Here is a 56468-nt window from a genome sequence, read left to right as displayed (position 1 = left end):
AGGCGATGGTGCAGGCCGCCAAGGCGATGGCCGGGCTCGGTATCAAGGCGCTGACGGAACCGGAGCTGATCAAGTCTGCCAAGGCGGATCTTCAGAAGCGGACGGCCAAGATGCCTTACGTCTGTCCGTTGCCGGATCACGTCGCGCCGCCGCTCGATATGTCGGTGACGTAGAGCGTCGATACTTAAGTCTGATCCGACGAACAAATTTTCCGCAGTGCAGCGCGCAATCCAGCGTGTTTTGATGCTGGATTGCCGAATGGATGGGCTCACGGAAGGCAGTTCTGCCCAACGGACAGCCAGAAGACCGTTTGCATACATACGGTCCCAGTTGACGCGCCCCCCATTCGGTGTGCCATCTACTGCCAGCTAATTGGGCGGCAGCTCTGACGGCCGTCGTCATCACGATAGGAACCAGACGGGGGACAACCATGCTGGATAAAGAACTGCGTTCGATGATCGGCCAGGTGAAGGACGGGCGGATGGATCGCCGCGGCTTCATCAAGCACATGGCCGCGGTCGGTCTCACCGCTCCTCTGGCCAATCAGATCCTCGCGCTCGGCGGCGTCGCCATGGCCGAGGGCGCCTCGACTTACAAGCCGACGAAGCGCGGCGGCGGTGGTGCGCTGAAGCTGCTGTGGTGGCAGGGCCCGACCCTGCTCAATCCGCACTTCGCCACCGGCACCAAGGACCAGGACGGCTCGCGCCTGTTCTACGAGCCGCTCGCCTCCTGGGACCCCGACGGCAACATGAAGCTGGTTCTTGCGGCAGAAATTCCCTCGATCCAGAACGGCGGGCTCGCCGCCGACGGCAAATCGGTGACCTGGAAGCTCAAGCCCGGCGTCAAATGGCACGATGGCAAGCCGTTCACTGCCGACGACGTTGTGTTCAACTGGGAATATGCAAGCGATCCTGCCACCGCAGCAGTCACCATCGGCACCTACCGCGACATCAAGGTCGAAAAGATCGATGATCTCACGGTACGCCTCCTTTTCGCCAAGCCGACCCCCTTCTGGGCCGATGCTTTCGTCGGTGCACCGAATTGCATCATCCCCAAACATCTATTTGCGGACTACAAGGGCGCCAAATCCCGCGAGGCGCCGAACAACCTGTCACCCGTCGGCACCGGTCCCTACAAGTTCGTGGAATTCAAGCCCGGCGATCTCGTGCGCGGTGTGATCAATTCCGACTACCACATGCCCAACCGCCCCTACTTTGATACGCTTGAGATGAAGGGCGGCGGCGATGCCGTTTCGGCGGCGCGCGCGGTGATCCAGACCGGCGAATACGATTTCGGTTACAACATCCAGGTCGAAGATGACGTGCTGCTGCGCCTGGAAAAGGGCGGCAAGGGCAAAGCAGTCTACGCCGTGGGGGGTGACACCGAGTTCATCGCGCTCAATTTCACCGATCCAAACACCGAGATCGATGGCGAACGCTCTTCGATGAAGACCAAGCACCCGCTGTTCTCCGATCCGGCCGTGCGCAAGGCGCTGTCCATGCTGGTCGATCGCGAGTCGGTCAAAAAGGCCATCTACGGCCGCGCCGGCCGCACGACCGCTAATTTCCTCAACGGTCCCGAGAAATTCGTGTCCAAGAACAACACTTGGGAGTTCAGCGTCGAGAAGGCGGCGAAACTTCTTGATGACGCCGGCTGGAAGCCCGGCGCGGACGGCATCCGCGAGAAGGACGGCAAGAAGCTGAAGCTGCTGTACCAGACCTCGATCAACGGACCGCGCCAGAAGACTCAGGCGATCGTCAAGCAAGCCTGCCAGAAGGCTGGCATCGATGTCGAACTCAAATCCGTTGTCGCCTCCGTGTTCTTCTCCTCGGACGTCGGCAATCCCGACACTTATCCGAAGTTCTATGCGGACCTGGAGATGTTCCAGATTCCCATGAGCCAGCCGGATCCTTCGCAGCACATGCGCCGCTATACGTCGGACAGGGTGTCAACCAAGGAGAACAAGTGGCAGGGCACCAATTTTCCGCGTTGGGTCAACAAGGACTACGACGCGATCATCGCAGCGGCAGAAGCCGAAATGGACCCGATCAAGCGCGCCGCGCTGTACATCAAGGCCAATGATCTCTTGATTCAGGAGGTCGTATTCATCCCAGTGCAGCATCGCCTCAAGGTGGAAGCCGCGGCCAACAACCTTGTCTGCATCGTCAGCGGTTGGGCCAACGAGACCGACAACCTGTTCGACTGGTACCGGGAGGCATGATCCCGAGGGCGTAGACGGATTTCCCTATGAGCCAATACGTCCTGCGTCGCCTGCTGATCGCGATTCCGAGCCTGCTCGGAATCTCGGTCGTGCTGTTCGTCGTGCTCGCGCTCGCCCCCGGCGATCCGTTCTCCGAGCTGGCGACCAATCCGAACGTGCCGCCCGAAGTGCAGGCGGCACTTCGGGCCAAGTTCGGCCTCGACGATCCGATTCACCTTCGCTACCTGCATTGGCTCAACGCCATGCTGCACGGCGACTGGGGCTTCTCCTTCGTCAGCCGGATGAACGTCGACACGCTGATCCTCCAGCGCCTGCCCGCGACCCTCTACGTGATCGGCTCGGCGCAGATCCTTGCGCTCCTGATCGCGATTCCCGTCGGCGTGTACGCGGCGACCAGGCCATATTCGCTATTCGACCAGATCGCGAATACGCTCGCCTTCGTCGGCTTCTCGCTGCCGACCTTCTTCACGGGCATCCTGTTCATCCTGATCTTCTCGGTCACGCTCGACTGGCTGCCCTTCGTCTACACCACCGACATCAAGGGCACGGGAATCCACTGGGTGCTGGAGATGATCCGCCAGGCGATCATGCCGGTGGCGGTGCTCGGCCTGTTCCAGGCGGCGTCGATGACGCGCTTCGTGCGCTCGGCGATGCTCGACGTGATCCGGCTCGACTATGTCACCACGGCGCGCGCCAAGGGCCTCGGACAAACCAAAGTTATCGTCAAGCACGTGATGCGCAACGCCATGATCCCGGTCGTGACGCTCATTGCGTTGCAGATGCCGGCGGTGTTCGGGGGCGCCATCGTCACCGAGCAGATCTTCCGCATTCCTGGTATCGGCTCGCTGCTGATCTCCTCGATCCTGTCCAACGACACGCCGGTGGTGATGGCCGTCACCTTCGTGTTCGCGTGCCTCGTCGTGCTGTTCAATCTCATCGCGGACATCCTTTATGGCTGGCTTGACCCTCGCATCTCCTTCCGCTGAGCGGCGCGTCTACTCGCCCTGGCGCGAGACGTGGCGGCGCTATAGTCGCCACAAGCTCGCTGTGGTCAGTGCGTTCCTGCTTCTCGTTCTGATCCTGGCGGTGGTGATTGGCCCCTTCGTCTGGCGGGTCAAGATCGACGACATCGACATCGTCGCGGGTATGCAGGGCCCATCGCTGGCCCATCCTTTCGGCACCGACGATCTCGGCCAGGACATCCTGGCCCGCATGATCTATGGCGGGCGCATCTCGCTCGCGGTCGGTCTCGCCGCAATGCTGGTCTCGGTCTTTGTCGGTGTGCTGATCGGTGCGCTCGCCGGCATGTCGCGCGGTGCGCTCGGTCATGGGCTGATGTGGCTCACCGATCTCTTTTTGTCGCTGCCGCAATTGCCGCTCCTGCTGTTGCTCATTTATCTCTTCCGCGACGGGCTGAAAGCCGCGTTCGGCCCGGAGGGCGGCATCTTTATCCTGATCGTGCTCGTGATCGGCGGCCTCCGCTGGATGCCGGTGGCGCGCCTCGTGCGCGCGCAGTTCCTGTCGATCCGCGAGAAAGAATTCGTCGAGGCCGCGCGGGCGCTCGGCGCCAGTCCAGTGCGGCAGGTGGTGCGCCACATCCTGCCCAATGCGCTCGGCCCCGTGATCATCGCCGGCACCATCGACGTCGCTGCCGCCATCATCGCCGAATCGACGTTGTCGTTCCTCGGCCTCGGCTTTCCGCCGGATACCCCGACTTGGGGGCGGCTGCTGTACGACGCCAAGGATTTTCTCGACATCGGCCCGCATTGGGCGCTGTTCCCGGGCGGCGCGATCTTCATCGCGGTGGTAGCCATCAACTTCATCGGTGACGGCTTGCGTGACGCGCTCGATGCGCGACGGGTGATCTGATGGCGCCACTGCTCGAAATCAAGGGTCTAAAAACCCACTTCTCCACCGACGACGGCATCCTCCAGGCCGTCGACGGCGTCGACATCTCCGTCAATCGCGGCGAGACGCTGTGCGTCGTCGGCGAGTCTGGCTGCGGTAAGACCGTGACGGCGATGTCGATCCTGAAGCTGATCGCTATGCCGCCGGGCCGGATCGCGGCGGGCCAGATCATGTTCGAGGGTCGCGATCTCGTTCCTTTGACGAGCAATCAGCTTGACGAGGTCCGCGCCAAGGAGATCGGCTTCATCTTCCAGGAGCCGATGACCTCGCTCAATCCGGTGCTCACCATTGGCGAGCAGATCGCCGAGAGCCTGCGGCGGCACGAAGCGGTAACCAAGAAGCAGGCGCTCGAGCGCACCATCGAGATGCTGAAGCTGGTGCAGATCCCGAACGCCGAAGGCCGCGTGCACAACTATCCGCACCAGTTCTCCGGCGGCATGCGCCAGCGCGTGATGATCGCGATGGCGCTCGCCTGCAAGCCGAAGCTGATCATCGCCGACGAGCCGACAACCGCGCTGGACGTCACCATCCAGGCCCAGATTCTCGACCTGCTCCAGGACATGAAGGACCGCTTCGGCATGGCGGTGATGCTGATCACCCATGCGATGGGTGTCGTCGCCGAAACCGCGCAGCGTGTCGTCGTAATGTATGCCGGCAAGGTGGTGGAGGAGGCGCTCGTCGACGATCTCTTCGGCGATCCCCGCCATCCCTATACGCAAGGGTTGATCCGCTCGATCCCGCGCATCGATCTCGACAGCGAGCACAAGACGCGGCTGGAGGCGATCGGCGGCTCGGTGCCGATCCTGATCAATCCGCCGGTCGGCTGCCGCTTTGCCCCGCGCTGCAAGTTCGCCATGAACGTGTGCACCGGGAAGGAGCCGCTGCTGCGCGAGATCGCGCCCGGGCATCGCGTGGCCTGTCACTTGGGAGATACCAGTCTGGGAGGCGCGGCATGAGCCAACCGTTGCTGCGCGTCAGCGGCCTGAAGAAACATTTTCCCGTGCTCGGCGGTCTGCTGTCGCGCCAAGTTGGGACCGTCTACGCGGTCGACGGCGTGTCTTTCTCCGTGAATCGCGGCGAGACGCTCGGCCTCGTCGGCGAGTCCGGCTGCGGCAAGTCCACGACGGGGCGTTGCGTGCTGCGCCTGATCGAGCCGACCGACGGCGAGGTCACCTTCGACGGCCAGGACGTGCGTAAGCTCGGCGGCAACGATCTGCGCGCGATGCGGCGGAACATGCAGCTCGTATTCCAGGATCCGTTCGCCTCGCTCAATCCGCGCATGACGGTCGGTGCGATCCTCGGCGAAGCCTTCACCATCCACAATCTCGCCTCGTCCGCGAAAGAGCGCGAGGAGCGCGTCGCGGGTCTCCTGGTCAAGGTTGGGCTCAAGGCCGAGCACATGCGGCGCTACCCGCACGAGTTCTCCGGCGGCCAGCGCCAGCGCATCGTGATCGCGCGGGCGCTCGCGGTCGAACCGAAGCTGATCGTCTGCGACGAGCCGGTCTCCGCGCTCGACGTGTCGATTCAGGCGCAAGTGATCAACCTGTTGGAAGATCTCCAGGCCGAGCTGAACCTCACCTATTTGTTCGTCGCGCACGATCTCTCTGTCGTCGAGCACATCTCCGATCGCGTCGCGGTGATGTATCTCGGCCGCATCGTCGAACTCGCGAAGGCGAGTGATCTCTACCGCAACCCGCAGCATCCCTACACCAGGGCGCTCCTGTCCGCGGTGCCGGTGCCCGATCCCAAGTTCAAGCGCGAACGCATCCGCCTCAAGGGCGACGTGCCGAGCCCGATGAAACCGCCATCCGGCTGCCACTTCCACACCCGTTGTCCGATCGCCCAGCCGCGCTGTGCGGAAAGCGCGCCGGAGCTGAGGGAAGGGGCGGGCGGGCACTTTGTGGCGTGCCATCTGGCTTGATGCCGGCGGAAAGCGGAGCGCGAGTCATTCGTGAAGCAGGCCGTGCTCCGAAAGGGCCTGCTTGAAAGCCTGCACCGACGTATGGTGATGCGCGGAGAGACCCGCCTCGCGCGCGCCGGCAACATTGGCCGCGACATCGTCGACGAACAGGGCCATCTCCGGCCTCACGTTGAGCTCGGACAGGCAGCGGCGGTAGCAGCGCGGGTCCGGCTTCGCCGTCTTGAACTGGGCCGAGGTGTAGATTTGAGAGCCGAACAGCGGGCGCAAGTCCGGCAGCAGGGTGTCGATATGGTCAGCGACCAGCGTGGTGTTGTTGGTAAGGACGGCAATGTCGACGGTCTTGCGCAAGCTGTCGGCAATCTCCAGCATCGCGCGTTTGGCCTGCATTGAACGGCGCCGCGCCTCGACCCATTCGTCGAGCGATAGGGAATAACCGATGCGCTCGCCGAACCCGCGCAGATAGTCTGAGGCATCGAGCGCGCCAGTGTCGCCGAGAAATTCGAATCCGGATGCCCAGATCGCCTTGTAGACGGCTTCACTCGTGATCCCGGCCAGCTCCGCAAGAAAGGCGACGCGCTTTTCCCTCTCGTAGTCACAGAGGACGTTGTCCATATCGAAAAGGACGAGCTTAATCTCGCCAGTCACCGCAGCACTCTCGGATCGGCCGAACATCCGGCCGCGGTGCAAATCATATCCCGTCCGGACCCGACGGACAAATCCAGAGGAGAGGTCGTCACGCGCTCTTGGCCGGCCACGGAACGACCTGTCCCGACATCACCAGCCGGTCACGGCCGCTGTCCTTGGCCGCGTAGAGCGCGCGGTCGGCGGCCGCGACCAGCGTGCTGCAGTCCATCGCGGTCTGGGACGGAAGAGCCGTCGCGCCGCCAACGCTCGCAGTCACCAGCCGGGAAGGTGGATTCTGTGCATGCAGCATGCCGAGACCGTGCAGCGCCTGGCGAATCCCTTCGCCGATCTCGGTGCAGCCATCCGGGCCGGTGTTCGGCAACAGCACGGCGAATTCCTCGCCGCCGTAGCGCGCGGCGAGGTCGGCCGGGCGCTTGGCCTGGGCGGACAGGATCCTGCCGAGCGCGCGCAGGCAGGCGTCGCCCGCCTGATGTCCGTAATGATCGTTGAACTTCTTGAAATGATCGACATCGACCAGCAGCAGCGAGAGCTGCGTGCCGTCGCGCCGGGCGCGCGCCCACTCATCGGCGAGACGTTCGTCGAATGTGCGTCGGTTGGCGAGGCCGGTAAGGCCGTCGGTCGTTGCGAGCGAGGCGAGTTTGTCCTGAAGGTCCTTCTGCTCGGTCATGTCGCGCACCACCGCGACGACGCCGTCGATGGCACCGCTGTCCGAGGCAAGGGTCACGTGCAGCGCCGCCTCGGCCCAGATCTCGCCCTTGTCGCGATGACGCTGGCGATAGACGAACCGCGCTTCCTCGGCTTCGCCATTCTTCAGCGCAATGATCGCCTGCTCGACCCGTTGCATGTCGTCCGTGTGAATGCCGGCCAAAGCCGACGTGTCCAGCAGTTCCTCGGCGGACCAGCCGGTGATGCGCGCGCATGAGGGAGAGACGTAGAGCAGCCGGTTATCGAGCCCGATCCGGGTCACCATGTCGCTGGATTGCTCGGCCAGCAGGCGGAAATTCGCTTCCTTGGCAACCAAGGCCTGGGCCATGAGCTGCCGCTGCACCAACTGACGGACCAAGTAGAAGCCGATCACCGCGATCAGCAGAACGAGGCCGAGGACGAAGGTCATGCGCGCGGCCGCCGCGCGTCGCCAGGGCGCCAGCACGTCGTCTTGCGACTTGCTCGCCAGCACCATCAGCGGATAGCGGCTGCTGCGCTGGTAGTAGCTCAGCCGCTCCACGCCATCGAGCGGCGATTTGAAATAGTAGACCGAGGCGGCGGGGCGGCTTTTCCAGCTTCTGAACAGGGGCGCATTGGACAGGTCGCGTCCAACGAAGGCGCCGCTCTCGTCGCGACTGCGCGCCAGCATGATGCCGCTATTGTTGAGCAGCGATGCCGAGCCGTTCGGACCGATGTCGAACCGCTCGTAGAACTTGACGAAATAGCTGACGTCGATCGTGAGCAGGGCAACGCCGGCGAAGCCGCCGTCGGAATCGTTGATCCGGCGGGATGCGGTGATGATCCATTGGCCGCCGGCTCTGCTCTTGACGGGCGGTCCGATCAGCGTGCCGGTTGCAGGCGAGTCGCGATGGTGGCGGAAATAACCGCGATCGCTGTTGTTAAGGTTGGAGAAGTCGAGGCGTTCAGTCGTGGCAAGCCAGCGGCCGGTCGCGTCGTAGACGAAGATGCCGCGGATGCGGTCCGATGATTTGCGTGTCGGCAGATAAGCCTGGAGTTTCGCAATCGTGTCCGGACCCGTCCCGTCGATTTCGAGCCGATGGACCAACCCGACCAGGATCGTGTCGACCAGTTCGAATGTATCGTCCGCGTGCTGGATCAGCGAATGCGCCAGATTGGTGACGTCGACTTCGGCTGCCCTGAGATCGGCATTGCGCGCTTCCCATTCACGCCAGGCGCTCAAGCCGAGGATCGCCACGCAAGTCAGCGCGACGAAGCCCGCCGCCCAAAGCGGAAGGCGCGTCTTGCCGAGTTCGCGGCTCGTGACCATCAGGCTTGCTCCAAATCGGTGCAAACCTCTCACTTTGGCCTTAACGGCCTGTTGCAACTTCTGCGATGATTTTGTGCGTCCGTAGTCAACCGGACGGGTCGACGAGATCTTGACCGACTCTGCTCGGCGGTTGTTAACCACCTCGCCGCAGCGTGACAGCCTCATCCTGCGTCCGCTGCGTCATCCCTCCAGCGTGAAGCCGACGCGCAGCGTGACCTGATAGTGACGGACAGTGCCGTTCTCGATGTGGCCGCGCGTCTGCACAACCTCGAACCATTTCATCTCGCGAACGGTCTTGGCGGCGCGCCCGATCGCGTTCTGGATCGCATCCTCGATGGAGGTCTCGGATGATCCGACCAGTTCCAGGATCTTATAGACGTGATCATGTTCGGCTGTGGGCATGATGAGCCTCCCTCGGTTGCGCTGCGGCATGCATCCCTTGCGCTCTGATCTGAACGAGCGCCAATGCTTCAGGTTCCGTCTTGCGATGGCCGGCATACGCCCGGTGGTGGAGGGGGCAGTCTCCTCCTGCTAAGCGCTGCCCACGGATTCCGCGCGGCGCGACAGGACGTAGCGCTCACACTCGGCGGCGTCAGGCTGGCGATGCGGTGGACGCAGGCTATCTGCAGCCTGCTGCACGATGGGCGCAGGTTGAGTGGCTCGCCAGAGCAGGCGCAGCAGCAGGGCCAGCAGCACCATCATCGCGAAGCCGCCGATGGAAGGTACAAATTTGTCGTCCATCCCAGTCAGATCCGCTTCATTGCCGAACTGCGCTGCGAGTCTGGCCGATTGCAGCATTCCATAGGCGCCGGCAAGCAGGATCAATCCGTAGAGGAAACTGCGCTCCCGGGCGTTCGCCACTTGTGCAAGATCAGGAAGCATCAACGCAAGGCCGATTCCGATGATCGGCAGGTCGTAATCATAGGCGTAGGGGCTGATCATCACCGACACCATGGCAGCGACACCGAACGCGAAATTGGGTGAGGCCCTGCGCGCCGTTCCAAGCCAGACCGCAAGCACGACCGCAAACAGGGCGAGGCTCGCCGCAGCCGCCTGCATCCAGAAGGCAACGCTTGAGGGAAGGCCGGCCCGGCCAAGCGCAGCGTAGGTCGAGACCATGCGGAACAGCGGATAGAAGCCGCGCTCCAGGAAGATAGCCGATTCCCGGATTGCGCCGAGCCATGCGGTCCAGATCTGCCATCCGAACACGAGCGTGCAGACGAGCGAGCTTGCGAGCACGACTGCAGCGGCGGTCGCGAGCGCCCCCCAGCGGCGCGTCGCCAGCATGTAGACTCCGGCGGCGATGGCCAGGTGCGGCTTGATCACCATTGCCCCCAGAGCAAGACCAGCGATGATCTGACGCCGCTCGACGTTGAGGCAGACGATGCCGATTAGGGTGCCGGTCAGGAAGCCGTTCTGGCCGCAGCCGACCGTGATCGCCAGCGCAGGAAACAGCACGACCAAGACGAGCGCGAAATTCTGCCCGGCGATGGCCCGAAGCGTCAGGAGGTAGGCAACCAGCGTGGCCGTGATGAACAGCAGATAGGCGATGCCGGCCGGCAGCAGCGCGAATGGCGCCACCAGAAGATCGAACTGCGGCGGATAAGTCCAGGGCATGAAGCTGGTTGAACCGGCAAATGCCTGCTGAAGCTTGACCAGCGTCTCGAACCGGTAGACCAGATCGAGCTGACCGTAGCAGATCTGCTGTGCGACGATGTAGAAGGCGTCGAAATCTGACAGTTCGCGGACTTGCCAGGCGCTCCAGCGGCCGAACCTGAACGTCTTGAACAGGACCATCACAGCGAGCGTCGCAAGCACGAAGCGGACATAGATCGTCCGCTTCGACGGTGAGGATTGAACCGCTTCCAGCGTCTCGGCAAACATCGGCGACGACCTCGAACCCTGATAGATCGCGGCCGGGTACGCGGTTCCGCCGATCCCCGGCCAAATTGCCACCAGAGGTTTAAGGGAGAGTAAGGACTGTCGCAGAATTCAAGCAAAAGGTCGCATTGGTGCGGCCGAAGCCGATGCCGGTGGATCCGAGATCCCGCTCGGTTGCCCCGCAAAGGCCGTCGCATAGGACATCTTGGCTGATTCCAGCGGGTGCCTCTCCGGTGCTTTCAAAATCGCCCCGAGAAATTCCTTCTCGGCGTCCATCCGGTCGGTGCGGAAACGCCATTAAGTGTCGCATTCGAGATCGACTGGATTTCAGCCAATCAGATCGACATGGAGCAGGCGCACAGACAGCGATGTCCTGATGAGAGGACCGCCTGGCCTATTCATCGACTGCACCCCGCTCTCCGACATCAAGGTGCCGATCGGCTTCGACCATCCCAGTCCACAGTCCAATTCATGGACGGTGACGGGCCACGCAAGTCCAAAAGCAACCAGAAGGACCGCCAGTTGAACGCCGCGGGGAAAGCCGAAGAGCCATCGTCAACACGCTCCCGCCTCTACGGATCCAGCTCCGTATCCCAATATAGATAGTCCAGCCAGCTGTCGTGCAGATAGTTCGGCGGAAACAGGCGGCCGTTGCGGTGGAGTTGGTGTACGGTCGGCGCGAACGCACTCTGGCGCGGAAACATTTTTGCTTGCGCCGGGGTGAGATTGCCCTTGCGCAGATTACAGGGCGAGCACGCCGCGACCACGTTCTCCCAGGTGGTCTGGCCGCCTTTGCTGCGCGGGATGATGTGATCGAAGGTGAGGTCTTCAGGCGAGCCGCAATATTGGCAGGCGAAACGATCGCGCAGGAAGACGTTGAAACGGGTGAAGGCGGGATGGGTGGTCGGCTTGACGAAGGATTTGAGCGAAACCACGCTCGGCAATTGCATCTCTAACGTCGGACTTCGAACCGCCTGGTCGTAATGCGCGACGATGTTGACGCGGTCGAGGAACACCGCCTTGATCGCGTCCTGCCACGACCACAAAGACAGTGGGTAGTAACTCAGCGGCCGGAAGTCCGCGTTCAGCACCAACACCGGCCAACTGCCTTGCGAGACATGTGCGTTCAAGTAACGCTCCCGGCCTCCAATGTACGCTGCGAAGCAGCAAGTACTGACATACTACATGCAGCGTGACGGGATTGTGAAGCCCGTTGAGCGACTTATTCAGTCGCAAGCAATGCGGCGGCGAGGTGGCAAAAGCGCTCAAAAAGCCGCGATCCCCGGGGACCATGCAGCCGGCCCGGAACCGCCTTCACGGTGCGTTGCAGCTCTATCTTCGCTACTCCCGCACCCGCTCGAGCTTCTGCAAACATCGCGTGGCGCGCACCGCGGGCGGCATCTCCTCGTCCGGAAAGCTCGTCTTCCAGTCGGTAACACCGACTTCACCGACATAGATGGCGCCCTTCGAATCCAGGGCGATGCCGTGCGGCGCCAAAAACTTTCCGCTGGCCACGCCGGGCCCTTCCTCGCCGCCAAGCCGCGCGATGCGCCTGCCCTGCGCGTCTCGATCGATAGCCGCGGCCCGAGATTGGGCACCTTGCGGTTGACGGCCAGGCCGGGGCCGAGCTCGCCGACCACGAAGGTCGGGCTCTTAGCCCCACCGCAGCAGCACAGCGCGCAGGGGCGGTGCAAGTTGTTCCACTGCGTCTCGTATTTGCCGTCTCCATCGAACACCTGCACGCGGTGGTTCTCGCGGTCGGCGACGTAAACCCAGCCGTGGGCGTCAGTGGCAATATTGTGCACGATGTTGAACTGACCGGGATCGGTCCCCGGCTCGCCCCAGCTCCTCATCAGCTTGCCGTCGGGGGTGAACTTGTGCACGCGCGCATTGCCATAGCCGTCGGAGACGTAGATCTCGCCCTTCGGCGACAGCGCGGTGTGGGTGCAGCGGTGGAAGGGATCGCCGCTCATGAACGGCGCTGGCTTCTCGGGAATGCCGATCGTCAGCAGTACCTTGCCCTCAGTGGTGCATTTGCGCACGGTGTGGTCGCCGTCATCGGTGCAGTAGAGATTGTCCTCCGCGTCGATATGCAGGCCATGCGCGCGCGAGAACAGGCCTTCGCCCCAGCTGCGCAGGAAATTGCCTTCGCGGTCGAGCACCACCATCGGATGAGCGCCGCGGTTGAAAACGTAGATCTGGTCCTTGCTGTCGACCGCGACCGAGGCGACGTCGGTGAGTTGCCAGCTGTCCGGCAGCTTGGCGAAGTTTTCGACCACGCGGTAGCGGTGCTCGCCGCTGCCGAGAATGGCTGGCATGGGTTCCTCCTCCTGTCATTCGGGGGCGCGCGTTATCGCGAGCCCGGAATCCATCCATCCGCCAATATGCGACGCAATGGATTTTGGGCTCGCGACTTCGTTGCGCCCCGGAATGACGGCTGGATCATGTGGCACCACCTCACGCCCGCAATATCCCCTCCTCGATCGCCTTGATCTGGAGCGCGAGATATTTCGAGTTGATCCGGCACTGCGCGAGGCTGCCTGCGATGAACCAGAGACCCGGCTGCTTCGTGCGTGTGTACATGTTGCGCAGCTCGAAGCCATCGCCAAAACCCCAGACCGGCCCGACGCGGTCGGCGATGGCGTCCCCAAACAATTTGCGCACGAGATATTCCTGTGGCTTGTAGCCGGTGGAGAGGACGATGAGATCGGCCGGAATGATCGAGCCGTCCTTCATCCGTGCTCCCTCGGCGACCAAGCTCTCGATGTCGGTAAACTGCTTCAGCTTGATCGCGCCCTCGATAATCAGGTTGGAGCAGCCGACGTTGAAATAATAGCCGCCGCCGCGGGTGAGGTATTTGAATTGCCAGCCGGTGCCGGCCTCGCCGAAGTCGAGCTTGAAGCCGACGCGCCGCAGGCCGTCCAGCAGCTCCTTATCGAGCTCCTTCGACTGCTCCGTCAGCATCACATGGGTCTTCCGCGCGAGCGGTGTCGGCATCGAGGCCGCGATCAGATCGTTGTCCTCGAGCGTGCCCTCATTGTAGGTCGCGTAAGCCAGTTGCGCCGACGGCTCGATATTGGTGACAAGCGTCGGCGAGCGCTGCACCAGCGTCACCTTCGCGCCGCTGGAGTGAAGGTCCTGCGCGATGTCGTGGCCGCTATTGCCGGTGCCGATCACGATGGCGCGCTTGCCCGTCCAGCTCTCGCCGTCCTCATAGCGGCTGGAATGCAGCAGCGTGCCCTTGAAATCGGCAAGGCCCGGAATGTCGGGCATGTTGGCGATGCCGCTGACTCCGGTCGACATCACCACATGGCGCGGATGCATGGTCCGCTTGCTGCCGTCGGCGCGGCGCAGCGTCACCAACCAGCGCCCCTTCGCCTCGTCATAGACGCCGCCCTCGAGTTCGGTGCCGGTCCAGAAATTCAGCTCCATCGCCTCGACGTAAGCTTCGAACCAATTGGCGAGCTTGTCCTTTGGAATATAGACCGGCCAGGTCGGCGGGAACGGCATGTAGGGCAGGTGATTGACCTGCACCTGGTTGTGCAGGGTCAGCGCATGGTAGCGCTTGCGCCAGTTGTCGCCGATCCTCATCTCGCGATCGACGATCAACGTGTCGACATTCAACTGCTTCAACCGCGCCGCGATGGCGAGCCCGGCCTGGCCGCCGCCGACCACCAGCACGGCCGGGTCGCGATCGGCGTAGTGACGCGAGGCGTTGCGATGGTCGAGCCAGTTCGGCCCGCGGAAGTCGCGCGAATAGGCCTGGCCGCGGGGCCGTGACGTGCCGAGCTGCTCCTCGAACCCCTTGAGCTCGTCGAGGGCGGTGAGCAGCGTCCACGCCTGCAGGCGGTCGCCATTGGCAGTATCGGGAACGAGCCGCACGATGCCGCTGCCGCGTCCGATCGCCGTCTCGAAATCGAAGATCGCTTCGATGGTGTTGGTGCCGGCGCGCGTGACCCAGCGCGGCGGCGCTCGGTTTGGCGCGATCTTGAAACCGGTCGGTGCCGCCTTCGGTGCGACGATGGTCAACTCCCGTGCGATAGCATCGCGGCCTGCGAGCGTCTGCAGATTCCAGCTCAGTGCCAGCACATCGCGCCAAAAGCTGTCGGTGAGAAAGAGGCGGTCCAGCGCAGCGGGCTCGGGCCGGCCCAATGTGCGCTCGAATTCATCGAGCCAAGCCTGTGCGGAGACGGAAATATCCTTCGTCCTGTCCAGCATGCGCGACCTCGTGGCCGTCTTCGCGGCGTTTGCTCGCGAGCATGATCCGGAAAGGTGTGTAGCGGTTTTCCGAACAGATCATGCTCTGATATAGAGCTCGACGCTATACTGGATGAGCTTTCGTCGAAAGCGGTTTACCCGAGCAGCGAAAGCATGTGGCCCTGCTCGGGCGGAATACGCCCGTCAGGCCGAGAGCACGCCTTCGCGCTTCTTCACCGCGCGATAGTAGCTCCACCACAGATGCGCCGCGGCGCCGCGCAGCGGACGCCAGGGTTCGGCGAGCGGCGCCATCTGCTTCTCCGTCGGCCGCATCTTCAGGCCGAGCCCAATCTTGATCCCCTCCTGCACAGCGAGGTCGCCGGCCGGCCAGGCGTCGCCATGGCCGAGGCAAAACAGCAGGTAGACGTCGGCAGTCCAGGGCCCGATGCCGGGCAGCGAGATCAGCGTGTGATGCGCGGCGTCGGCATCCTCTTCGGCGAGCACCTCGAGGTTCAGCCGCTGCGCGCCGATCTCGCGCGCGAGGTGTTTCAGCGTCTTGATCTTGGCGGCGGACAGGCCGAGCCGCCCCAGCCGGTCGGTGCGGGCGCGCCGGACCGCCTCATGGTCGAACGGATCGAAGGCGGCGGCCAGCCGTCCCCAGATCGCCGCCGCGCTCGCCGTCGACAGCTGCTGCCCGCACACGATATGGGCAAGGCCCGCAAAACCTGGCTCGCGCCGCCGCAAGGCCGGCATGCCGGCAATTTCCAGCACGGGCTTGAGGCGCGGATCGCGCTTGATGAGCGCATGGACGGCCTCTTCGAGATCGGACTGGGATTCGAGGTGGATGGCCATTGCTTTGCTCAACTCGTCATGCGCGGGCTCGCCGTTTCTGCTACAGCTACGCCGGCCCAATGCCGTAAAGCCCGCCGAAGCCTTCGGCGTAGGCGGGACCGGCGCATCGATCTCCTCACAAGAGTCCTGGAAGATGCATTGCCGGGTCAAGCCCGGCAGTGACGAATACACCGAGAACTCATGCCACCCGTTTTCCGATTTGCCCCGAGCCCGAACGGCTTCCTGCATCTCGGCCACGCCTATTCCGCGCTGCTGAACTTCGAGCGCGCACGCGAGACCGGCGGGCGGCTGTTGCTGCGGATCGAGGACATCGACGCGACGCGCTGCCGTCCGGACTATGAGTCGGCGATCTACCACGATCTCGCCTGGCTCGGGATCTCCTGGGAGACACCGGCACGGCGGCAGTCGGAGCATCTTGCCGACTATCGCGCCGCGCTGCAAAAGCTCTCTGCGCTCGGTCTCGTCTATCCCGCCTTTGAAAGCCGCGCCGAGATCGCAAGGCTCGTCGCCGCGCGCGAGGTGGATGGGCCGTGGCCGCACGATCCCGACGGCGCGCCGCTATATCCCGGCGACGCCAAATTGCTGTCGGCCGGCGAGCGCGAGCAACTGATGACGTCCGGCGCGCCTTATGCGCTGCGGCTCGATATGGTGGCCGCCTCTCGGCGCGTCGCCGGCCTGACCTGGAACGAACTCGGCGCGGGACCGGATGGCGAGCGCGGCATCGTCCCGGCGCGACCGGAAGCCTGGGGCGACGTCATTCTCGCCCGCAAGGAGACGCCAACCAGCTACCATCTGTCCGTCGTGGTCGACGACGCCCTCCAGGGCGTCAGCGAGATCGTGCGGGGTCAGGACCTGTTTCATGCCACATCGGTGCACCGCCTGCTGCAGGTTCTGCTTGGCCTGCCGGAACCCGCTTATCGCCACCATGCTCTGATCCGCGACGGCGAGGGGCGGAAGCTGTCGAAATCGAGCCGCTCGACCGGCCTGCGGGACTTGCGCGCCGCGGGCGCCACGCCGGCTAGTATCCGCCGATCGGTGGGATTAGGTTAAGTTTCTCTGGGGGTTAGCCAAACGCCGCCGTGACTCCGGGCGTTCTGCCGTGCCATGCTTCCCCCGATAGCCCGGGGTTCGAAGGGGATCATGGCGGCGAAAACGCGCCCAGTGCGCACCACGCGGACGTCCAAGCGACCGCCTCGGAAGCGGTCCAGGGCGGGCGGCCGGTTGCGCAAGCGCAGCACCAAGGCGGTCGCGCCGGACGTGGTCCAGGCCGCGCTCGCCGCCTTTGCCCATGAGGTCCGCACCCCCCTGACCGGAATACTGGCAATCAGCGACCTGCTCGCGACCTCCGATCTTGGCGAGCGGGAGCGGCGCTGGGCCGACACCATCAAGGCCGGCGCCGAACATCTGGCGAGCCTTGCCACGCTGTTTGTGGACGCGGTCCGGACAGGAAAGCGGGCCGGGAAGGGTGGACACGCGCTCCGGCAAGACCTGTTCGACCTGCGGACGCTTGCCCGCAGCGCCGGCGATTCGCTGGCCGGCCGCGCCGCGGCCAAGGGTCTTCGGGCCCAGGTCGTTATCTCCGAGAAGTTGCCGGGGCTGGTGGTCGGCGATCCGGTCCGCCTGCGCGCTGCGCTCGAGAACCTGATCGACAATGCCCTGAAATTCACCGACCAGGGCGGCGTGGCGCTTGCGGTGGCGCCCTGGCGCCCCGTCAAGGACGAGCGCAAGGGCAAAGCAAAGGGTAAAGCAAAGGGTAAAGCAAAGGGTAAAGCAAAGGGTAAAGCAAAGGGTAAAGGTAGGGTCGGCATCGCCTTCGCCGTGTCTGACAGCGGCATCGGCCTTACCATGGCCGAGATCAAGCGGCTGTTCCGCCCGTTCACCCAGGCCAATGTCACCATTGCCTCGCGCTTCGGTGGCGCCGGCCTGGGGCTATCCTCGGTGAAGCAATTGGCGCGCGCGATGGGCGGCGACATCACGGTCGCTGCGCGGCGCGGCGGCGGCGCCACGTTCACACTGACGGTGTCGCTGGATGCGATGGTATCGGGTAAATCGCGCAAGGCGAAGGACGGTAGTGAGCCCGAGGCGATGGCCGCCCTCCGCGTGCTCAGCGTCGAGGACAATCCGTTCGGCCGCGTGGTGCTCAACACCATTTTGACCGAGCTCGGCCATCATGCCGAGTTCATCGGCCGCGGCGAGGACGCGGTGGACCGGCTCGCGCAGGGCTCCTTCGATGCGGTGTTGATGGACATGGTGCTGCCCGGAATCGACGGCGTCGAGGCCATCCGGCGGATACGCAGCATGGCGCCGCCGCTGGCGCAGATTCCGATTATCGGGGTGTCAGGTCGCGGCGAAGACGAAGCGGCGTCGCGCGAGGCCGGTGCCGACGCCTTCCTAGTCAAGCCTGTGTCCCCGCGGGCCTTAGCGACTGCGCTGCTTGAAGCGACACGCCGTGAGGCAGTCGCGACTTGATGATCGCCGCGTTGAGCTCGCCGCCGTACACGAAAATCGCGGCGATGAAATACAGAAACACAAGCGCGATGATCACCGAGGCCAGCCCAGCATACATCGTCACATAGTTGTTGGCGAAGCGCGCGAGATATTGGCCGAACACGATGCTCGAGATCAGCGACGCCACGATGGTGAAGACGATGCCGGGCAGGATCTGGAGAAAACTGCGGCGTCCCGCCGGCAGCCAGGCGTGCAGGATGAGCAGCGCCACCACCAGCGCGCTGATGGAGATGCCGTAGCGCAGCCAGGTGAGAATGCTTTCGTTTGACTCGACGAACAAGGGAATGTGGCGCCGTGCCGCTTCGATGATCAGCGGACCGAGCACGATCAGGAACGCCATGGCGAGTGCAGTGAAGGCGGCAATCAACGTGTAGGCAATCGATTCCAGCCGCAGCCAGTACCAGCGCCGCATCTCCACCACCGCATAGGCGCGGTTGAGCGCGACGCGGAGCGCCTCGACGCCGTTGGAGGCGAAATAGACCGACAGCGCTGCGCCGATCGTCAGAATACCGGTGCGGGTCGTGGTCAGCACGTCGTGGACCTCGCCGGAAATCGAGTCGGCGACCTGCTTTGGCCAGACCTGGAGCATCAGGCTGGCGGCCTGGTCGGCGAGTTCCTTGGAGCCGAAGAAGCCGGCGAGCGAGGTCAGCACGATCAGGAACGGGAACAGCGCCATCAGCGTCGACAATGCGATGTGACTCGCGATCGCCCAGCCGTCGTCGGCGAGGAACGTGTAGAAGGCGTCCATCACGACGACGTAGATGTAGCGGATCGCTTTCACGTGCCACCCGTATTGGCTGTCGACCTTCGCCTACGCGCGCGGCGTCGTTCGCCTCGCCCCGCCTGCGGGGAAAGGTCGACGCCCTCGGCAGCGCAACTGCGGGCCAGAGCGCGGCGGGTGAGGGGGAGCCTTCGCGGGGACGGTGAGAGTTGGATTCGCGGAGAGCCCGCCTCACCCGGATTCGATCTGCGATCGAATTCGACCTTTCCCCGCAAGCGGGGAGCGGCGAAGAGCGGCTGCATCGAATCCAAGATCATCCAGCTAGCTTCTGATATTATTGGGTTAAAAGCCAGATCGGCGATGCCATGGCGGACCGGCGCGCACGGTGTTATCTACCCTCGGATGGCATCTATCTTGAGTACTTTCATCCTGCCGATCGCGGTCGGCGCCGTGGCTCTCGTGCTGCTGCTCGGTCTCGTCAACATGATGCGCGGCGGCTCGCCCAACACCTCGCAGAAGCTGATGCGCTGGCGCGTGCTGCTTCAGTTTGTGGCGATCATCATTGCCATGCTCGCAGTCTGGGCCATGGGGCGCTAAATGGTCACGTTGAATCGCATCTATACGAAAACCGGTGACGACGGCACGACAGCGCTCGGCTCGGGCGAGCGTCGTCCGAAATACGATCTGCGCATCGAGGCCTATGGCACCGTGGACGAGACCAATGCCGCGATCGGCGTGGTGCGGCTCCACACCTCGGATATGCCCGAGCTCGACGCGATGCTCGGCCGCATCCAGAACGATTTGTTCGATCTCGGCGCCGACCTTGCGGTGCCCGAGCGTGAAGGCAAAGCGGAGCGGCTGCGGGTGGTGGCGAGCCAGGTCGAGCGGCTCGAGCGCGACATCGACGCACTCAATGACAAGCTCGCGCCGCTGACTTCCTTCGTGCTGCCGGGCGGCACGCCGGCCGCGGCTCATCTCCATGTTGCCCGCACAATATGCCGCAGGGCGGAACGAGTGATGGTAGAGCTGGCGGCCCGGCCCAGCGAACCGGTGAGCGCGGCTGGCATCCAATATATGAACCGATTGTCGGACTTCCTGTTCGTGGCCAGCCGAGCCGCTAATGGGGACGGTGCCGGCGACGTACTCTGGGTTCCCGGCCAGAACCGCTGACCCATTTGGGCGGAGCGTTTCTAAGGTCTAAAATTTGGCCCTTCGCGCGTTGACCGGGCCTGATCAGGCCTTTAGGTTCCGCGCCAGTTGATAACCCCTTCCCAAATTGAGTGAAAGAGGATCGATGAAGGTCTTAGTGCCGGTAAAGCGGGTGGTCGATTACAACGTCAAGGTCCGCGTCAAGGGCGATGGATCGGGCGTTGAACTCGCCAACGTCAAAATGTCCATGAACCCGTTCGATGAAATCGCGGTCGAGGAAGCGCTGCGCCTGAAGGAAGGCGGCAAAGCGACCGAGATCGTGGTGGTCTCGATCGGACCCGCACAGGCGTCGGAGACGATCCGCACCGGCCTCGCCATGGGCGCCGACCGCGGCATCCTGGTGAAGGTCGATGGCAACGTCGAGCCGCTCGCGGTGGCCAAGATTCTGAAGAGGGTTGCCGAAGAAGAGCAGCCGGGCCTGATCATCCTCGGCAAGCAGGCAATCGACGACGACTCCAATCAGACCGGCCAGATGCTGGCCGCGCTGCTCGGCTGGTCGCAGGCGACCTTCGCCTCCAAGCTCGAGGTCGAAGGTTCTGAGTTCAAGGTCACGCGCGAAGTCGATGGCGGCCTCCAGACCGTGAAGCTGAAGGGACCGGCGATCGTCACCACCGATCTGCGTCTCAACGAGCCGCGCTATGCCTCGCTGCCCAACATCATGAAGGCCAAGAAGAAGCCGATCGCGGAAAAGACCGTCGCCGATTACGGCGTCGACGTCGCTGCGCGCCTCGAGATTCTCAAGACGACGGAGCCGGCGGGCCGCAAGGCAGGCGTCAAGGTCAAGGACGTCGCCGAGCTGGTGTCGAAACTCAAGAACGAAGCCGGGGTGCTCTGATGACGACGCTTCTGATTGCCGAACACGACAATGCGTCGTTGAAGGATGCGACCAACAAGGCGCTCACTGCGGCTGCCGCGCTCGGCGCGGAGGTCGAGGTGCTGGTGGCCGGCCTGAACGCCAAGGCCGCGGCGGATGCCGCCGCCAAGCTTGCCGGCGTCAAGAAGGTGCTGCTCGCCGATGGCGAGCTCTACGCGCACGATCTCGCCGAGCCGCTGGCCGCGCTGGTCGTGTCGCTGGCGTCCAGCTATGACGCGATCGTCGCGCCCGCGACCTCGCGCTTCAAGAACGTGATGCCGCGTGTAGCAGCCCTGCTCGACGTCATGCAGGTCTCGGAGATCATCAAGGTGGTCGCCCCCGATACCTTCGAGCGCCCGATCTATGCCGGCAACGCCATCCAGACGGTGAAGTCGAAGGACGCCAAGAAGGTCATCACGGTGCGCACCTCTACCTTTGCCGCAGCAGGCGAGGGCGGCAGTGCGCCCGTCGAGAACGTCGCGGCGGCCGCCGATCCGGGCCTGTCGACGTTCGTCGGCGAGGAAGTCGCCAAGAGCGACCGTCCGGAACTGACCTCGGCCAAGATCATCGTGTCTGGTGGCCGCGCCATGCAGAGCCGCGAGAATTTCGCAAAGTACATCGAGCCGCTCGCCGACAAGCTGGGCGCCGGCGTCGGTGCCTCGCGCGCGGCGGTCGACGCGGGCTATGCGCCGAACGACTGGCAGGTCGGCCAAACCGGCAAGGTCGTGGCTCCCGAGCTCTATGTCGCGGTGGGCATTTCCGGCGCGATCCAGCATCTGGCCGGCATGAAGGACTCCAAGGTGATCGTCGCGATCAACAAGGACGAGGACGCGCCGATCTTCCAGGTCGCCGATTACGGCCTGGTGGCGGACCTCTACCAAGCGGTTCCGGAGCTGACGGCCGAACTCGGCAAGCTCGGCAAGTAAAACGGGCTAAAAACACCGGCCGGAGCTATAAACTCCGGCCGGTGTTGCTTTTCTGAGGCGTTTTCTTTGGCGTGGGGCACGCCTTCGAGGCGATCCAATCTAGGTTTCGAGCCAGGGTTCTGATTAAATCGGATCTCCCGGCTCGAGGGGATAGGCAGGGCGCGCTCGTCGCGCGCCGTTCCGGTGGATGACATGATGGCGGCAGTGATCAAGAAGGTCGGCGTGATCGGCGCGGGTCAGATGGGCAACGGCATTGCGCATGTTGCGGCGCTGGCCGGCTTCGACGTGGTGCTCAATGACGTCTCGGCCGACCGCCTCAAGTCGGGCATGGCCACCATCAACGGCAATCTGGCGCGACAGGTCTCCAAAAAGGCCGTCACCGAAGACGACAAGGCCAAGGCGCTCGCGCGCATCAAGCTTGCCGAGAAGCTGGACGACCTCGCCGACTGCGACCTCGTGATCGAGACCGCGGTCGAGAAGGAAGAGGTCAAGCGCAAGATCTTCCACGAACTGTGCGCGGTGTTGAAGCCGGAGGCGATCGTCGCCTCCGACACGTCGTCGATCTCGATCACGCGGCTCGCCGCCGCCACCGACCGGCCGGAGCGCTTCATCGGCATTCACTTCATGAATCCGGTGCCGCTGATGGAGCTGGTCGAGCTGATCCGCGGCATCGCCACCGATGATGCGACCTTCGAGGCATCCAAGGAATTCGTCGCCAGGCTCGGCAAGCAGGTCGCAGTCTCCGAGGATTTCCCGGCCTTTATTGTCAACCGCATCCTGCTGCCGATGATCAACGAGGCGATCTACACGCTGTACGAAGGCGTCGGCAATGTCGAGGCGATCGATGCCGCGATGAAGTTAGGGGCCCATCATCCCATGGGCCCGCTAGAGCTCGCCGATTTCATCGGCCTCGACACCTGCCTCTCCATCATGCAGGTGCTGCATGAGGGGCTGGCCGACTCCAAGTACCGCCCGTGCCCGCTGCTGGTGAAATACGTCGAAGCCGGCTGGCTCGGCCGCAAGACCCAGCGCGGCTTCTACGACTATCGCGGCGCCAAGCCGGTGCCGACGCGGTAAGGTACTCTCGTGCCCCGGGCGCAGCGCGGAGCGCTGCCGAGCCAGGACACGGAAACTCGCTCACCTCTCATTAACCCCTCACGCCTAGGTTAGGGCCGTACGAGGGTTCGCGTAATGGACATGATGGCAATGGTCAGCACCATGCTGGCCGCTCAGCAAGGCGCGCTGCAATCGAATATCGCGGCGACGCTGACCAAGCAGAACATGGACATGGAGAAATCCACCGTCCTGACGCTGATGGGCGCCGGCCAGCCTTCGCTCGCCAATGTAGGCCCCGGCGTCGGCGGCAATCTCAACGTCACGGCCTAAATTCTCTAAAGCGACGCGGCAGCTTTGCCCGTCGCCGCCCGGATCAGCTTGAGCGCGTCCTCGCTCGCCCACTCCGCCGGCCCCGCAATCGTCGCGATCTCGCAGCCTTGCGGGTCGACCAGCACCGATGTCGGCATCCCCAAGGCCCGGCCTACAGCTTTAAGATCCTGAAAAACCTTGGCTTTCTGATCGCTGAAATAGCCGAGCCGGGTCAGATTGGCCTCTCTCAGGAAGGTCTTGGGCTTCTCGGGATCGCGGGTGTCGATGTTGATCGCCACCACCTCGAAATTCGGGCCCGACAGCTTGCCCTGGAGCTCATCCAGCGCCGGCATCTCCTTGCGGCAGGGCACGCACCAGGTGGCCCACAGGTTCACCAGCAGCGTCTTGCCGCGGAAATCAGACAGCTTCTTCGGCTTGCCGTCGGCGTCCTCGAAGACGAGGTCTGGCAGCTTGAAGGGGACGCTCGCCATGGTCAGCGCCGCCACCTCGCCATGGGCGAGCGGGGCGATCTTCTGCGCGGTCGCCACCGCGGACCGGCAGACCGGATCGCCTGACGGCGCCCGGCTCAGGCCCAGCCCGTACAGCGCGGCGAAGCCCCCCAGACCCCCGATCGCCACAATGGCGATGACGAGGGGGATTCGGCGCGTGGCGGAGGGCGTCTTGTCGAGCATATCGTTTGTCATCCGGTCGCAGATGTGGCTATCAGGGGCCTCTTAATACGGCTGGCCGCGGCCAGCAAACGTGACTAGCGACAGGCAAGGCGTGAGCAGGGGATCATGAGCAACAAGATGTGGGGCGGCCGGTTCTCGGAACGTCCCGATGAGATCATGGAGGAGATCAACGTTTCTATCGACGTCGATCGTCACCTGTTCGCCCAGGACATTGCCGCGTCCAAGGCCCACGCCGCGATGCTCGCCAGCCAGGGCATCATCACCGCCTCTGATGCGAAAAATATCGGCAAGGGTCTAGACACGATTTTGTCAGAGATCGGCAAGGGCGGCTTCGCGTTCAAGCGCGCGCTCGAGGACATTCACATGAATGTCGAGAGCCGGCTGTCCGAGCTGATCGGCCCCGCCGCCGGAAGGCTGCACACGGCGCGCTCGCGCAACGACCAGGTCGCGACCGATTTTCGCCTGTTCGTCCGCGACGTCATCGACGAGACCGATGCTGCGCTGGCCGCGTTCCAGCAGGCGCTGGTGGAGCGCGCGCTGGAGCACGCCGCGACCGTGATGCCCGGCTTCACGCATCTGCAGACTGCGCAGCCCGTCACTTTCGGCCACCACCTGCTTGCCTATGTCGAGATGGCCGCGCGCGACCGCGGCCGCTTTCAGGACGCGCGCAAGCGGCTCAATGAATCGCCTCTGGGCGCGGCCGCCCTGGCCGGCACCTCGTTCCCGATCGACCGCCACGCCACCGCGAAGGCGCTCCTCTTCGACCGGCCGATGGCGAACTCGCTCGATGCGGTGTCCGATCGCGACTTCGTGCTGGAGACGCTGTCGGCAGCCTCGATCTGCGCCGTGCACATGTCGCGCTTTGCCGAAGAGATCGTGATCTGGACCTCGCCGCTGGTTGGCCTCATCCGCCTCAGCGATAAATTCACGACCGGCTCCTCGATCATGCCGCAGAAGCGCAACCCGGATGCCGCCGAGCTCGTGCGCGCCAAGACCGGCCGCGTGATCGGCGCGCTCAACGGTCTTCTGATCGTGATGAAGGGCCTGCCGCTCGCCTATCAAAAGGACATGCAGGAGGACAAGCAGGGCGCGATGGAAGGTTTTGCCGCGTTGTCGCTGGCGATCCGCGCGATGACCGGCATGGTCCGCGACCTCGCGCCCGACGAAGCGAGGATGAAGGCGGCCGCGGGCGAGGGTTACGCCACCGCGACCGATCTCGCCGACTGGTTGGTGCGGACGCTGAAGATGCCGTTCCGCGAGGCCCACCACGTCACCGGCCGGATCGTGGCCAAGGCCGCCGAAGGCGGCGTCGCGCTGCACGAGCTGCCGCTGAAGGAGATGCAGGCGATCGAGCCCAAGATCACCAAAGACGTGCTCGGCGTGCTCTCGGTCGAATCGTCGGTGAAGAGCCGGACCAGCTTTGGCGGCACCGCGCCGAAGAACGTGGCGTCGCAGGCCAAGGCTTGGGCGAAGCGGCTGGAAAAGCAGCGAAAAGCGGGCTAATGGCAAAATTTGGCTTGTTTTTCATGGTCATGCGGGCTCTCGCCAGAGCGCACCAATCTCTGTATGGTGCGCGCCGCGTAGTGGGGATTTCGTCGTGACGTCAAAGTTTCGCCCGGCCGGCTCGGGGTGGGCCATCATTGTCCTTAGTCTGACGGCGCTGGCGCTCGCCGGCTGCGGACGCAAGGGTCCGCTGGATCTGCCGCCGACCGCCTCCAATGCGCCCACGGCCAACGGTGCGGCGCCGACCGACACCGAGACCGAAGCCCAGGGGACGCCGAGCGTGTTCAATCCCACCTACGGTGTGGACGCCGCGCCCGCGGCGGCCAAGGGCAGGAAGAAATCGTTTATTCTCGACCCGCTCCTGGACGAACCTCCCGGCCGGAAATAAGCCGGGACAACCGAGCCTGCGCCATGAACCATTTCGACTATCGCAACGGCGTGCTGCACGCCGAGGCGGTGAACCTGTCCGAGCTGGCCGCAACCGTCGGCACGCCCTTCTATTGCTATTCGACCGCGACGCTGGAGCGGCACTACCGCGTCTTCACGGAGGCCTTCGCCGGCGAGAAGGTGCTGGTCTGCTACGCCATGAAGGCGAACTCCAACCAGTCGGTGCTGCGCACGCTGGCCAAGTTAGGCGCCGGCGCCGACGTCGTCTCGGGCGGCGAGTTGAAGCGTGCGCTGGCCGCGGGCATCCCCCCAGCTAAGATCCTGTTCTCGGGCGTTGGCAAGACGGAAACCGAATTGCGCGCTGCGCTTGCCGCCGACATCCTCTGTCTCAACGTCGAATCCGAGCCCGAGCTCGAGCTCTTGTCGCGACTTGCGACCGAGATGGGCAAGACCGCGCGCATCTCCGTGCGCGTCAACCCCGACGTCGATGCCGGCACGCATGCAAAAATCTCCACCGGTAGGTCCGAGAACAAGTTCGGCATTCCGATCGCTCATGCCCGCGAGGTCTATGCCCGCGCCGCAAGACTCCCGGGCATCGAGGTGACTGGCACCGACGTGCATATCGGCAGCCAGATCACCGACCTCTCCAAGATGGAGACCGCGTTCCGGATCCTCTCCGAGTTCGTGCAGACGCTGCGCGCCGACGGCCACAACATCTCGCATGTCGATTTCGGCGGCGGCCTCGGCATTCCCTATTACATGGATCGCGAGGCGCCGCCGGCACCCGACGCGTACGCCGCCATGGTCAAGCGCGTCAGCCACAATCTCGGCTGCACGCTGATGTTCGAGCCGGGGCGCATGATCGTCGGCAATGCCGGCATCCTGGTCACGAAGGTCATCTACGTGAAGCATGGCGACGGCAAGAATTTCGTCATCATCGACGCTGCCATGAACGATTTGATCCGCCCGACGCTGTACGAGGCGCATCACGACATCCTGCCGGTGACGCAGCCCGCCAAGGACGCGGCCACCATCACGGCCGACGTCGTCGGCCCGGTCTGCGAGACCGGCGACTATCTCGCCCTCGACCGCACGCTGCCGACGCCAAAGGCGGGCGATCTGCTCGCCATCATGACCGCCGGCGCCTATGGCGCGGTGCAGGCGGGCACCTACAACACGCGGCCGCTGGTGCCGGAGGTGCTGGTGAAGGGCGAGCAATACGCCGTGGTGCGCCCGCGCATCGAGGTCGAACAGCTGATCGCGATGGATACGCCGGCGCCTTGGCTGTGACAGCACGACGGCGGGCCGCCACAAATTCAGTGTCGTCGTGCGACAGCCAGGATCCATAATCCCCGAGGGCGTGTCGCGCGAAGCTGCTAACGACGAATCTTCGCCAGACCTCTCCCTCGAGTGGCGGGTGCTGCATCTGCACTTCGCTACTTCCCCGTCAACTCGCCCTTCGCTCCAACCACAACCCCCGCCTTCCTCTCGATCGGCTTGATTGCCGCGGTGAAGTCGGACTCGGCGCCTTCCGCGCTGATCACCGTCTCCCACAACCGTCCTACGGCATCAGCGACTTCCATCGACAGCCCGAGCTGCTTCATCTCCTCCAGCGCCAGCCGCACGTCCTTCACCATCAATCCCGTGGCGAAACCGAAGTCGAAGGTGCGCGGCAGAACCGAACGCGGAAACTTGTCGCGGCTCGCCGTGTTCATGCCCGAGCCCGCATTGATGACGTCGATCATCACGGCGGGATCGAGCCCGGCCTTGACACCCATCACGACGGCTTCCGACGTTGCCACGATGGCCGTGGCCGACAGGAAATTGTTGGCGAGCTTCATGGTCTGCGCTGCGCCCGGCTTCTCGCCGATGAAGAACACCTTTCCGATCACGTCGAGCGCCGGCTTGAGCAGCTCGAACTCGGCTTTCGGGCCGGAGACCATCACCGCCAGCGTGCCTTTCTCGGCGCCGCCGACCCCGCCGGACACGGGGCAGTCGACCTGCACGATGTTGCGTTTGGCGAGCAGGCCGTGAATCTTCGAAGCCATTTGCGAGCCGACCGTCGACAGATCGACGAAGCGTTTCGCGCGCCTGCCCTCGATCACGCCGTTTGCGCCCGTCGCGACCTCGAGCGAGGCCTGCAGCGATGGCAGGCTCGCCATCACCGTCTCGACCTGGTCGGCGACATCCTTGGGTGATGTCGCAGCCGTCGCGCCGCGTGCCATCAGCCTGTCGACGACCTCCTTGCGCGTGTCGAACACGACGAGCTGGTGTCCGGCCTCAATCAGCCGTCGCGCCATCGGGAAACCCATGTTTCCGAGCCCGATGAATCCGATGTCCATGCTGTTTCCTTGGGTTTGTTATTCGTTGTCGTGAAAGATGCGCACTCCACCCTCGGAGTCGTCCCGGACAAGCGCGGCTCAAGCGCGCGCCGATCGAGATTTGCGCTGACGCTTGTCCGGGATGACGGCGGCGGTGGCTCGCCCTCACGCCTTTCCATCGATCTCCGCAAACACCTCGCGCGCGATGCGGAAGCTGTCGACGGCGGCCCGCATGCCGCCATAGATCGCGACCTGCATCAGGATCTCGCGGATCTCCTCCCGGGTGACGCCGTTGGTCAGTGCGCCCTTCAGATGCGCGCGGAGCTCGTGCTGGCGGTTGAGGATCGCGATCATCGCGATGTTGAGCATGCTGCGGGTCTTGCGCGGCAGTTCCTCGCGGCCCCACACCGCGCCCCAGCAATATTCGTTGAGCATCTCCTGGAACGGACGGTTGAAATCGTCGACGTTCGTCAGGGCGTTGTTGACATAGGCCTCGCCCAGCACTGCTTTGCGGACTTCTAGGCCCTTGTCGTGCATCTTCTTGTCCATGGCGTTTCCTTCGTTTTCCTCGGAATGGCGTCGCGGAAATTACGGGGTTGCGCCGGGCCAGTCACGTCCTCGTGTTATGCGGGAAAAGGGGTGTCTCCCGTGCCGGAATGGATGCCTCAGTGCTGCCGTTGTGGTAGGCTTCGCTCTACCGGGCAACCTGGAGAGCTGATTGAACGGCGTCACCCCCGACCCGTCAGACCCGATCCGCGAGGGCGACGCTCTGTCGCGGCTGAAGCTGGCGCAGGCCCTCGATCGGGCGACCTATGCCATCGCGTGGGAGCGTGCTTGGCCGAATTTGGCGCGGCTTTTGACTGTCGCCGGCCTTTTCCTGGTGGTGTCCTGGGCCGGCCTTTGGCTGTCCTTGCCGTTTGTCGCCCGCGCGATCGGTCTCGTCATCTTCGCCGGCATCGCGATTGCTGCCCTGTTCCCGTTGATTCGCTTTCGCTGGCCAGGCCGTGATGAGGCGCTGAGCCGGCTCGACCGTGGCTCCGGCATCCGTCACCGCCCGGCCACCACGCTCACGGACACGCTGAGCTCACAAGACCCGGTTGCCAAGGCGCTGTGGCAGGCGCAACGCGAGCGCACGCTGGCCTCGCTCAAGCGCATCCGCGCCGGTCTGCCGCATCCGCGGCTCGCGTTTCACGATCCCTGGGCGCTGCGTGCACTCGTCATGGTGATGCTGGTTGCGACCTTCTTCGCCGCCGGCGACGAGCGCGCGATGCGGCTCCGGGCCGCCTTTGACTGGAATGGCGTGCTGGCCCCGACCAATGTTCGCGTCGACGCTTGGGTGACGCCCCCGCTTTACACCGGCAAGCCGCCGGTCATCCTGTCGGCCGCCAACAAGGAAGCCGCGGCATTGCCGGCCAGCGGACCGCTTGCCGTCCCCGCCGGCTCGACCCTGATCGTGCGCTCCTCCGGCGGCAGCCTCGATGTCGCGGTCTCCGGCGGCCTCAAGGAGGTCGCCCCGGTGGAAGCCGCGCCCAAGGGCACCAACGAAAAGCACTTTGCCATCGCCGCCGACGGCACCGCGCATGTCCGCGCGCCCTCCGGCCAGCCGCAATGGACCTTCACGGCGACACCGGACCGTCCCCCGACAATCGCGCTCGCCAAGGACCCCGAGCGGCAGGCACGCGGCGCGCTCCAGCTCTCCTACAAGATCGAGGACGATTACGGCGTCACCGGTGCCGACGCGCACATTGCGCTGCGCCCCGCCGACGCCAAGGATGCCGGCAAGTATGGCGCCAAAGATACCGCCAAGGATAACAAGGACAACAGCAAGGACGCCGACGGCAAAGGCGCGGCGCGGCCGCTGTTCCAGCCGCCGCAATTCCCGCTCGTGCTGCCGAACGCGCGCACCCGTAACGGCGTCGGCCAGACGGTGAAGGACCTCAGCGAGGATCCCTATGCCGGCGCCGAGGTCACGCTGACGCTCACCGCCAAGGACGAGGCCGGCAACGAGGCGCGAAGCGAGCCCTTCAACATGCGCCTGCCCGAACGGCTGTTCACGAACTCGCTCGCGCGCGCGCTGATCGAGCAGCGCCGCATCCTCGCGCTCGACGCCAACAGGAATTCCGACGTCTACACCGCGCTCGACGCGCTGATGATCGCGCCCGAATTGTTCACGCCGGATGCCGGCTGCTATCTCGGCCTGCGCAGCCTGGCGTCCCAGCTCGAGGCGGCCCGCACCGACGAGGCGCTGCGCGAGGTGGTGGCGAGCATGTGGGCGTTCGCGGTCACCATCGAGGACGACGGCGTCGCCGGCAGCGTCAACGCGGCGCTGCGTTCGGCGCAGGACGCGCTCAAGGCGGCGCTGGAACGCGGCGCCAGCGAGGACGAGATCAGGGTGCTGACGCAAAAGCTCCGCGAGGCCATGGCCGGCAAGGTGCGCGACCTCGCCCGGCGCGCCGAGCAAAATCCGCTCGGAGCGCGGCAGCCGTTCCCCGCGGAGGTCCAGCTCATCCTCGACAAGGCGATCGAGCTGCGACAGAAGACCCAGCATGCGACGCCCGAGCAGCTCGAAGAGCTGGCGCAGCAGCAGGACACATTGCGCGAGCAGCTTCAGGCCTATCGGAAGTCGGCAAGCAGCCGTGCCAACAAGACGGGGGACGACAAGACCAACCAGTTTACGCGGGACCGGAAATGCGGAAGCTAGCACGCGTGCCAGTCTTAAAGGCGATGTCGATCGCATGTGTCGCCCTGCTGCTCTGCGGCGTCTCGCCGGTCGCTGCCCAGCTGGATCAGGATCCTGACGCGCTGCTCGACAGCGCCGAAAAGGCGATGCAGGAGTCCGGCGACAGCCTCAGGCAGAAGGAATCCGGCAAGAGCCTGAGCAATCAGTCTGACGCCATCCAGAAGCTGGAGGAGTACAAGCGGGCGACGGAACGCAGCCAATCCTCCAGCCGCGATCGCAATGTCATCACGCAGCGCGATCTGGACGACCTCCTGAGGCAGATCGAGAAGGCGGCGCGCGAAGGCAACCGCGAGGCGGCCCAGCGCATGCTCGAGCAGCTCGCGCAGATCATGGAAAATCTCCAGATGGCGCAGCCCGGGCAATCCGGCGACAGCGACATGGAGCAGGCGCTCAACGAGCTCAGCGACATGATCCGCAAGCAGCAGCAATTGCGCGACAAGACGTTCAAGCAGGGCCAGGACTCCCGGCGCGACCGCTCGCGCGGCAAGCAGCAGGGCGACCAGTCGATGTCGGACCTCCAGCAGGACCAGCAGGCGCTGCGCGACCGTCTGAAGAAGTTGCAGGACGAACTCGCCAAGCGCGGCCTCGCGCAGAAGGGACAAAAAGGTCAGAGTCAGAAAGGGCAGAAGGGTCAGCAGGGCGACCAGGGCCAGCCCGGCCAGAATGGCGATCAGGACGGCGACCAGGGCGACGAAGACAGCAGTCTGGACGACGCCGACGGGGCCATGGGCGATGCCGGGTCGAAACTCGGCGAGGGCAACGCCGACGGCGCCGTGGATTCGCAGGGCAAGGCCCTCGATGCCTTGCGCAAGGGCGCGCAGAAGATGGCCGAGGCCATGCAGCAGGGCGACGGCGACGGGCAGGGCGATGGTCCCGGCAATCGGGCCGGCCGTCAGCAGAGCGGCGCCAATCAGACCGATCCGCTGGGCCGTCCGCTTCACGGCCGCGATCTCAGCGACGACTACACCGTCAAGATCCCCGGCGAGATCGACGCCCAGCGTGTCCGCCGCATCCTCGAAGAGCTCCGCCGCCGCTTAGGCGATACCTCGCGCCCGCAGATCGAGCTCGACTATATCGAGCGCCTGCTCAAGGATTTTTGACCTCACACTCGATGTCATCGCCCGCCTTGTGCGCTTGCGCACTGGGGCGGGCCATCCAGTATTCCGACACAATTGTGATCCGAACGATAGGCGACAGCGTACTGGATGCCCCGCCTTCGCGGAGCATGACAGCGGTATGCTTGGCTAATGCCGCCCGCTACCCCTTCCTCGCCGCCAGCGCATCCGCCACGGCGGTGCGGATGTCGGCGACCGAGAACGGTTTTGTCACGACGTCATGCACCAGCGCATTGAGGTTCGAGGCGCGCTCGCGCTGGTCGGCAAATCCGGTCATCAAGAGAATGGTCAGGTCGGGGAAATCGCGCGCGGCGGAGAGGGCGAGCGCGATGCCGTCCATGACGGGCATCTGGATGTCGGTGAGCAGCAGGTCGAACGCCCCGTCCTCGCGGGTCAGGATCTCCAGCGCCTCGGCGCCGTCTTGCGCGGTGACGGTCTCGTGGCCGTCCATGGCGATGGCGCGCGCCACCAGCGTGCGCATCGAATCCTCGTCGTCGGCGATCAGGATTTTCGGCATCAGACAAACCTCGGGACCAACTCCCGCGCGGATCTTGTGAGGCTGATTATACGCTGCCGCCGGCAATGTCGCGCCGGTTGAAGAAGCGAACGTCGATATTGCGGCCTTCCGGCGGCGGCGAGGCCAGGCGCGAGCGGAAGAAGGCGCGCTCGCCGGGCCGCAGCACGGTCTGCTCCAGCACCGTGTTCCAGGCGTAGATCTCCGCTCCTTGCGCGTCGCGCACGGCGAAGCGCAGGCGCGGGATGTCGAGCGGCTTCTTGCCCTCGCCGACGATCACGCCCTCGATCACCAGCACCTGCTTACCGTCCACGGTCTCGCTGGATAGTTTGACGTCCTTGAAGGCCAACCCTCTCAGATTAACCTCGAGCCCCACCATCTTGTAGAACGCCGCCGTCTGCGGCAGCAGCCGCACCATGTCGCCGCGCCAGATCACCAGTGCCAGCACCAGCGCGCCCATGGCGGCGCAGCCGGTCGGCAGGCCGAAATGGGATTTTCGCGGCGCCGCGGTGGCGGCCGGGCGACTGACCCGCGCGCCGCGGCGACGGAACAGGCCGCGGAACCAGGACTGGTGCTGCGCGCCGGCGACGTCCTCCTCGACGGCCCGGGCCGCCGCCGACCACTCGTCCTCGATCTCCTTGGTGTCCTCGGTCGGCCAGTCGCTGGCGATCGAGGGGCTTTCGACAACCGGAGTGTCGGGGGTGCTATCGTCCTTGGCGTATGAGTTCCACTGCGCGGCGAGGTCGGCCTGGTCCTCGGCCTGGCTTGCCGCAGCCATGGCCGGGATGGACGCCTCCTCGATCGCATCCTCGGCATGGGCGACCCAGGTCTCCTTGCAACGGGAGCAGCGCACTGTCCGGCCGTTCGCACCCAGGCTCGCAGGCTTGATGGCGTAGGATGTCGTACAATGAGGGCAGACGATATGCATGGACGAGCCTTGATGCATGGACTGGTCTTGACGATGTCACGGTCGCGGAGAACCGGGTTGCTCTTATGCTACCGGGCGAGCGTTAACGAACCGGAAACCATAACGGTCGCAAAACCCGTTAGTCGCGTTTGGCGGGGTGCAGCCGTGTGGCCCGCGCCCCTTCTCGAACGGAGCTGAGCTTGGTTCGGTTCGAAAATGTCGGATTGCGTTACGGTCTGGGGCCGGAGGTTCTGCGCGACCTCAACTTCCAGATCCCGGCGCATTCCTTCCAGTTCCTCACCGGACCGTCCGGCGCCGGCAAGACCTCGCTGTTGCGCCTGTTGTTCCTGTCGCATCGGCCGACGCGGGGCCTCGTCAATCTGTTCGGCCAGGACATCTCGCGGCTCGGCAAGGACGAGATCGCCGACCTGCGCAAGCGCATCGGCATCGTGCTCCAGGATTTCCGCCTGCTCGACCACATGACGACCTATGAAAACGTCGCGCTGCCATTCCGCGTCATGGGGCGTAGCGAGTCGAGCTATCGCAAGGAGGTCATCGATCTTCTGCGCTGGGTCGGCCTCGGCGATCGCATGGATGCGCTGCCGCCGATCCTGTCCGGCGGCGAAAAGCAGCGCGCGGCGATCGCCCGCGCCGTGATCTCGCGCCCGCAGCTGCTGCTCGCGGACGAGCCGACCGGCAGCGTCGACCCGACGCTCGGCCGCCGCCTGCTGCGGCTGTTCATCGAGCTCAACAAATCAGGCACGGCCGTCATTATCGCGACCCATGACATCGGCCTGATGGACCAGTACGAGGCGCGGCGCCTGGTGCTGCATCAGGGACGGCTGCACGTCTATGAGTAGGACCGACGAGCGCGGCGTGCTGGTTGACCTCGGGCAGGAGCGTCCGCAGCTTCCGGCCCAGGCGCGCAACATGTCGCCGATCGTGCCGCGTGCCTCGATCCACGGCCGCGCGCTGGTCGCCGTCGTCGCCATCATGACCTTCCTCGCCTCGATGACGACCGGCACGGTGCTGCTGGTCAGCGCTTCCGCCGCCGAATGGCAGTCGGAGGTCGCGAGCGAAATCACCATCCAGGTCCGTCCGCAGGCTGGCCGCGATCTCGAACGCGATACCGCGGCGGTGACGGAGGCGATGCGCGCGCAAGCCGGCATCGTCGAGGTCAAGCCGTTCAGCAAGGACGAAAGCGGCAAGCTGCTCGAGCCCTGGCTCGGCACCGGCCTGTCGATGGACGATCTGCCGGTGCCGCGCATGATCATCGCGCGCGTGCAGCCGGGCACGCCGCTCGATCTCGGCGTCCTGCGCGCGCGGGTCACCCAGGTGGCGCCGAGCGCGAGTGTCGACGATCATCGCGCCTGGATCGAGCGCATGCGCTCGATGACCAACGCCACCGTGCTCGCCGGCATCGGCATTCTCGCCCTCGTCATCATCGCCACCATCATCTCGGTTTCGTTCGCGACCCGCGGCGCCATGGCGGCGAACCGCCCGATCGTCGAGGTCCTGCATTTCGTCGGCGCCGGCGACCGTTACATCGCCAACCGCTTCCTGCGCCACTTCCTCAGGCTGGGCCTGGAGGGCGGCGTGATCGGGGGCGGCGCCGCCATGCTGGTGTTCGGCTTCTCCGAGTCGATCGCCGGCTGGTTCTCCGGCACCCCTGTCGGCGATCAGTTCGCCGCGCTGCTCGGCACCTTCTCGCTGCGGCCATCCGGCTACATCGTGCTCGCGGTCCAGGCGGTGCTGATCGGCGCCATCACCGCGGTCGCCTCCCGCCAGACGCTGTTCGCGACGCTGAATGATATCGATTGAGTGTTGGGTGATAGCGGCTTCTTCGCCTCTCGCCGCTGGCGGGGAGCGGGAGCGCACTGGCGACGCGGCGAGAGGAGGTGTGCCTTCCGCTCGCAGAGCCCAATAACCAGACTCCACTTCGCCTCAAAACGTCTTAAAATCACCTCTGGGAAGGGATCACCGACATCGCATGACCTCGCCGACCGACGATCGATCGCCAAAACTGCCGCGCGGCTGGCTGCGCGCGGCAATCGTGTCGACGATCGCGCTTGCCTTCATCGGCGCGGCAGCAGGCTTCGTTGCGTTCCTGTCGCAATTGCGCGGCGCCGAGATGGTGCCGGATCGCAAGGCGGACGGCATCGTGGTGCTGACCGGCGGCTCCTCCCGGGTGTCGGACGCGATGGAGCTGCTCGCTGCCGGCTACGGCAGGAGGCTCCTGATATCGGGCGTGCATCCGACTTCGACGGCGAGCGACATCTCCCGCACCCTGCCGGAGAACCACTCCTTCATGACCTGCTGCGTCGACCTCGACCGCACCGCGCTCTCGACGCGCGGCAATGCGGCGGAGGCGCGGCGCTGGGCCGAGGGGCGCCAGTTCAAATCGCTGATCGTGGTCACCTCGAACTATCACATGCCCCGCGCGCTGGTGGAATTCTCCCATGCGATGCCGCAGACCACATTGATCCCGTTCGCGGTGGTCGGGGACAAATGGCGCGAGGAGCCGTGGTGGACTTCGGCGCCGACGTTGCGGCTGCTGCTGTCGGAATACGCCAAGTACGTCGCGGCCGAGCTCAGGGTGCGGCTGGAGAATTTCGGGATTGACCTTTCGCCCGAAGTGTCGGAGCAGCCTGTGGGCGTGCAGCCGAAGCGGCCCGCCACAGCACAGGCCAATTGACCGGCAATTGATCGGATCGTCGATGTTCCTGATTTTCCTGCGCTCGCTCGTGTTCAACGTGCTGTTCTACGCCGTGCTGGTGTGCCTGGCGATCGTGGCGCTGCCGACCTTCGCATTGCCGCCGCGCGCCATGCTGACGGTCGCGGAATGGTGGGCGAAGGCGACGCTGATCCTGATGCGCGTGATCTGCAACATCAAGGTGGAATTCCGCGGGGTCGAGAAGATCCCGCAGGGACCGTTGCTGGTCGTGGCAAAGCACCAGTCGTTCTGGGAGACGTTCGTGCTACCCGGCTTTTTCGATCACCCGATCTTCATCCTCAAGCGCCAGCTCATGCAGATCCCGGTCTTTGGTCAATTCCTGGTCAAGACCGGCATGATCGCGATCGATCGCAATGCCGGCGTGAAGGCGCTGCTGGACATGACGCGGCGGGCGCGCGAGGCCGTGCGCGGCGGCCGCCAGCTCGTGATCTTTCCGGAAGGCACGCGCCGTGCGCCGGGCGCTGCCCCCGCCTACAAGACAGGGTTTGCGCAGATCTACTCCTCCTGCGGCGTGCAGTGCCTGCCGGTCGCGCTCAATTCCGGCCTGTTCTGGCCGCGCCGCACCTTCATGCGCTATCCTGGCACGCTGGTGGTGGAATTCCTCGATCCACTGCCGTCGGGCCTGCCGAAGGACGAGTTTCGCGCGCGCGTGCAGACGGCGATCGAAGACGCGACCGGCCGTCTCGTCGAAGCCGGCCGGAAAGAGCAGGAGCACTTGATCGGCTCCGCGCCGAGCTACGCGCGGTCGGACAGTTAGCGGTTCTCTCGATCTTCGGTCGGCGCCGGCGCGTGCAGGGAATGCGCATCGCCGTGCAGCATCGTCGCAAGCTGGTGCAGCTGCGTGTCGCGAAAGCCTTCGGCCTCGATCGCTTTCACCGTCGCGGTGACGTAGTCGCGATTGGCGCCGGACTGGCCATGGCCCTGGATGACATGGCGGTGCTGCTCGGTGAGCGAGAGCCGGCCGGCATATTGGACATGACCGCGGTCGACGACATAAGTGAGTGCGGAGACGCGCTGCCGCGCATCGTTCTCCAGCCATACTGAGCGCATGACCTCGCGGTAGACCGAGGTGACCTGCTCGCGTGCCCGCAAATTGGCGACGACCTCGCTGCGGTTCTTCTCGGCGACGCGGAAGGCGATGCCGCGGCAGGCGCCGCCGCGGTCGAGCCCGAGCACCAGGCCCGGCTTTTCCGGCGTGCCGCGGTGCACGAAGGAATAGACGCACAGCGCGCGATGCTCGCCGACCAGCCGCGCCGGGACGCGCTCCTCGAATTCGAACCCCGGCCGCCACATCAGCGAGCCGTAGCCGAACACCCAGAGGTCGCCCTTGGCGGTGGTGACGGAGGGGAGGGTGATTTCCGACATTTCGGGCACGGCTAAAGCATGATCCGGAAAAGTGTGAAGCGGCTTTCCGAAAAGATCATGCTCAAACAAGGAGCTAAAGCGCGATGACGATTTTTCCAAATCGCGCCGCGCTTTAGCAGAACCGTGCCCCCAAGCGAAGCGGATTCTCCGCCTTTCGTCGGGGGCGGACCTCGCTTACATTTGCCTGAATCTGGGGTCAAAGGGTCGCCGCATGTCCAATATGACCGTTGCGACAGGCCGTCGCTCCCGTTGGGGCCTTTTCATCGCGCCCGCTCTCGTCCTGATCCTCGCGGTCGCCTGGAGCTGTTTCTGGTTCTACGCGGCGTCGCAGGCCGAAATCGCCGCAGACGCCTGGCGCGCGCAGGAGGCCAAATCCGGACGCGTCTATGATTGCGCCAAGCGCTCGATCGCGGGATTCCCGTTCCGCTTCGAGGTCCAGTGCTCCGGCGCCAGCGTCGCCCTGGTGTCGCAGAATGCGAGCAAGACGCCGTTTACGGCGAAGCTCGACAACATCCTGGTCGTCGCCCAGGTCTACGACCCCAAGCTCGTCATCGCGGAGTTCTCCGCGCCGGCGACGCTGACTGACGGCGTCACGCAAAACACCTTCGTGGTGAACTGGAGCAAGGGCCGCGCCAGCGTGGTCGGTCTGCCGGCCGTGCCGGATCGCGCCTCCATCGTGTTCGACGATCCCGGCCTCAACCGTCTCGACGGCAGCGTGCAGGTGCCGCTCGCGCGCGCCAAGCAGGTCGAGCTGCACGGCCGCCTCGCGGACGGATCGTCGTCCGATCATCCGGTCATCGAGACGGTGCTCCATGTCGCGCAGGGCAGCATCCAGGGCGTTCATCCCTTGCTCGCCGAGCCGTTCGAGGCGGACACGCGCGCGAAGGTCACGGGCCTTACGGACGTCACGCCAAAACCCTGGCCGCAGCGCTTCCGCGAGATCCAGGCCGCCGGCGGCCATATCGAGATCGTGCAGTCGCGGATCCAGCAGGGCGAGATGATCGCGGTTGCGGCCGGCACGCTCGGCCTCTCGGCCAGTGGCCGGCTCGACGGCGAATTGCAGATGACGGTGACGGGCCTCGAGCGCGTGATCCCGGCGCTCGGCATCGAGAAGATACTGGAGGAGGGTGTACCGCAGGCAACGCTCGACCGCGTCGCGCCGGGCGTGAAGTCGCAGGATCTCAACAATCTCTTCGGCGCCCTCGACCGCGCCGTTCCGGGCCTCGGCAAGGTCATCAAGCAGAACGCCAATGCCGGCGTCGCCGCCGGCATCAATTCGATCGGCACCGAGAGCACGCTCGAGGGCAAGAAGGCGAGAAGCTTTCCGCTAAAATTCGTCGACGGCGCCGTGCTGCTCGGTCCGGTCAAGGTCGGCCAGATCCCGCCGCTGTATTGACTCGCCGTCATTCCGGAGCATTTGCGAAGCGAATGAACCGGAATCTCGAGCCGCAAATCTCGTCATTCCGGGTTCGCGCTTCGCGCGCCCCGGAATGACGGGAGCGAAGCTACGGCTTCTTCAGCGCAGCGTGCGGCCGGCCGAAATCGGGCGCGGCCGAATCCTGGCCGATCTCGACGATTCCGCGGCGGATGGCGCGGGTGCGGGTGAAGTGGTCGAACAGAGCTTCGCCGTCGCCGCGGCGGATCGCGCGGGTGAGCTTGGCGAGGTCCTCAGTGAAGGTGCCGAGCATCTCCAGCACGGCCTCCTTGTTGGCGAGGAAGACGTCGCGCCACATCGTCGGGTCGGAGGCCGCGATGCGGGTGAAATCGCGAAAGCCGCCGGCGGAGAATTTGATCACCTCGGATTCCGTCACCTGCGCCAGCTCGTCGGCGGTACCGACGATGGTGTAGGCGATCAGATGCGGCAAATGGCTGGTGATCGCGAGCACGAGATCATGATGATCCGGCGTCATGATTTCGACCTTGGCGCCCATTGCCGCCCAGAACGCGCGCAGGCGATCGGTGGCAGCAGCATCGACGCCTTCCGGTGGCGTGAGGATGCACCAGCGGTTGATGAAGAGCTCGGCGAAGCCCGAATCCGGACCCGAATGCTCGGTGCCCGCGACCGGATGCGCCGGCACGAAATGAACGCCCTGCGGCAGATGCGGGGCCATGTCCCTGACCACCGCGCCCTTGACCGAGCCGACATCGGAGATGATCGCACCCGGCTTGAGATGCGCGGCGATCTCCCGCGCGACCTCGCCACAGGCGCCGACGGGAATGCAGAGGATGACGAGATCGGCATCCTTCACCGCTTCCGCGTTGGTCGCCACGACGTGGTCGACGATGCCGAGCTCGGCGACCCGCGCGCGCGTCTTTTCCGAGCGCGCGGTGGTGACGATCTCACCCGCCAAGCCCTGGAGCTTCGCAGCGCGCGCGATCGAGCCGCCGATCAGGCCGAAGCCGATCAGCGCGACGCGCTGGAAGTGCGCCTGCGCGCTCATTTGCCGCCCATGAAGTCGCGCAAGGCCTCAACCACGAGGCGGTTGGCCTCCTCGGTGCCGATGGTCATGCGCAGCGCATGCGGCAGGCCGTAATTCTTCAGCGCGCGCAACACCAGGCCCCGCTTGGTGAGGAAGGCGTCGGCATCATCCGCGGTCTGGCCCTTGTCGGTCGGGAAGTGGATCAGCACGAAATTGGCGACGCTCGGCGTCACCTTCAGCCCGAGCTTGCCGATCTCCTCGGTCAGCCGGTTGCGCCAGGTCTCGGTGAACTGCTTCGACATCGCCTGGTGCGCGGTGTCCTCGATCGCGGCGACCGCGGCATACATCGCCGGCGTCGACACGTTGAAGGGACCGCGGATGCGGTTGACTGCGTCGATGATGTGCTCGGGGCCGAACATCCAGCCGATGCGCAGCGCCGCAAGTCCGTGGATCTTGGAGAAGGTGTGCGTCACCACCGTGTTCTCGGTGGTGGCGACGAGCTCGATTCCCATCTCGTAATCGTTGCGCGAGACGTAGTCGCAATAGGCGGCGTCCAGCACCAGCAGCACCTGCGACGGCAGTCCGGCGCGCAGGCGCTTGACCTCGTCGAACGGCAGATAGGTGCCGGTCGGGTTGTTGGGATTGGCGAGCCAGACCAGCTTTGTCCGCGGTGTCACGGCGTTGAGGATGGCGTCGACGTCGGCGGTGAAGTTGGTTTCGGGCGCCACCACGTTCTTGGCCCCGTTCGCCATCGTCGCGATCGGGTAGACCAGGAAGCCGTGGGTGGTCGAGATCGCCTCGTCGCCCTGGCTGAGATAAGTGTGCGCGAGCAGATTGAGGATCTCATCGGAGCCGGCGCCGCAGATGATGCGGTTGGGGTCGAGACCGAAGCTGCGGCCGATCGCTTCGCGCAGCACGCGCGAGGTGCCTTCCGGATAATCCTCCAGATGATCCGCCACTCGCTTGAACGCCTCGATCGCCTTCGGCGAGGGCCCGAACGGCGTCTCGTTGGCCGAGAGCTTGAACACCTTGCGGCCCGGCTCCGGCACCGGGCTCTTGCCGGGCGTGTAGGGCGCAATATCGAGAATGCCGGGATTCGGCACGGGGCGGGACATCTTCAACTCCGGATTGGCGGGACGGCTCGCGACTTACGATTTCGGCCCTGTCGGGGGCACCGTATAGCGCGTTGCGTGGCTGCCGACGAGGGCCGTGGAGCGCACCGAGGCCCCTGCCTCGATCAGGGCAGCCCTGATCTTGTCGATGCTGGTCGCGCTCGTGACCGAAACCAGCAGGGCGGCGCCGTCGAAGGCAGTATCGGGCACCGCCACGATTTCGGCAAGCGGCGACAGGGCGCGCGCGACCTCGGCGTTCCAGCCGGAGACGCGCACGCTGAAGGTCTCGACCTCAGTCACCAGCGCGCTGTCGGCGACGCGCGAGATCGCGAACACCGGCAGTGCAGCCGGATGGTCGGCGCGCTCGACGAACGGCATCCGCGCGATGATCTTGGGCGCGCCGTCGGCTTCCAGCTCCAGCCACCACGGCGTGCGGCTCGAGGTCGCCGAGACCAGCGCCAGGTCGCCCTTGGATTTCGCCACCGCCTCGACTGCGGCCTGCGCGCTGAAATGCGCGACGTAGGGCACGGTGAAGCCGAAGTGGAAGCGCGCGGAATCGCGCATCGCCGGCTCGCTCACCGAGATGTCGGCATGCACGGAGAACGGCGCCTGCACATAGGTGAAGGTCGAGATGATGACGCGCCAGATGCTCTCGACCGTGTCGAGCGGCAGGATGCCGCGATGACGCTGGACGAGGTCGCGCATCATGGCGGCCTCGCGCGCCGGCCGGAATGCGGAGCCGACCTCTTGGGTCTGCTTCACCTGGATCAGGCGGTGGATGATGTCGCCGCGCTGCATCAGGAGGCGATGCATGCCCTCGTCGATCGCGTCGATCTCCTTGCGCAATTCCTGAAGCGATGGCGGCGCGGGCGGACGTTGGGACATGACTGACAACGGCTGTTCAGAGGCGTTCCAATGCGGATCGGTCAGTGCCGTCACCGCTGCGGTCGATGTCCTGATTAGGCAGGATAGGCCGCGAAAGCAAAGAGAAATGCGAGGAGAAGCTGGGCCTTTTCAGGCGACGTATCAGGGACGAATTGGGTTAATCCGGACCGCGGCTTGACGAAGACCGCTCCAGACAGTAAGTTTTTGCCTGTTCCGTGGTCATTTGAGCCGGCCGGCTTGCAGCCACGTTAAAAAACTCGCTAAACAGGCCGGGGACGCTTCCGATCCCGGCCGAACCTATCGTTCAGGCCGGGTTTTTCATGGCCTGATGTCACTGCGGTCGTAAGTCTGATCGCAAACGAGGTCGATGCTCAGATGGGTAGCGTCAAGTCGATTCCGAGTCCCGCGATCAGCGCCGACGATCGATCGCACGAGGTAGATCATCCGAGTTCGCAGGTTATGCATTTCGGCGCCGATCAGCCGCTGCGGCTCGATTGCGGCATCGATCTCTCCCCGTTCCAGATCGCCTACCAGACCTATGGCGAGCTGAACGCCGATCGCTCCAACGCCATTCTGGTTTGCCATGCGCTGACCGGCGACCAGCATGTCGCCAACGTGCATCCGGTCACCGGCAAGCCCGGCTGGTGGGAGACGCTGGTCGGCCCCGGCCGTCCGCTTGATCCTCAACACTACTTCATCATCTGCTCCAACGTGATCGGCGGCTGCATGGGCTCGACCGGGCCGGCTTCGATCAATCCCGCGACGGGCAAGGTCTGGGGTCTCGATTTCCCCGTCATCACCATTCCCGACATGGTACGCGCGCAGGCGATGCTGATCGACCGGCTCGGCATCGACACGCTGTTCGCGGTGGTGGGCGGCTCGATGGGAGGCATGCAGGTGCTGCAATGGACCGCGGCCTATCCTGCCCGCGTGTACTCCGCGCTGGCGATCGCGTGCTCGACGCGGCACTCGGCGCAGAACATCGCCTTCCACGAGCTCGGCCGCCAGGCCGTGATGGCCGATCCCGATTGGCGCAATGGCGGCTATGCCGACCATGGTATCCACCCGCATCGCGGCCTCGCGGTGGCACGGATGGCGGCGCACATCACCTATCTCTCAGACGCTGCGCTGCACCGGAAATTCGGCCGCCGCATGCAGGACCGTGAGCTGCCGACCTTTTCGTTCGACGCCGACTTTCAGGTCGAGTCCTATTTGCGCTATCAGGGCTCGTCCTTCGTCGAGCGCTTCGATGCCAATTCCTATCTCTATCTGACGCGCGCGATGGATTATTTCGACATCGCCGCCGATCATGGTGGCGTGCTGGCAAAGGCGTTCGTGGGCATCAAGACCCGCTTCTGCGTGGTCTCCTTCACCAGCGACTGGCTGTTCCCGACATCGGAATCGCGCGCGCTGGTGCACGCGCTGAATGCATCAAGCGCTCGGGTGTCGTTCGCCGAAATCGAGACCGATCGCGGCCACGACGCCTTCCTGCTCGACGTCCCCGAATTCTTCGACATCTCGCGGGCCTTCCTGCAATCCGCGGGCAAGGCCCGCGGTCTCAACGGCAAAGGTGGCTAAGATGTCGGTACAGGAGGTGCTGCCGCTGAACGGCGTTGCGACGGGGCCGTCCGGTCAGTTTCGCGCCGATCATCTGCTCGTTGCCGAGATGGTCAAGCCGGGCTCGAAGGTGCTCGACGTCGGCTGCGGCGAGGGCGATCTGCTCCAGCTGCTGGAAACGCGTGGGATCGACGGCCGCGGCATCGAGCTGTCGCGCGAGGGCGTCAACCGCTGCGTCGCCAAGGGGCTCGCGGTGGTGCAGGGCGATGCCGATACCGACCTCGTCAACTATCCCGACGACGCCTTCGATTACGTGATCCTGTCGCAGACGCTGCAGGCGACGCGGCAGCCGCGGGTGGTGCTGGAGAACCTGCTGCGCATCGGCCGCCGCGCCATCGTGTCGTTTCCGAATTTCGGCTTCTGGAAGATGCGGCTCCAGCTCCTGATCGGCGGTCACATGCCGCGTACGGAGAATCTGCCGGCAACCTGGTACGACACCGCCAACATCCACTTCTGCACCATCAAGGATTTTGTCGAGCTCTGCGACCAGATCAACGTCAAGATGGAGCGCTCGGTCGCGCTCGACCTCTACGGCCGCCCGGTGCCGCTGAACCTGCCATGGTGGGTGTGGAACATGTTCGGCGAGCAGGGCGTGTTTCTGCTGAGCAGGGGCGGGGGCAAATAGTTTCTCGTCATTCGAGATTTGGGCGAGCCCCATCAACGCGCTCAACTGTCATCGCCCGGCTTGCCGCCTTCGCCAAGGCTTCGGCGGGCCGAGCACTCCTGTGGGCCTCGGCGTAGCCTTGGCGGAGCCGGGACCGGGGCGATCCGGTGCGCCGAGACGGGAGTAATTAAACGATAGGCCGCGGCGTACTGGATTCTCCGCCTTCGCGGGGGATGACAGCGCGCCCGCATTGGCTTTCGTCAATACGCTAATGCGCTGCCACCGACCTCGGATCGCGCACCGGCCAGCGGCCCGCTTCCACCAGCGTGACGAACCGCTCCACGCTCTCGTTGAATAGCGCGGGCTCTTCGAGGTTGAGGACGTGGCCCGACTTCGGAAACATCGCGAGCCCTGCGGCCGGAAGATGCTTCTTCAGGAACAGGCTCGGTCCGACGCACGGATCGTCCTCGTCGCCACAGATGATCAGCGCCGGCGTTGCAACGCCTCTGATCGCATCCGTCATAGTATAGATCGAGGGACGGCCGCCCTGGAAGCCGCGCATCGTGCGCGCCGATCCCTTGGCATCGTGGCGAGCAAGGGCAGCGTAGAAATCGGTATGGCCGCGCGGGTCCTTCACCAGGAAGGGAATCCGGCTCGGCGCCTCGCGCGTGACCTTTGCGACTTCCGCGGAGCCGAGCGCCTCGAACTGCTCGGCATTGGCGCGGCACTGCCTGCGCCAGGCGTCGAGATTATCGATCTCGGAGCCCGAGCCGACGCCGGCCAGCGTCATCGAAAATGCGCGCTGTGGCGCATTGAGCCCGATCTGAAGCGAGGAGTAGGCCCCCATCGACAGGCCGACGAGATGCGCGCGCTCGATCCCGAGGTGATCGAGCACCGCGAGCGCGTCGGTGTAGAAATGCGTGTAGGTGTAGGCCTCGCCATCGGGCACGTCGGACGGCGTGTAGCCGCGCGCAGAGTAAGTGATGCAGCGATGGCCGCGCGAGAAGTAGCGCATCTGCGGCTCCCAATTGGTGTAGTCGGCCGCGAACTCGTGCAGGAAGATCATCGGCGTGCCGGCGCCGGCTTCCTCGAAATACAGACGGCAATCATCCTTCGTCACGGCGTAAGGCATGCGGTTCTCCCTGAGAGTGCTGCGGCATTGGAATGCCGTTCTGCAGTTCGCGCATGAGGGTTCTAGCACCGTTAACCTCCGCGCAAAATCTCCCAGGACGTGTCTTGATCTCGCCACATCGGGATTCTGATACGCAAAGTAGTTGTCGGCCGTGCACGGGCCGATCGGGGAAGTGGGGGTGTAACGAAGGATGAAGAATGTTCGAGTTGTTTGCGTCTCGCCTGTCGCGTTGTGTTGTCGCGCTGGCGCTCTTCTTCGCGGCGGTCGTCGCGTTCGTTTCTCCGGCCTCAGCGCGGCCGCATCATCGCCATAGCGCAGAGCGGCACGCTTACGTGCACCACGCCAGACATCATCACTACCGCCACCATGCCCGCAGCTCGCGCTTCGAGCGCAGCGCGGCGCGATTGCAGGCGAGTGGATTCGCCAACACCCAGGCGAGCTATGATCCGAACGCCAATAGCGGCGGCATGGCCACTAATGGAATAGCCCCTAGCGGCTTGGCCAATAACGCCATGAGCAGCGGCGGTTTCGGCGGCGGATCGGGCCTCGTGTCCGAGGCTCGCCGCTATCTCGGCGGCAATCCCACGGGACGCGGCAGCCTGTGGTGCGCACGCTTCATGAACATGGTGCTGCAACATACTGGGCATCAGGGCACGGGCTCCGATATGGCGAGCTCGTTCGCGCGCTACGGCACGCGCATCTCCGGTCCGCAGGTCGGCGCCATCGCGGTGATGTCGCGCGGCGGCCGCGGCGGCCATGTCGGGATCATCAGCGGCATCGATGCGCGGGGTAATCCGATCATGATCTCCGGCAACAATGGCAACCGCGTCCGCGAGGCGCCGGTCTCGCGCGGCAAGATCTATGCGTATGTGATGCCGAATTGACGGTCGTCGCTGCCGTCATTGCGAGCGCAGCGAAGCAATCCAGAATCCCTCCGCGGAAGCAGTCTGGATTGCTTCGTCGCAAGTGCTCCTCGCAATGACGGAGTGTGTTGAGGCGGTATCGGCTCACACCAGTCTCGGCTCTCCCACCGCGACCGCATCGCCGACGCCGATCTCGCCATCTTCGATCACCTCGGCATAGATGCCGCAGTCCATGTGGCCGAGATGGCGCGAGAGCGCCGGCGGGATCTCGAGGTCGCGCTTGGCGGTCACCGGGTCGACGTTGGTGGCCGGGCAGCGCTTGATGCGCTTGACCACCTTCAGCCGCGCCCGCTCGATTGCGAGCGTCTGGTCGACGAGGTCGAGCTCGGACCAAGCCGGCCAACCTTGGACATAGAGATTGGCGCGGAAGCGCAGCGGGTGGACGGTGGCGTCGCCGAGCATGGTCTCGAGGGCGCGGACGCTGTCGAGATTGATGATGGACACGACCTTGCGGGCGACGTCGGAGAAGCTGTGGTCGCGGCCGGACAGGACCTTGGGTGGGCCCTTCAGTTCCGGCTGAAAGTTCTCCCTGAAATAGCTCTCGATGGCGGTGCGCCCGGCAGCGCTCTCGAGATCGCCGCTGGCGACGATCTGGCCGTCCTTGCGGATGGTCAGGCGATTGGTCGCGTCCTCGAACCGGCTGTCGAGGGAGGCCAGTCGCTCATTGCGCGCCAGCATCAGAAACTGGATTTTCGGCTTCCACTGGGGCGCCTCGGGATCGAACCCGCTCGGCCCGTTCTCAATGGCGTAGCGGCGGTCGGCGGGCAGGGTCTGGCCGCTCCGCAACGCGACGCGGGTCAGGTGTTCCGGTGTCAGGCCCTTGATCGGGTAGCGGTAGAGGCCGGTAATCTCGGCGGTGCGGCTGGCTATCATGCCGCTACTTAGGGGATTCGGCAGGCCCGCGCCAAGCGGCCCATGAGCGCACGAAATTGTGAACGCGCCTCTTCCGCATCCGCGACCCGCTTCCCACATTTGCCTCAGGCCGGCGGCAACGCCGGCAGAACACCGTTACCGGTTGAAACGTCAATACGGTGATCGGAAACCCAATGAAGATGCCGTCTGGAGTGCCTTTGAGGGCTCCGAGGGCAGGCCGAGGGATAGAAGAGACATGAATATCGAGAAGTACACCGAACGCTCCAGGGGCTTCATCCAATCCGCGCAGTCGCTTGCGATGCGCGAGGGGCACCAGCAGTTTTCCACCCTGCATGTGCTGAAGGTCCTGCTGGACGACACTGAAGGGCTGGCTGCCGGTCTGATCGACCGCGCCGGCGGCAATTCGCGTGCAATCCTGAAGGCGACCGAGGACGCCCTGAACAAGGTACCCAAGGTCTCCGGCGGCGGCGCTGGCCAGATCTATCTCGCGCCCGAACTCGCCCGCACCTTCGACGCGGCGGAAAAGGCCGGCGAGAAGGCCGGCGACAGTTTTGTCACCGTCGAGCGGCTGCTGCTCGGTCTTGCGCTGGAGAAGACCAGCGAGGGCGGCGCGATCCTCAACAAGGGCGGTGTCACCCCGCAAAATCTCAATGCGGCCATTGAAGCCCTGCGCAAGGGCCGCACCGCGGACAGCGCGACCGCGGAGAATGCGTACGACGCGCTGAAGAAATATGCCCGCGACCTCACCCAGGCGGCGCGCGATGGCAAGCTCGACCCGGTCATCGGCCGTGACGAGGAGATTCGCCGCACCATCCAGGTGCTGTCGCGCCGGACCAAGAATAATCCCGTGCTGATCGGTGAGCCCGGCGTCGGCAAGACCGCCATCGCTGAGGGCTTGGCGCTGCGCATCATCAATGGCGATGTGCCCGACAGCCTCAAGGACAAAAAGTTGCTTGCGCTCGACTTGGGCGCCCTGATCGCCGGCGCGAAGTACCGTGGTGAATTCGAGGAGCGGCTGAAGGCCGTGCTCCAGGAAGTCACCGCGAGCGAGGGCACCTACGTCCTGTTCATCGATGAGATGCACACGCTGATCGGCGCCGGCAAGGGCGATGGCGCGATGGACGCCTCCAACCTGCTCAAGCCGGCGCTCGCCCGCGGCGAGCTGCACTGCATCGGCGCGACCACGCTCGACGAGTACCAGAAGCACGTCGAGAAGGATGCTGCGCTGGCGCGGCGCTTCCAGCCGATCTTCGTCAGCGAGCCGTCGGTCGAGGATACCATCTCGATCCTGCGCGGCTTGAAGGACAAGTACGAGCAGCACCATGGCGTGCGGATCACCGATTCGGCGCTTGTGGCGTCCGCGACCCTGTCCAACCGCTACATCACCGACCGCTTCTTGCCCGACAAGGCCATCGACCTCATGGATGAGGCCGCGGCGCGGCTGAAGATGCAGGTCGATTCCAAGCCCGAAGAGTTGGACTCGCTCGACCGCGAGATCATCCGGCTCAAGATCGAGCAGGAGGCGCTGAAGAAGGAAAGCGATGCCGGCTCCAAGTCCCGGCTCCAGACGCTGGAGAAGGACCTTGCCGAGCTTGAGGAGAAGTCTGCGGCACTGACGGCGCGCTGGAGCGCGGAGAAGACCAAGCTCTCCGATGCTCAGAAGCTGAAGGCCGAGCTCGACGGCCTGCGAGTCGAGCTGGCCAACGCCCAGCGGCGCGGCGAATTCCAGAAGGCCGGCGAGCTGGCCTATGGAAGGATCCCGGAGCTGGAGAAGAAGCTCGCGGAGATCGAGGCCAAGGAGAACGCCGGCGAGATGATGGAGGAGGCGGTCACCGCCAACCACATCGCGCAGGTGGTCTCGCGCTGGACCGGCGTGCCCGTCGACAAGATGCTGGAGGGCGAGAAGGAGAAGCTCCTGAAGATGGAGGAGCAACTCGGCAAGCGCGTCGTCGGCCAGGCCGAAGCCGTGCGTGCGGTCGCAACCGCCGTGCGCCGCTCGCGTGCAGGCCTGCAGGACCCGAACCGGCCGACCGGCTCGTTCATGTTCTTGGGCCCCACCGGCGTCGGCAAGACCGAGCTGACCAAGGCGCTCGCCGAGTACCTGTTCAACGACGAGACCGCGATGGTCCGCCTCGACATGTCCGAATACATGGAGAAGCACTCGGTCTCGCGGCTGATCGGCGCGCCTCCGGGCTATGTCGGCTATGACGAGGGCGGCGCGCTCACCGAAGCGGTGCGGCGCCGGCCCTATCAGGTGGTGCTGTTCGATGAAATCGAGAAGGCGCATCCCGACGTGTTCAACGTCCTGCTCCAGGTGCTCGACGACGGCCGCCTGACCGATGGCCAGGGCCGCACCGTCGACTTCCGCAACACGCTCATCATCATGACCTCGAACCTCGGTTCGGAATTTCTGGTCAACCAGCCGGAAGGGGAGGACACCTCGGCCGTGCGCGAGCAGGTGATGGGAATGGTGCGTGGGCATTTCCGCCCCGAGTTCCTCAACCGCGTCGACGAGATCATTCTGTTCCACCGCTTGCAGAAGAGCGAGATGGGCCGGATCGTCGAGATCCAGTTCGCGCGGCTGCAGAAGCTCCTCACCGATCGCAAGATCGTGCTGACGCTCGATGCCGCAGGCCGCGACTGGCTCGCTGCCAAGGGCTGGGATCCCGCCTACGGCGCACGGCCGCTGAAGCGGGTGATCCAGCGCTATCTCCAGGACCCGCTCGCCGAGATGATCCTGGCCGGCGAGGTCAGAGACGGCGACAGCGTTGCGATCTCGTCCGAGGGCAATGTGCTGACCTTCAACGGCAAGGCGCCGCAGACCGCGGAGATCGCCCAGTTCGAGGCCCCGGTGCCGAAGCGGAAACTGAACTGAGCGTTTCTGCCGCCTGAAGCAACAGGACGCCCCGGAGAGATCTGTCTTTCCGGGGCGAATTCGTCGGTTGGCTCGCCGGCTAGCTGAGCGCGGACGCGGAGCCGGGAGCGGCGGGGCCTTGCTCCTCGTCGTCCTCCTCGAGCTCCGAGAGAATATCCACCAGCTCGCGCACCCGGCCCTGCGCCAGCGGCCGCAAGTCGTTGATCATCGGCTCGTCGTTGGCGAGCCAGGCCTGGGCTTCGGCGAGTTCCTCGGCCGTCGCGCCGGTCCCGATGATCTGGGCAATAGTGACGTCATCGGCGCGGTCCACGGCCTTGACGACGTCGTCACGTGAGAGGCGCGTCATGGGCGGTCCTCCTGCTGGTGGGCTTCCGTCAGCGTCTAACCGGGAACCCGAGCCTGGGTTCCGCGGTCAGCTCTTGTCCAGCGATCGCTACTTCTTCACTGCCTTGTAGATCGCATTCTCCACGTCCGAGGTGAAGTAAATGACGCCGCTCGCACCGACCGCGACGCCCGTCGGGATATGCGTCGGCAGGCCGCCGGGTGCGCCTGTCAGGCCGATCGGAAGATTGGCCGCGATCTCCGTCACCTTGCCGGTCTCCGGCGCGATCTCGACCAATCGTTTGGCGCCGACTTCCGCCACGATGAGCTTGCCGTCGCTGGCGCGCGCAATGCCTTCCGGCATTTTCAGCTCCTTGGCGAGCACGGTCTTTGCGCCGTTCTTGTCGATCCGGGAGACGGCGCCGGAGAAGGCCTCGGTGACGTAGACTTCGCCAGCCGATCCGCCGACGAGACCGACCGGGCCCTCGAGATCGCCGACCAGCGTGGCGCGATCCTGGCCATGCTCACCGCTGACCTTGACCAGCGATTTGGTGCCGAGCTCGGCCACCAGAATGCTGCCGTCCGCGAGCACGATCGCGTCATGCGGGGCCTTGAAACCGTGCAGCATGTCGCGCGTGGCGCCGGTCTTGCCGTCGATCACCTGCACCGTGCCGGTGAACCAGCTCGACAGGACCACGTCGTTGCCCTTTGCTGTCGCGCTCATCGGATATTCGAGGGTGACGCCGGCGGCGTGCATGCGCGCCTTCTCGGTGACCTCGCCGGTGGCACCGTCGACCGTACGATAGGCGAACACGTCGGCGACATGGATGGTATCCTTGCCATTGTTCGAGGTGACGCCGATGCCGCCGGGCAGTGCCAGCTTGCCGATGATGATCTGCTTGGCCTGGCCGGTCGCCGGATCGACCTCCTGGATGCCGTTATCGGCCATGTTGGAGACGTAGATGCGGTCGTTGCCGTCGATCGCGAGATTGTCCAACGACGGCTTCAGTTGCGCGACTATGGTCTTGGCGCCCGACTTCGGATCGACCCGGACGAGCTGGCCGAGCGCGGTGTCGACAACAAAGAGATTGCCTTTGGAATCGAAATTCACCGCGGCCGGAACCTTGAAGCCATCGGCGACGACGGTCAGCTCGGCCTTGTCGACGTCGACTTTTGCGACCTGTCCCTTGAACCAGAGCGGGCCGTAGAGCTTGTCGTCGGGACCGAACTCGAAGCCGTTGAGGCCGCCCATCTTCTCCATGATCTGGCGCGGCGGCTTGATGCCCTCGACGTCGATCTCGTAGAGCGTGTCGCCGAGGAAGACGGTGGTGGCGTAGAGCCTGCCGTCCTTGCGGAAGGCGAGCGAGTTGATGCCGGGAAGGCCGGAAGCAAGCTTCTTGATCGGGCCGTCGCCCTTGCGTGCATAGAGATCGCCGGCGAGGAAGCCGGTCCAGGCCATGGTGCCGTCGGGCGCGAACGCGATGTCGTCGGCCATTCCGATCGGAGCGGGGATCGCGATCTTGGCCGTGCCGCCTGCGATGTCGACCTCGTAGAGCGCGGCGCCGGCGACACTGCCGGCAAACAGATGGCCGGCCTTGTCGATGCCAAGCCCATGGACGCCGTGGAATGCGGAGCCCGGGACGAGCTTGGTGACCTCCCAGCTTGCCGGCAAGGTCTCAGCCGATGCGCTCGTGATGGAGAAAACTGCAGCAACCAGGGCTGCGCAGGCGAGCCTGTTCTTCATGGCGAGACCTCCCATTTTTCGGAAAGTATTCGCCCGTCAAGCGGCTTTGGCAAACGAAACTTGACGTTGTGAGGTAGCGCCCGGCCGTGCCGATTTAGCGGTTCGTCACCTGTAACGGCCCGCCGGTCGCATCCGACATCCTCGCGATCGCGCCGCCGCGGCCGCTCATCATGCCGTCGAGCCGGTCGCGCTCTTTCTCGAAGCTCGCCAGCATCGGGCCCTCCAGCGAGCGCCCGCGCGGCAGCTTTACCCGCATCGGGTCGACGAACCGTCCGTTGACCAGGATCTCGTAGTGGACGTGTGGGCCGGTCGACAGGCCGGATGAGCCGACGAAGCCGATCACCTGGCCCTGGCGCACCTTCTTGCCGACTTCCATGCCCTTGGCGAAGGCCGACATGTGGCCGTAGGCGGTCTCGTAGCCGTTGGCATGCTTGATGCGGATGTACTTGCCGTAGCCGCCCTCGGGGCCGGCCTTCTCGATCATGCCGTTGCCGGAGGCGAAGATCGGCGTGCCGTAGGCGGTGGCCCAGTCGACGCCGGTGTGCATCTTCACGTAGCCGAGGATGGGATGGCGGCGGCCGCCGAAGCCGGAGCGCATGATGGCGTTGTTGACGGGCTTCCTGACCAGGAACTTCTTCGCGCTCTTGCCGGTCTCGTCGTAGTAGTCGACGACGCCGTCGTCGGGGCTCTGGTAGCGGTAGTATTTCTTGGTCTCGCCGCCGACGGTGAGCGAAGCGAACAGCACCTCATTCTTCTCGCTGGCGGTCACGCCCTCGTCCTCGCCGGCGTAGAACACGTCGAAGGAATCGCCCGGCTGCACCTTGCGCTGGAAATCGACGTCGTAGGAGTAGATCTTGATCATGTCGTCGATGACAGGCATCGGCACCTTGTTGCGCATCGCGGTCTCGTAGATGCTCTGATAGAGCCGCACGCCGGAGCCGTCATCGTCGTCATCGTCGTCGCTGTTGGCGTTGGCCGCGGCGTCGGTGACGGTGTTCATGCTGGAGACGTCGACCGCGACGTATTTGCCGAGATCGGACAGCGCCGCGATCGCCTCGACCATGGTGTCGTTGGCGACGACGACGCGGTAGGGCTGCAGGCGCGCGCCGGGGCTTGCGGGCGCCATCAGGATGCGGAGCTTCTCGCCTTCCTTCAGGCCGCCGTCGCGGCCGCGCGGACCGAGCGTTGCGGTGATCGCCTTGATCTCGTCGGCGGTGGCGCCGAGATCGCGCAGCACGCCAGCGACGCTGTCGCCCTTCTTGACCATGTGGACGCGTTCGCCGTTGGGATTGCCGCCGGTGATCTGCTCCTTGGTCTTGGGCAGCAGCGTGACGTTTTCCGGCACCACGCGCGTCTCGAAGCCGGCATAGGGATCGGACCGCGATACTTCGGTGGCATAGGCCATCTTGATGTCGGAGGCGCCGGTCGCGCCGGAGACGTCGGCGGCGGCATTGGCGAGCGAGGCGTAGCGCACCCCGCCATTGCCGCGCCAATTGGCGGCATCGCGCACCCGCATCAGGATGTCGTCGAGCGCCACCACCGCGGAAATCTTGGCCTTCGGCAGCACCGGCGACAGGTCCTTGGTGACGAAGGAGACCTCGGCGTCGGGCTCGACGGCTTCGGGATTGTTCGGGTCGTCGGAGGCGGTCTTCGGATCGGAGCCGACGTCGGTGAGCATGCGCTGGGCGTTGAACGGCGGAATCTTCGCCGACAGATCGCTCGTCGTCATCGACAGATTGCCGGCGATGCGGACGAACGGGCGCACCCGCATCACGTCGCGGTTGCCGACGCGGGCGACCGTGGAGACGCGGACGATGTTGCGCGAAGCCGTGGATTCGCTTGGCGGCGGCAGGCGGTCGCTCTTGTGCAGCGTGGCGGCGCGATCGGCTGCGCCGAATGCACCGCGCAGCGCGCCTTCGACCCGCTCCGGCACCTTGGCGAAGGTCATCTCGCCGTCGAGCGACGCGAAAACGGCGCCGCCGATGAGGGCCGCGCCGCAGAGTCCGGTCAGAATCGTCCCGCTGAACCATTGTACCGAGACGCGGCGGCGATCGATCACGGCGGCCTCAGAACCGTCGACGGACAGCGGCGGCTCGTGGCCGAGATCGATGATCCCGGTCTCACGCCCGTAAGCGCTGCGTGACGTCCTGTGGCTCAACCCAAAGTCCCCCAATTCAACGACCCAAAAGCCCCGTATCGAGCCTTTTCCCGGTCGCCCTCTTCGAGGCGTATCGCAGGAAAAGGGCAAGCCGCATAGGCGTTCGCGGTCAGAAGGCCCCGATGACGGGCCGGCCGAAATTACGAACAGCTAAACGGAAAAAGGTCTCTCGATGTCTCTCGAATGCCGGAGGAAGGCCGCGCCATCTGCAAGATCGCCTTCCTCTGACCCATGAAAACCGCCGGCAGCCCCCACTGGCGTCCCCGCGATTCAAGCTTGTCTCTTATCAGAACGCCGCGGGATTGTGGCTCAAGTACGGCGCCTCATATGGAAAAAGTTTCCTGAAGGGCGGACGCGGGAAGCCTCCCCGGACGGGCGTCCCAAGCCCTCTCCCAAGCCGCCGCCGAAGCCCGCTCCAGAGCCCGCCGGGGGCGCAAACTTTTTTCAGTTTTTTCCTCGCACAGCATCAGCCCGACCGTTCTCCGTCCTTCTAACTGCCTGGAAACACGAGAATTTTTTTCGTCGATCCACTGTGCGACGATTTGTTGACGATGGGCGTTGACAATCCCGATGAGGGGGGACTATAACCCCAACCACTGAGCGCGGCGCCGCCGGGTCACTGACCAAGGCGAGCGAACGCGCCACTGATGCTCCTCACCTTGTTGAGTGACACAACAATCGACACCAGTCGGTTGGAGTCATTCATCGTCGGTAAGGGTGTCGGAACCCTTCCACGCTGGAAGGTTGGGGCCTCCAAGGTCCCGGGCTGTTTGACAAGTGAAGATGAAGAAAGAGAAACGTGGACGGCGGAGTCCTTGCGGGTCTCGCTTCTGGGAAGCTTCGGCTTTTCTGATCGAGACCGGACGAAAGACTTCGGCGGTACACGTTTCAAAGGTAACACCATGGCCTCTTCATTGAGGTCAGTTCGCAAGCGATGTGAATCGCTTCGCGAGTATGGTGGGACCTCGTCAAACGTTGTGATCAGCCGGTTCAAAGTTCAAGTCCAACTTGAGAGTTTGATCCTGGCTCAGAGCGAACGCTGGCGGCAGGCTTAACACATGCAAGTCGAGCGGGCGTAGCAATACGTCAGCGGCAGACGGGTGAGTAACGCGTGGGAACGTACCTTTTGGTTCGGAACAACACAGGGAAACTTGTGCTAATACCGGATAAGCCCTTACGGGGAAAGATTTATCGCCGAAAGATCGGCCCGCGTCTGATTAGCTAGTTGGTGAGGTAATGGCTCACCAAGGCGACGATCAGTAGCTGGTCTGAGAGGATGATCAGCCACATTGGGACTGAGACACGGCCCAAACTCCTACGGGAGGCAGCAGTGGGGAATATTGGACAATGGGGGCAACCCTGATCCAGCCATGCCGCGTGAGTGATGAAGGCCCTAGGGTTGTAAAGCTCTTTTGTGCGGGAAGATAATGACGGTACCGCAAGAATAAGCCCCGGCTAACTTCGTGCCAGCAGCCGCGGTAATACGAAGGGGGCTAGCGTTGCTCGGAATCACTGGGCGTAAAGGGTGCGTAGGCGGGTCTTTAAGTCAGGGGTGAAATCCTGGAGCTCAACTCCAGAACTGCCTTTGATACTGAAGATCTTGAGTTCGGGAGAGGTGAGTGGAACTGCGAGTGTAGAGGTGAAATTCGTAGATATTCGCAAGAACACCAGTGGCGAAGGCGGCTCACTGGCCCGATACTGACGCTGAGGCACGAAAGCGTGGGGAGCAAACAGGATTAGATACCCTGGTAGTCCACGCCGTAAACGATGAATGCCAGCCGTTAGTGGGTTTACTCACTAGTGGCGCAGCTAACGCTTTAAGCATTCCGCCTGGGGAGTACGGTCGCAAGATTAAAACTCAAAGGAATTGACGGGGGCCCGCACAAGCGGTGGAGCATGTGGTTTAATTCGACGCAACGCGCAGAACCTTACCAGCCCTTGACATGTCCAGGACCGGTCGCAGAGATGTGACCTTCTCTTCGGAGCCTGGAACACAGGTGCTGCATGGCTGTCGTCAGCTCGTGTCGTGAGATGTTGGGTTAAGTCCCGCAACGAGCGCAACCCCCGTCCTTAGTTGCTACCATTTAGTTGAGCACTCTAAGGAGACTGCCGGTGATAAGCCGCGAGGAAGGTGGGGATGACGTCAAGTCCTCATGGCCCTTACGGGCTGGGCTACACACGTGCTACAATGGCGGTGACAATGGGATGCTAAGGGGCGACCCTTCGCAAATCTCAAAAAGCCGTCTCAGTTCGGATTGGGCTCTGCAACTCGAGCCCATGAAGTTGGAATCGCTAGTAATCGTGGATCAGCACGCCACGGTGAATA

At 64.5% G+C, this 56468-nt stretch carries 50 protein-coding genes, 1 rRNA gene, 1 pseudogene and 1 riboswitch (2 of these 53 only partly in view); of the genes and pseudogenes, 29 read left to right on the top strand and 23 right to left on the bottom strand.

Annotation, left to right across the window (positions count from 1 at the left end; all coding sequences use genetic code 11):
* The 6 genes from IVA96_RS13860 to IVA96_RS13835 all read left to right on the top strand — a co-directional run.
* On the top strand, nucleotides 1–173 hold the final stretch of the coding sequence (locus IVA96_RS13860) for a M20 family metallopeptidase (protein ID WP_247279720.1). 1246 nt of this gene lie to the left of the window's left edge; 173 of the gene's 1419 nt are visible here — the last part of the coding sequence; its start codon lies beyond the left edge, outside the window; its stop codon occupies nucleotides 171–173.
* A 257-nt stretch (nucleotides 174–430) separates the two neighbouring features.
* Nucleotides 431–2221: a peptide ABC transporter substrate-binding protein gene (locus IVA96_RS13855; RefSeq protein ID WP_247279719.1), complete on the top strand. Its 1791-nt coding sequence runs from the start codon at nucleotides 431–433 to the stop codon at nucleotides 2219–2221.
* A 26-nt stretch (nucleotides 2222–2247) separates the two neighbouring features.
* A complete protein-coding gene (locus IVA96_RS13850) occupies nucleotides 2248–3207 on the top strand; it encodes an ABC transporter permease (RefSeq protein WP_247279718.1) in 960 nt (319 codons plus the stop codon).
* Entirely contained in the window at nucleotides 3173–4090 is a 918-nt protein-coding gene (locus IVA96_RS13845) for an ABC transporter permease (RefSeq protein ID WP_247279717.1), read from the top strand. The genes IVA96_RS13850 and IVA96_RS13845 overlap by 35 nt, the downstream gene beginning before the upstream one ends.
* Nucleotides 4090–5085 carry an ABC transporter ATP-binding protein gene (locus tag IVA96_RS13840; protein WP_247279716.1) on the top strand — a complete coding sequence of 332 codons (996 nt, stop codon included), beginning with the start codon at nucleotides 4090–4092 and terminating at the stop codon, nucleotides 5083–5085. Before IVA96_RS13845 ends, IVA96_RS13840 begins: the two co-directional genes overlap by 1 nt.
* On the top strand, nucleotides 5082–6050 hold the full coding sequence (locus IVA96_RS13835) for a dipeptide ABC transporter ATP-binding protein (RefSeq protein WP_247279715.1): 969 nt from the start codon (nucleotides 5082–5084) through the stop codon (nucleotides 6048–6050). Before IVA96_RS13840 ends, IVA96_RS13835 begins: the two co-directional genes overlap by 4 nt.
* Nucleotides 6051–6074: 24 nt before the next feature.
* On the opposite strand, the gene IVA96_RS13830 is transcribed toward IVA96_RS13835, so the two are convergent.
* The 8 genes and pseudogenes from IVA96_RS13830 to IVA96_RS13795 form a co-directional block, all read right to left on the bottom strand.
* Nucleotides 6075–6722 carry an HAD family phosphatase gene (locus IVA96_RS13830; protein ID WP_247279714.1) on the bottom strand — a complete coding sequence of 216 codons (648 nt, stop codon included), beginning with the start codon at nucleotides 6720–6722 and terminating at the stop codon, nucleotides 6075–6077.
* 61 nt (nucleotides 6723–6783) lie between these two features.
* Complete coding sequence (locus IVA96_RS13825; protein ID WP_247279713.1) at nucleotides 6784–8688, bottom strand: sensor domain-containing diguanylate cyclase; 1905 nt, start codon at nucleotides 8686–8688, stop codon at nucleotides 6784–6786.
* A 180-nt stretch (nucleotides 8689–8868) separates the two neighbouring features.
* Complete coding sequence (locus IVA96_RS13820; protein ID WP_247279712.1) at nucleotides 8869–9090, bottom strand: dodecin; 222 nt, start codon at nucleotides 9088–9090, stop codon at nucleotides 8869–8871.
* A gap of 129 nt (nucleotides 9091–9219) precedes the next feature.
* On the bottom strand, nucleotides 9220–10572 hold the full coding sequence (locus IVA96_RS13815) for a glycosyltransferase family 87 protein (protein WP_247279711.1): 1353 nt from the start codon (nucleotides 10570–10572) through the stop codon (nucleotides 9220–9222).
* A gap of 569 nt (nucleotides 10573–11141) precedes the next feature.
* The gene (locus IVA96_RS13810) at nucleotides 11142–11699 is read right to left on the bottom strand and encodes an HNH endonuclease (protein ID WP_008543309.1); all 558 of its coding nucleotides are present in this window, start codon (nucleotides 11697–11699) and stop codon (nucleotides 11142–11144) included.
* A 211-nt stretch (nucleotides 11700–11910) separates the two neighbouring features.
* Nucleotides 11911–12887: pseudogene (locus tag IVA96_RS13805) on the bottom strand (peptidyl-alpha-hydroxyglycine alpha-amidating lyase family protein).
* A gap of 139 nt (nucleotides 12888–13026) precedes the next feature.
* Nucleotides 13027–14787, bottom strand: a complete 1761-nt coding sequence (locus tag IVA96_RS13800) for an NAD(P)/FAD-dependent oxidoreductase (RefSeq protein WP_247279710.1) — start codon at nucleotides 14785–14787, stop codon at nucleotides 13027–13029.
* Nucleotides 14788–14970: 183 nt separating this feature from the next.
* Nucleotides 14971–15618 carry a DNA-3-methyladenine glycosylase 2 family protein gene (locus IVA96_RS13795; protein WP_247279709.1) on the bottom strand — a complete coding sequence of 216 codons (648 nt, stop codon included), beginning with the start codon at nucleotides 15616–15618 and terminating at the stop codon, nucleotides 14971–14973.
* 180 nt (nucleotides 15619–15798) lie between these two features.
* Here IVA96_RS13795 and gluQRS point away from each other — a divergent pair, with 180 nt between their 5' ends.
* Complete coding sequence (gene gluQRS, locus IVA96_RS13790; RefSeq protein ID WP_247279708.1) at nucleotides 15799–16668, top strand: tRNA glutamyl-Q(34) synthetase GluQRS; 870 nt, start codon at nucleotides 15799–15801, stop codon at nucleotides 16666–16668.
* A 90-nt stretch (nucleotides 16669–16758) separates the two neighbouring features.
* The gene (locus tag IVA96_RS13785; protein WP_247417829.1) at nucleotides 16759–18087 is read left to right on the top strand and encodes an ATP-binding protein; all 1329 of its coding nucleotides are present in this window, start codon (nucleotides 16759–16761) and stop codon (nucleotides 18085–18087) included.
* Here IVA96_RS13785 and IVA96_RS13780 read toward each other — a convergent pair.
* The gene (locus IVA96_RS13780) at nucleotides 18014–18907 is read right to left on the bottom strand and encodes a YihY/virulence factor BrkB family protein (protein ID WP_247279706.1); all 894 of its coding nucleotides are present in this window, start codon (nucleotides 18905–18907) and stop codon (nucleotides 18014–18016) included. The two genes, IVA96_RS13785 and IVA96_RS13780, sit on opposite strands and share 74 nt — an antisense overlap.
* A 342-nt stretch (nucleotides 18908–19249) precedes the next feature.
* Between IVA96_RS13780 and IVA96_RS13775 the strand changes: the two genes are divergently transcribed.
* From IVA96_RS13775 to IVA96_RS13750, 6 genes are all read left to right on the top strand, one after another.
* Nucleotides 19250–19444 (top strand): twin transmembrane helix small protein, encoded by a 195-nt coding sequence (locus tag IVA96_RS13775; RefSeq protein ID WP_247279705.1) that lies wholly within the window; start codon nucleotides 19250–19252, stop codon nucleotides 19442–19444.
* Nucleotides 19445–20017, top strand: coding sequence for a cob(I)yrinic acid a,c-diamide adenosyltransferase (locus tag IVA96_RS13770; RefSeq protein WP_247279704.1), 573 nt, complete (start codon nucleotides 19445–19447; stop codon nucleotides 20015–20017).
* A 124-nt stretch (nucleotides 20018–20141) separates the two neighbouring features.
* Complete coding sequence (locus IVA96_RS13765; protein ID WP_247279703.1) at nucleotides 20142–20891, top strand: electron transfer flavoprotein subunit beta/FixA family protein; 750 nt, start codon at nucleotides 20142–20144, stop codon at nucleotides 20889–20891.
* The gene (locus IVA96_RS13760) at nucleotides 20891–21835 is read left to right on the top strand and encodes an FAD-binding protein (protein ID WP_247279702.1); all 945 of its coding nucleotides are present in this window, start codon (nucleotides 20891–20893) and stop codon (nucleotides 21833–21835) included. The genes IVA96_RS13765 and IVA96_RS13760 overlap by 1 nt, the downstream gene beginning before the upstream one ends.
* 195 nt (nucleotides 21836–22030) lie before the next feature.
* Nucleotides 22031–22912 carry a 3-hydroxybutyryl-CoA dehydrogenase gene (locus IVA96_RS13755; protein ID WP_247279737.1) on the top strand — a complete coding sequence of 294 codons (882 nt, stop codon included), beginning with the start codon at nucleotides 22031–22033 and terminating at the stop codon, nucleotides 22910–22912.
* 114 nt (nucleotides 22913–23026) lie between these two features.
* Nucleotides 23027–23221: a hypothetical protein gene (locus tag IVA96_RS13750; protein WP_028182113.1), complete on the top strand. Its 195-nt coding sequence runs from the start codon at nucleotides 23027–23029 to the stop codon at nucleotides 23219–23221.
* A 5-nt stretch (nucleotides 23222–23226) separates the two neighbouring features.
* Here IVA96_RS13750 and IVA96_RS13745 read toward each other — a convergent pair whose 3' ends face one another.
* Nucleotides 23227–23892 carry a TlpA disulfide reductase family protein gene (locus tag IVA96_RS13745; protein WP_247417824.1) on the bottom strand — a complete coding sequence of 222 codons (666 nt, stop codon included), beginning with the start codon at nucleotides 23890–23892 and terminating at the stop codon, nucleotides 23227–23229.
* 105 nt (nucleotides 23893–23997) lie between these two features.
* Between IVA96_RS13745 and argH the strand changes: the two genes are divergently transcribed.
* The 3 genes from argH to lysA all read left to right on the top strand — a co-directional run bounded on the left by argH (nucleotide 23998) and on the right by lysA (nucleotide 27072).
* Nucleotides 23998–25395, top strand: a complete 1398-nt coding sequence (gene argH, locus IVA96_RS13740) for an argininosuccinate lyase (protein WP_247279700.1) — start codon at nucleotides 23998–24000, stop codon at nucleotides 25393–25395.
* 94 nt (nucleotides 25396–25489) lie between these two features.
* Nucleotides 25490–25783, top strand: a complete 294-nt coding sequence (locus IVA96_RS13735; RefSeq protein WP_247279699.1) for a lipoprotein — start codon at nucleotides 25490–25492, stop codon at nucleotides 25781–25783.
* Nucleotides 25784–25806: 23 nt separating this feature from the next.
* Entirely contained in the window at nucleotides 25807–27072 is a 1266-nt protein-coding gene (gene lysA, locus IVA96_RS13730) for a diaminopimelate decarboxylase (protein ID WP_247279698.1), read from the top strand.
* A 146-nt stretch (nucleotides 27073–27218) separates the two neighbouring features.
* Here lysA and IVA96_RS13725 read toward each other — a convergent pair whose 3' ends face one another.
* Both IVA96_RS13725 and IVA96_RS13720 read right to left on the bottom strand, forming a co-directional pair.
* Nucleotides 27219–28124 carry an NAD(P)-dependent oxidoreductase gene (locus tag IVA96_RS13725; protein ID WP_247279697.1) on the bottom strand — a complete coding sequence of 302 codons (906 nt, stop codon included), beginning with the start codon at nucleotides 28122–28124 and terminating at the stop codon, nucleotides 27219–27221.
* A 144-nt stretch (nucleotides 28125–28268) separates the two neighbouring features.
* Nucleotides 28269–28652, bottom strand: coding sequence for a carboxymuconolactone decarboxylase family protein (locus tag IVA96_RS13720; protein WP_247417819.1), 384 nt, complete (start codon nucleotides 28650–28652; stop codon nucleotides 28269–28271).
* A gap of 169 nt (nucleotides 28653–28821) precedes the next feature.
* On the opposite strand from IVA96_RS13720, the gene IVA96_RS13715 reads away from it, so the two are divergent.
* Complete coding sequence (locus IVA96_RS13715; RefSeq protein WP_247279695.1) at nucleotides 28822–30804, top strand: TIGR02302 family protein; 1983 nt, start codon at nucleotides 28822–28824, stop codon at nucleotides 30802–30804.
* A complete protein-coding gene (locus tag IVA96_RS13710; protein ID WP_247279694.1) occupies nucleotides 30792–31943 on the top strand; it encodes a DUF4175 family protein in 1152 nt (383 codons plus the stop codon). Before IVA96_RS13715 ends, IVA96_RS13710 begins: the two co-directional genes overlap by 13 nt.
* 157 nt (nucleotides 31944–32100) lie before the next feature.
* Here IVA96_RS13710 and IVA96_RS13705 read toward each other — a convergent pair whose 3' ends face one another.
* Both IVA96_RS13705 and IVA96_RS13700 read right to left on the bottom strand, forming a co-directional pair.
* Nucleotides 32101–32475: a response regulator gene (locus IVA96_RS13705; RefSeq protein ID WP_100232458.1), complete on the bottom strand. Its 375-nt coding sequence runs from the start codon at nucleotides 32473–32475 to the stop codon at nucleotides 32101–32103.
* Between the two features lie 46 nt (nucleotides 32476–32521).
* Nucleotides 32522–33400, bottom strand: coding sequence for an MJ0042-type zinc finger domain-containing protein (locus tag IVA96_RS13700; RefSeq protein WP_247279736.1), 879 nt, complete (start codon nucleotides 33398–33400; stop codon nucleotides 32522–32524).
* Between the two features lie 179 nt (nucleotides 33401–33579).
* Between IVA96_RS13700 and ftsE the strand changes: the two genes are divergently transcribed.
* The 4 genes from ftsE (at nucleotide 33580) to IVA96_RS13680 (ending at nucleotide 36870) form a co-directional block, all read left to right on the top strand.
* A complete protein-coding gene (gene ftsE / locus IVA96_RS13695; RefSeq protein WP_247279692.1) occupies nucleotides 33580–34239 on the top strand; it encodes a cell division ATP-binding protein FtsE in 660 nt (219 codons plus the stop codon).
* A complete protein-coding gene (locus IVA96_RS13690) occupies nucleotides 34232–35200 on the top strand; it encodes an ABC transporter permease (RefSeq protein ID WP_247279691.1) in 969 nt (322 codons plus the stop codon). The genes ftsE and IVA96_RS13690 overlap by 8 nt, the downstream gene beginning before the upstream one ends.
* 169 nt (nucleotides 35201–35369) lie before the next feature.
* Nucleotides 35370–36074, top strand: a complete 705-nt coding sequence (locus IVA96_RS13685; protein WP_247279690.1) for a YdcF family protein — start codon at nucleotides 35370–35372, stop codon at nucleotides 36072–36074.
* 22 nt (nucleotides 36075–36096) lie between these two features.
* Nucleotides 36097–36870, top strand: a complete 774-nt coding sequence (locus IVA96_RS13680) for a lysophospholipid acyltransferase family protein (RefSeq protein WP_247279689.1) — start codon at nucleotides 36097–36099, stop codon at nucleotides 36868–36870.
* On the opposite strand, the gene IVA96_RS13675 is transcribed toward IVA96_RS13680, so the two are convergent.
* The gene (locus IVA96_RS13675; RefSeq protein WP_247279688.1) at nucleotides 36867–37478 is read right to left on the bottom strand and encodes a gamma-glutamylcyclotransferase; all 612 of its coding nucleotides are present in this window, start codon (nucleotides 37476–37478) and stop codon (nucleotides 36867–36869) included. The genes IVA96_RS13680 and IVA96_RS13675 overlap by 4 nt on opposite strands.
* 211 nt (nucleotides 37479–37689) lie before the next feature.
* Here IVA96_RS13675 and IVA96_RS13670 point away from each other — a divergent pair, with 211 nt between their 5' ends.
* Nucleotides 37690–38874, top strand: coding sequence for a DUF2125 domain-containing protein (locus IVA96_RS13670; RefSeq protein ID WP_247279687.1), 1185 nt, complete (start codon nucleotides 37690–37692; stop codon nucleotides 38872–38874).
* 109 nt (nucleotides 38875–38983) lie between these two features.
* Here IVA96_RS13670 and IVA96_RS13665 read toward each other — a convergent pair whose 3' ends face one another.
* Genes IVA96_RS13665 through IVA96_RS13655 form a run of 3 tightly spaced genes read right to left on the bottom strand, consistent with a single transcriptional unit; the run spans nucleotide 38984 to nucleotide 41895 of the window.
* Nucleotides 38984–39919, bottom strand: a complete 936-nt coding sequence (locus IVA96_RS13665; RefSeq protein ID WP_247279686.1) for a prephenate/arogenate dehydrogenase family protein — start codon at nucleotides 39917–39919, stop codon at nucleotides 38984–38986.
* Nucleotides 39916–41013: a histidinol-phosphate transaminase gene (gene hisC / locus IVA96_RS13660; RefSeq protein WP_247279685.1), complete on the bottom strand. Its 1098-nt coding sequence runs from the start codon at nucleotides 41011–41013 to the stop codon at nucleotides 39916–39918. The genes IVA96_RS13665 and hisC overlap by 4 nt, the downstream gene beginning before the upstream one ends.
* Nucleotides 41014–41046: 33 nt before the next feature.
* The gene (locus IVA96_RS13655) at nucleotides 41047–41895 is read right to left on the bottom strand and encodes a chorismate mutase (protein ID WP_247279684.1); all 849 of its coding nucleotides are present in this window, start codon (nucleotides 41893–41895) and stop codon (nucleotides 41047–41049) included.
* Between the two features lie 205 nt (nucleotides 41896–42100).
* Nucleotides 42101–42180, top strand: a riboswitch (SAM riboswitch).
* A 90-nt stretch (nucleotides 42181–42270) separates the two neighbouring features.
* Here IVA96_RS13655 and IVA96_RS13650 point away from each other — a divergent pair.
* Nucleotides 42271–43473 carry a homoserine O-acetyltransferase gene (locus IVA96_RS13650; RefSeq protein ID WP_247279683.1) on the top strand — a complete coding sequence of 401 codons (1203 nt, stop codon included), beginning with the start codon at nucleotides 42271–42273 and terminating at the stop codon, nucleotides 43471–43473.
* A gap of 1 nt (nucleotide 43474) precedes the next feature.
* Nucleotides 43475–44137 carry a methionine biosynthesis protein MetW gene (gene metW, locus IVA96_RS13645; protein ID WP_247279682.1) on the top strand — a complete coding sequence of 221 codons (663 nt, stop codon included), beginning with the start codon at nucleotides 43475–43477 and terminating at the stop codon, nucleotides 44135–44137.
* A gap of 247 nt (nucleotides 44138–44384) precedes the next feature.
* Here metW and IVA96_RS13640 read toward each other — a convergent pair whose 3' ends face one another.
* Nucleotides 44385–45248 (bottom strand): alpha/beta hydrolase, encoded by an 864-nt coding sequence (locus IVA96_RS13640; protein ID WP_247279681.1) that lies wholly within the window; start codon nucleotides 45246–45248, stop codon nucleotides 44385–44387.
* A 197-nt stretch (nucleotides 45249–45445) separates the two neighbouring features.
* On the opposite strand from IVA96_RS13640, the gene IVA96_RS13635 reads away from it, so the two are divergent.
* Nucleotides 45446–46132 carry a TIGR02594 family protein gene (locus IVA96_RS13635; RefSeq protein ID WP_247279680.1) on the top strand — a complete coding sequence of 229 codons (687 nt, stop codon included), beginning with the start codon at nucleotides 45446–45448 and terminating at the stop codon, nucleotides 46130–46132.
* Nucleotides 46133–46255: 123 nt separating this feature from the next.
* On the opposite strand, the gene IVA96_RS13630 is transcribed toward IVA96_RS13635, so the two are convergent.
* Complete coding sequence (locus tag IVA96_RS13630; RefSeq protein WP_247417816.1) at nucleotides 46256–47044, bottom strand: MOSC domain-containing protein; 789 nt, start codon at nucleotides 47042–47044, stop codon at nucleotides 46256–46258.
* A gap of 235 nt (nucleotides 47045–47279) precedes the next feature.
* Between IVA96_RS13630 and clpB the strand changes: the two genes are divergently transcribed.
* Nucleotides 47280–49919 (top strand): ATP-dependent chaperone ClpB, encoded by a 2640-nt coding sequence (clpB, locus tag IVA96_RS13625; protein WP_247276785.1) that lies wholly within the window; start codon nucleotides 47280–47282, stop codon nucleotides 49917–49919.
* A 79-nt stretch (nucleotides 49920–49998) separates the two neighbouring features.
* Here the strand turns inward: clpB and IVA96_RS13620 are convergent, their stop codons facing one another.
* From IVA96_RS13620 to IVA96_RS13610, 3 genes are all read right to left on the bottom strand, one after another.
* The gene (locus IVA96_RS13620) at nucleotides 49999–50265 is read right to left on the bottom strand and encodes a hypothetical protein (RefSeq protein ID WP_247276784.1); all 267 of its coding nucleotides are present in this window, start codon (nucleotides 50263–50265) and stop codon (nucleotides 49999–50001) included.
* Nucleotides 50266–50352: 87 nt separating this feature from the next.
* Nucleotides 50353–51984: a hypothetical protein gene (locus IVA96_RS13615; RefSeq protein WP_247276783.1), complete on the bottom strand. Its 1632-nt coding sequence runs from the start codon at nucleotides 51982–51984 to the stop codon at nucleotides 50353–50355.
* Nucleotides 51985–52078: 94 nt separating this feature from the next.
* Entirely contained in the window at nucleotides 52079–54142 is a 2064-nt protein-coding gene (locus IVA96_RS13610; RefSeq protein ID WP_247417812.1) for a M23 family metallopeptidase, read from the bottom strand.
* A gap of 1004 nt (nucleotides 54143–55146) precedes the next feature.
* Between IVA96_RS13610 and IVA96_RS13605 the strand changes: the two genes are divergently transcribed.
* Nucleotides 55147–56468: ribosomal RNA gene (locus IVA96_RS13605) — 16S ribosomal RNA — on the top strand; it runs 167 nt beyond the window's last position.

It is taken from the genome of Bradyrhizobium sp. 159 (assembly GCF_023073795.1).
Taxonomy (GTDB): domain Bacteria; phylum Pseudomonadota; class Alphaproteobacteria; order Rhizobiales; family Xanthobacteraceae; genus Bradyrhizobium.
This window is presented reverse-complemented; position numbering and strand designations above follow the sequence as displayed.

Excerpts from the sequence above, each read along its gene's own strand:
- IVA96_RS13640 (WP_247279681.1), bottom strand. The coding sequence starts at position 45,248 with ATGCCTTACGCCGTGACGAAGGATGATTGCCGTCTGTATTTCGAGGAA.
- IVA96_RS13745 (WP_247417824.1), bottom strand. The coding sequence starts at position 23,892 with ATGCTCGACAAGACGCCCTCCGCCACGCGCCGAATCCCCCTCGTCATC.
- IVA96_RS13700 (WP_247279736.1), bottom strand. The coding sequence starts at position 33,400 with ATGCATATCGTCTGCCCTCATTGTACGACATCCTACGCCATCAAGCCT.
- IVA96_RS13650 (WP_247279683.1), top strand. The coding sequence starts at position 42,271 with ATGGGTAGCGTCAAGTCGATTCCGAGTCCCGCGATCAGCGCCGACGAT.
- IVA96_RS13615 (WP_247276783.1), bottom strand. The coding sequence starts at position 51,984 with ATGAAGAACAGGCTCGCCTGCGCAGCCCTGGTTGCTGCAGTTTTCTCC.
- clpB (WP_247276785.1), top strand. The coding sequence starts at position 47,280 with ATGAATATCGAGAAGTACACCGAACGCTCCAGGGGCTTCATCCAATCC.
- IVA96_RS13725 (WP_247279697.1), bottom strand. The coding sequence starts at position 28,124 with ATGGACATCGGATTCATCGGGCTCGGAAACATGGGTTTCCCGATGGCG.
- IVA96_RS13770 (WP_247279704.1), top strand. The coding sequence starts at position 19,445 with ATGGTCACGTTGAATCGCATCTATACGAAAACCGGTGACGACGGCACG.
- IVA96_RS13800 (WP_247279710.1), bottom strand. The coding sequence starts at position 14,787 with ATGCTGGACAGGACGAAGGATATTTCCGTCTCCGCACAGGCTTGGCTC.
- argH (WP_247279700.1), top strand. The coding sequence starts at position 23,998 with ATGAGCAACAAGATGTGGGGCGGCCGGTTCTCGGAACGTCCCGATGAG.
- metW (WP_247279682.1), top strand. The coding sequence starts at position 43,475 with ATGTCGGTACAGGAGGTGCTGCCGCTGAACGGCGTTGCGACGGGGCCG.
- IVA96_RS13670 (WP_247279687.1), top strand. The coding sequence starts at position 37,690 with ATGTCCAATATGACCGTTGCGACAGGCCGTCGCTCCCGTTGGGGCCTT.
- IVA96_RS13765 (WP_247279703.1), top strand. The coding sequence starts at position 20,142 with ATGAAGGTCTTAGTGCCGGTAAAGCGGGTGGTCGATTACAACGTCAAG.
- IVA96_RS13705 (WP_100232458.1), bottom strand. The coding sequence starts at position 32,475 with ATGCCGAAAATCCTGATCGCCGACGACGAGGATTCGATGCGCACGCTG.
- IVA96_RS13785 (WP_247417829.1), top strand. The coding sequence starts at position 16,759 with ATGGCGGCGAAAACGCGCCCAGTGCGCACCACGCGGACGTCCAAGCGA.
- IVA96_RS13710 (WP_247279694.1), top strand. The coding sequence starts at position 30,792 with ATGCGGAAGCTAGCACGCGTGCCAGTCTTAAAGGCGATGTCGATCGCA.
- IVA96_RS13835 (WP_247279715.1), top strand. The coding sequence starts at position 5,082 with ATGAGCCAACCGTTGCTGCGCGTCAGCGGCCTGAAGAAACATTTTCCC.
- IVA96_RS13630 (WP_247417816.1), bottom strand. The coding sequence starts at position 47,044 with ATGATAGCCAGCCGCACCGCCGAGATTACCGGCCTCTACCGCTACCCG.
- IVA96_RS13685 (WP_247279690.1), top strand. The coding sequence starts at position 35,370 with ATGACCTCGCCGACCGACGATCGATCGCCAAAACTGCCGCGCGGCTGG.
- IVA96_RS13845 (WP_247279717.1), top strand. The coding sequence starts at position 3,173 with ATGGCTGGCTTGACCCTCGCATCTCCTTCCGCTGAGCGGCGCGTCTAC.
- lysA (WP_247279698.1), top strand. The coding sequence starts at position 25,807 with ATGAACCATTTCGACTATCGCAACGGCGTGCTGCACGCCGAGGCGGTG.
- IVA96_RS13840 (WP_247279716.1), top strand. The coding sequence starts at position 4,090 with ATGGCGCCACTGCTCGAAATCAAGGGTCTAAAAACCCACTTCTCCACC.
- IVA96_RS13680 (WP_247279689.1), top strand. The coding sequence starts at position 36,097 with ATGTTCCTGATTTTCCTGCGCTCGCTCGTGTTCAACGTGCTGTTCTAC.
- IVA96_RS13775 (WP_247279705.1), top strand. The coding sequence starts at position 19,250 with ATGGCATCTATCTTGAGTACTTTCATCCTGCCGATCGCGGTCGGCGCC.
- IVA96_RS13655 (WP_247279684.1), bottom strand. The coding sequence starts at position 41,895 with ATGTCCCAACGTCCGCCCGCGCCGCCATCGCTTCAGGAATTGCGCAAG.
- IVA96_RS13850 (WP_247279718.1), top strand. The coding sequence starts at position 2,248 with ATGAGCCAATACGTCCTGCGTCGCCTGCTGATCGCGATTCCGAGCCTG.
- IVA96_RS13795 (WP_247279709.1), bottom strand. The coding sequence starts at position 15,618 with ATGGCCATCCACCTCGAATCCCAGTCCGATCTCGAAGAGGCCGTCCAT.
- IVA96_RS13720 (WP_247417819.1), bottom strand. The coding sequence starts at position 28,652 with ATGGACAAGAAGATGCACGACAAGGGCCTAGAAGTCCGCAAAGCAGTG.
- IVA96_RS13815 (WP_247279711.1), bottom strand. The coding sequence starts at position 10,572 with ATGTTTGCCGAGACGCTGGAAGCGGTTCAATCCTCACCGTCGAAGCGG.
- IVA96_RS13755 (WP_247279737.1), top strand. The coding sequence starts at position 22,031 with ATGGCGGCAGTGATCAAGAAGGTCGGCGTGATCGGCGCGGGTCAGATG.
- gluQRS (WP_247279708.1), top strand. The coding sequence starts at position 15,799 with ATGCCACCCGTTTTCCGATTTGCCCCGAGCCCGAACGGCTTCCTGCAT.
- IVA96_RS13820 (WP_247279712.1), bottom strand. The coding sequence starts at position 9,090 with ATGCCCACAGCCGAACATGATCACGTCTATAAGATCCTGGAACTGGTC.
- hisC (WP_247279685.1), bottom strand. The coding sequence starts at position 41,013 with ATGTCCCGCCCCGTGCCGAATCCCGGCATTCTCGATATTGCGCCCTAC.
- IVA96_RS13665 (WP_247279686.1), bottom strand. The coding sequence starts at position 39,919 with ATGAGCGCGCAGGCGCACTTCCAGCGCGTCGCGCTGATCGGCTTCGGC.
- IVA96_RS13825 (WP_247279713.1), bottom strand. The coding sequence starts at position 8,688 with ATGGTCACGAGCCGCGAACTCGGCAAGACGCGCCTTCCGCTTTGGGCG.
- IVA96_RS13855 (WP_247279719.1), top strand. The coding sequence starts at position 431 with ATGCTGGATAAAGAACTGCGTTCGATGATCGGCCAGGTGAAGGACGGG.
- IVA96_RS13620 (WP_247276784.1), bottom strand. The coding sequence starts at position 50,265 with ATGACGCGCCTCTCACGTGACGACGTCGTCAAGGCCGTGGACCGCGCC.
- IVA96_RS13675 (WP_247279688.1), bottom strand. The coding sequence starts at position 37,478 with ATGTCGGAAATCACCCTCCCCTCCGTCACCACCGCCAAGGGCGACCTC.
- IVA96_RS13635 (WP_247279680.1), top strand. The coding sequence starts at position 45,446 with ATGTTCGAGTTGTTTGCGTCTCGCCTGTCGCGTTGTGTTGTCGCGCTG.
- IVA96_RS13750 (WP_028182113.1), top strand. The coding sequence starts at position 23,027 with ATGGACATGATGGCAATGGTCAGCACCATGCTGGCCGCTCAGCAAGGC.
- IVA96_RS13760 (WP_247279702.1), top strand. The coding sequence starts at position 20,891 with ATGACGACGCTTCTGATTGCCGAACACGACAATGCGTCGTTGAAGGAT.
- IVA96_RS13690 (WP_247279691.1), top strand. The coding sequence starts at position 34,232 with ATGAGTAGGACCGACGAGCGCGGCGTGCTGGTTGACCTCGGGCAGGAG.
- IVA96_RS13830 (WP_247279714.1), bottom strand. The coding sequence starts at position 6,722 with ATGTTCGGCCGATCCGAGAGTGCTGCGGTGACTGGCGAGATTAAGCTC.